This window comes from Pantoea sp. X-Soil-TKNS-1279 (assembly GCF_059730565.1).
On record NZ_AP035952.1, the window covers coordinates 114,877 to 172,165 of the forward strand.

Here is a 57,289-nt window from a genome sequence, read left to right on the forward strand (position 1 = left end):
TTAGGACAGCACGGAATGAGAGATCCGTTGGACATGATTAAAATCCCGATACTGCGGAACATGACAATCGTGTTATAATAAAGGCCATAAATTCACCCCTTATGCATAAAATTTGGCATCAGGAGCTTTATATATGTCCCTTAATCTCTACTCTGAAGCCCGATTGCTATCTGAATTAGGGCAGCGGTTGAAAGATCACCGCCTGCGCCGCAATCTGCTGCAAAAGGATCTGGCGGCGAAAGCCGGGATCTCGGTTTCCGCCCTGAAGAACCTCGAAAACGACGGTAAAGCCACGCTGGAAAATTTTATGAAAGTGGTGTTTGCCCTGCGACTGGAAAAAGAGCTGACCGGGCTGTTTACTCCACCGGCGCTGAGTATCGCGCAGGTTGAAGCCCTGAAGCAGCCTGGCCGACAACGTGCGACCCAACGTAAGGGGAAAGGCCAATGATCAAGAACTATCACCCCCTTCAGCGACTGGAAATTATCTACCAGGGCTGGGGTGAACACTTCCCACTGGGCATTCTGGCGGCAGGCAGGGATCGCGGCCAGTGGTTGTTTGAATACTCACCAGAGGGTATCGAACGCGGCCTTGAATTGTCACCGCTGCTGCATCCGCCGGTCAGCACCACTTATGCCGACTTTGAACGACATCAGGAGGGTATTCCCGGTTTTATTGCCGACTCATTACCCGATGGCTGGGGTCGGTTACTGATGGATCGTCTGTTACGGCGTAATGATATCGAACCAGCAGCCTTGTCGGTGTTGGATCGACTGGCAATGTTAGGTGATAACACGATGGGTGCCCTCACCTATCGACCGCTGCTCGATATGCCCGAGCAGGACAACCCGCATCAGCATATTGATGACCTGATCGTCCTGGCCGGGCAGATCCAGATTGAAGTCGCCGGCCAGGACTCAGAAGTACTGCCAGAGCTGGTGAGGCTGGGTGGTTCACCACACGGCGCGCGTCCCAAGGTACTGGTAGAGTTCGATGCCGCAACTGGCCGTATTGCCGCACAACCCTTTGCGGGTAGCCATCCCTGGCTGATAAAGTTCCCCGCGGCTCAGGAAGGGGTATGGGTGTGTGCGCTGGAGGAGGTGTATGCCCGGCTGGCACGGCAGGCTGGCATCAATTTTCCTGACAGCCACTGGTTTGATTTGGGTAAAGGTTTATCTGCTTTCGGGGTGAAACGTTTTGATCGCCAGGCAGGCATGCATGTGCCAGTGCTGAGTATGGCGGGAGCATTGCAGGCTGACTTCCGCCTCCCCTGTCTCGACTACAGCGATATCTTGCAGGCAACGGGAATGATCACCCGTTCAAGGGTGGAACGGGAAATCCAGGCGCGCCGGATGGTTTTCAATGTTCTGATGAACAACCAGGATGATCACGCTAAAAACTTCGCCTTTATCCTGAATCAGCAAGATGAGTGGCAGGTTTCCCCCGCCTACGATCTGACCTTACAAATGGGGCCAGGCGGCCAGCATCAGACGTCGGTGGCGGGTTATGGCCGCGATATCAGCCGCAAAGCCTTATTAAAAGCGGCGGCATCCGCAGATATTGCGGGCAAGACGCTGAATCGTATCATTGAAGAGGTGAGCGACGTGGCAGCGATGTTTGTGCAAACGGCGCAGGCGTTGGGCGATGCAATCCCGGCCAACGTGATTAAAGCCACTGCGGATAAAATCAACGCCAATATCAGCGCGCTGGATTAATAATGAACACTTCCCGACTTAGCATAAAAATAATAACGCACGTCGAGTGATTAACAGATCACCAGGCGAGTCGGGGTTATTTCACTCGAAATACATTCTGCCATCGAATAAGCCGCCCAGTTATTTTTTCCTGTCACAGAGGCAACATAATCTTCTGTGTTGAAATTAATAACAGATGTTTCGATGCCAAATGTGGAAAGATCATGCGTTAGTGATGAAAAAAGACTCTCCACTCCCTTACTGATAGCATAATTTACCGCCCTGTCTGTCGGCGATTTTTTATCATGGGCAGAGGATACCAGGATGAGCCTGCCCTCATTTTTATATCGGAAGTACGGAATAATTTCACGTATCAGTAAGATCGGATTGGTTAATCCGAAGCTGACGGAGGATATAATTTCATCAGCTGACATATCCTCCACCGATTTTGTTAATAAGGTGTTGTCGCACAATATCACTCCATCGACACTGGAAAAATCGTCAATAACAGACTGAAGATATGAGGCGATTCCCCGGCTATCGTTTCGAGCGATCTCCACCCCAACAAATTGGTTTGGGAACCGGGACGTCAGGTCGGCAACTTTAATATAATCTTCAACAATAGCAGAGACATAGCATCCATTCTGCAATAACTGCACAACAATTTCTTTACCCAGCCCGGACTCCGCGCCAGTAACGATCCATTTCATCTTTTTCATCTGTCACATTGCCATCATCACACCCGGCATTGGTGTGGACTTGTTAGACTAATAACACAACTGCGGGCGGTTTTAATTTACCAAACTGTGCTAAACCGTGATCGACTGCACATCAATAGAACTATTTTACCTAATTGTGCGGATTTTACTTACATAGATTTACTGAGCAGAAAATGAATGTTACATACCATCACTGCGGAAATAAGTTCCCGCATTACTAAATATTACAAGCAGTGGTTTTTTCGAGGAATAAAATGAGCAAGCACATTAAAAAGCTATCCTTAGTGGTGGCAGGCCTGATCATGGCCAACGCATCACATGCAGCGGAAGTTTATAACAAAGATGGTAACAAATTAGATATTAACGGCATGGTAGTGGGTGAAAATTATATCACCAACGATCAAAGCCAGAATGGTGACCAATCGTACATGCGTTTTGGTTTCCGTGGTGAAACGCAAATTACTGACCAGCTGACCGGTTACGGATTCTGGCAGGCGCAGTGGAATTTGAATCAGGCGGAAAACGAATCCGACTCGATGTATACCCGTAAAGGTTTCGCCGGTGTTAAATATGGCGACTACGGTTCGTTCGATTACGGTCGTAACTCTGGCGTGATGTACGATGCTCTGAGCTACACCGATATGCAGCCTGAGTTCGACGGCATGACCTATAACTCAGACACCTTCCTGTTCAACCGTGGCAATGGTATGGCGACCTATCGCAACACCAACTTCTTCGGTCTGGTGGATGGTCTGAAGTTCGCGCTGCAATATCAGGGCAAAAACGACGGCGGCGGCGAGCCGGGCGTGCGTGATGTGCTGCGTCAGAATGGTGACGGTTACGGCATGTCAGCATCTTATGACATTGGCGCAGGCTTCAGTCTGGCCGGTGCGTTCATGAGTGCCGACCGTACCAACGAGCAAAACAGCGTGACCAGCGGCATTATGGGCCACGGTACCCGCGCAGAAGCCTACACCACGGCGTTGAAATACGATGCGAACAACATCTACCTGGCCTTTATGTACACCAAAGCCTACAACGCCTCACGTTTCGGCTCCAGCTCAGGCGGTGCTTACGGTTATGCCAACCAGTCTGACCTGTTCGAAGCCTATGCGGGCTACACCTTCGACTTCGGTCTGGTGCCGTTTGTGGGATATAACCAGACCCGTGCCAAAGACCTTGGTGCTTCCGGCGATGGCAACACCTATGGCAGCCAGGATCTGGTTAAATTTATCGACATCGGTGCGACCTATAATTTCAACAAGAACATGAACGCTTATGTTGATTACAAGATCAACCTGATCGACAGCAGCGAGTTCACTGAATCCGCCGGGATCAGCACCGACGATGTTGTTGCCGTGGGCCTTGTCTATCAGTTCTGATGCTTTACTGATAATAAAATCCGGGAACATGGCGTTTCCGGATTTTTTTAAAACAAACCGCGCGATCAATCGCGCCGCTACATGGTATGAAATTCGTAGCGACGCGATTTATCGCGTTTATTATTTGTACAACTCTGCGGTCATATGAACGCGGTTATTGGTGTTGGCTTCAGTAATTTTGTACTGATCACCATGCTGTGCTGCCTGAGCAGCGATTTGCGCTTCAGCACCGTCCAGGGTATCGGCGGTGACAGAAACGCTCTGCGCGAAGCTGGCAAATGACATCATAGAAAAAGCGGCGACAGCGGCGATTGACATTGCTTTGATGGTTTTCATGGTCTTATTCCTTCATTTGTTTGTGTGGAAGGCAGTGTGCCTTCGATGGAGGTGATAATAACCATAGTTATCGTTTCAGTATTGATAATTAGTGCGGTTATCGTGATCATGCTAATTATCATGATGAACGCACATTAACGCGCCGCTGAGAGGTTCGGGCACCACTGCTACATCTACCTGGAACACACGCTTGAGGATCCCAGGCTGGAGTACCTGCGCCGGCGTTCCCTGGGTGACCAGCGCACCTTGTGCCAACAGCACCAACTGGTCGCAATAGCGGCTGGCCTGATTAAGGTCATGCAGCACCGTGACCACCGTTTTGCCCTGTGCCTTTAATTCTCCCATCAGTTTCATCAGTTCGATCTGATGATTGATATCCAGCCAGGTGGTTGGCTCATCCAGCAGCACAATTGGCGTATCCTGCGCTAACAACATCGCCAGGAACACCCGCTGGCGTTGCCCACCGGATAAATCGCTGACCCGCTGCGGCGCCAGATGATCCACCCCCATCCGCTCCATCGCGACCTGCACCTGCGCCTTATCCTGTGCCGATAACCGCCCCCATAACGGCAACCAGGGATGGCGACCATAAGCCACTAACTCGGCTACGCTAACCCCTTCTGGCGTCAGATGCTGTTGTGGCAGCAATGCCAGATACCGTGCCAGTTGCCGCGCGGAAAAGCGCGCCAGGGGTTGATCTCCAATCAACACCTGTCCCTGGCTGGGGACCAACAAACGCGCCAGCGATTTTAATAATGTCGACTTACCACAGCCATTCGGCCCCAGCAGCGCAGTGACTTGCCCGACGGCAAAGTTGACGCTGACATCCTGCAAAACGCGCTTGCCCGCGTAGCCCGCAGTCAGATTCTCAACCCTCAGTTGCATCTATCGTGTCCTGATTAACAGCCAGAAGAACCACGGAGCGCCGATTAATGCGGTGATCACACCGGCTGGCAGCTCCATCGGTGGCGACAGGGTGCGTGCCAGCACATCGGCCAGCAGCAACACCAGTGCGCCCAGTAACGCGGAAAACGGCAGCAGGCGGGCATGGCGTCCCCCTACCAGACGGCGCACCAGATGCGGCACCACCAGGCTGATAAAGCTGATCGGTCCACACACCGCGACTGCCAGCGCCGCCAGTGCGACGCCAACCAGCAACACGCCGCGTTGAAAAGGGTGTAACGACACGCCAAGGGTCGCCGCACGCTCATCCCCCAGCGCCAGCAGGTCGAGATCGCGGCAGAACGCCAGACTCATCAGCAGCAACACCGGCAACGGTAACGCCAGCAGCACCATCTGCCAGTCGCGCCCCCACAGGCTGCCGGTCAGCCACAGTAGCGCGGTGTTGACATCCTGTGGCCGTGATAACAACAGATAATCGGTGACGCTGGCAAAGCAGGCGGCAAGCGCCACCCCCACCACCGCCAGCCGCAGCGGCGAGGCAGTGCCGGTCAGCCAGTGCAGCATGACCAGCGCAGCGCAGCCACCGACAAACGCTATCAGCGGTAGCCACACCAGCGGTAAGGCGGGCAACAGCAGCAGCGCCAGTAAAGACGCGAGACTGGCGGCATGATTGACGCCAAGAATATCCGGTGAGGCCAGCGGATTACGGATGATGCCCTGGATCAGCACGCCGGAAACCGCCAGCGCCGCCCCCACCAGCAACGCCAGTACCACACGAGGCAGACGGTACTCCATCACCACGAAATGCGCCTCGCTGCTCACTTGCCAGGCGCTCCACAGCGTTGACCAGGCGAATGACTGCACGCCGAGCTTCAGGCTGACCACCGCACTGATCGTCAGCAACAGCAACAACAGCGGCAACAGATAGCGTGTCGACATCAGCGTTGCCTCCTTGCCAGCCAGACAAAACCGGGCGCACCGACCAGCGCCAGCACCACTCCGGCGGGGAGTTCACCAGGCCATGCCAGCCCGCGCGCCACGATATCTGCCGACAGCAGCAGCGTGGCCCCCAGCACCATTGCCATCGGTAGCATGACGCGCAGATCGTGCCCGATCCACGCGCGCGCCAGATGTGGCACCAGCAAGCCAATAAACCCCAGCGGTCCTGCCACGCTGACGCAAGCGCCGACCAACAGCAGCAGCGCGATACTCAACCCACCGCGTACCACGCCAATATTGACGCCGAGGCTGTGCGCCGCGCTGTCCCCCATAGCCAGCACGTTGAGCGCACGCGTCTGGGTCAATACCAGCGGGATAATCACCACCATCACCGGTAACAATTGCCACACCTCCTGCCAGCGCGCATGACCAATTCCCCCGGCTAACCAGGTCAGAATGCCCCAGGCATGATCTTCCGCCAGCAGCAACACAATGCGGGTCATTGCCATGCAGAAAGCGGATAACGCGATACCGGCGAGGATCAGCCGCTGACGTTCGCGTGTGCCTGCCGCCAGGGTGACGCACAGCCAGCTAAGTGCGCCGCCGCAGGCAGCAATCAACGCCAGTGGATAGCCCTCCAGCTTCACCGGTGCAAAGGCCGACACCAGCGCGATGGCTAACGCCGCGCCACTGTTGATCCCTAACACCGACGGCGAGGCCAGCGGATTATGGGTCAGCGCCTGCAACAATCCCCCCGCCAGTGCCAGCGCCGCACCCAACAGCACCGCCACCAGCGCACGCGGCAAGCGCAGATTGAACACCACCCCCTCACCGATGCTGCCAGACTGCCCCGGCCACAACGCATGCAGTGCCGACTGCGGTGCAATCGGCACGGACGAGAAGCTGGTCAGACTAAACCAGAAGGCGCAGAGCAGCAGCGCCAGGCTCAGGATCCAACGGGTCATGGCGCAAATAAGGTGACAGCGTCACGCGCAATTTTTTCCGCGGCGAACAAGCCACGCATCCGCGCCCAACTGTTGCTGTCGACGGCACGCACATGATGCTGCTGCGCCGCGCTCAACATCCCCCACAGCGGATCGGCTTCCCAGCGCTTCACAATACTTTCCTGGCGATAGTGCGCCACCAGCAGCCAGTCCGGGTTCTGGGCCAGCAGGTTTTCGAGACCAATCGGCGTCATCGCCGCGCCATTAATCGGATCCGGTACCGTCAGCCCCAGCTCAGCCAGCACCCCGCCGGTGTAGCTGTCGCGCGAATGCAGCGTGAACTGATTTTCCCGCGACGTGCCGAACAGCACCCGCGCCCCTTGTGGTAACAGTTTGGCTGCCTCAGCGATACGTTGCCGGTGCAATGCCAGGCGTTTTTCCATCTCGGCTTTTTTACCCACCACCTCGCCAATGATGGCGGCGGATTGCAAATTTTCTGCGTATGTTTCATTGCGCGACTGAAGCAACAACACCGGGGCGATACGCTGCAACGCGGTGTAAATTCCGCTGTGACGGCTGCTGTCGGCGATGATCAGATCCGGGTGCAGGCTGCTGATGGCCTCCAGGCTGGGCTGCCCGCGCAGCCCGACCGATCGCCAGGGCTGGAGGTGCTCACGCACCTCCGGCAGCAAACGTTGCGGATCGTTATCATCGGCAATCCCCACCGGACTGATATTCACCGCCGCCAACGCATCCGCAAACGACAGTTCCAGCACCACAATCCGTTGCGGTGTCTGGTTGAGGGTAAAGGTACCGTGCTGATCCTGCACCGTCACCGCGCTGGCCTGTCCCATCAACGCCAGCAGCAATAAAAGAACGCGCATGGAGACGTCTCCCGTCAGAATTTCAGTGAACCTTGCAGATAGAAGGTGCGAGGCTGACCGGCATAAATGCCTTTGTTGTTGTCGTCATAGGAACGGGTGAAATATGCCTGATCAAACAGGTTCTTCACCCCGACCGCGAGGTTAAGGTTGGCCAGGCTGGGACCGAAAGCATAATTGGCGCGCGCGCCCCACAACATAAAGCCAGGGATGCGGCCGGTGCTGCCATCGGCGCTTTCCTGCACGGTGTTGGCGTTATCGGCAAACTGGCTCGACTGGAATTCGCTGTTGAGGTTGAAGGTCCAGTTACCTGGTTGGTAATCCACGCCGAAAGTGCCTTTCTGACGCGGAGAGAACGGCACCTGATTGCCATAGGTGTCGCCTTTTTCGCGGATCTCGGCATTGACGTACGCGTAGCTGGCGTAAACCGACACGTCTTCCAGCGCGGGCGTCAATTCACCGAGGTTGTAACGTACCTGGCTTTCCAGACCGGTATGACGCGTCTTACCGCGCGCGGTAACGGTGTCGTTAGTCTGGTTGGAGTCATACTGGTTGTTGAAATTAATCAGGAACAGGCCAACTTCTGCCGTCAGCGCACCATCGTCATAACGGGTGCCCACTTCCCAGGTACGGGCTTTTTCCGGCTCGACGCTGCCACTTTCCACCGCTTTACCGATCTGGCTGTACTGAACGGTGCCGAAAGATCCTTCGGTGTTGGCATACAGGTTCCAGCTGTCGGTGAGGTGGTACAGCACGTTCAGCGCAGGCAGCGGTGCGTTGTAACTCACGTCCTGACGCGTACCTTTGATCGCGTTGCGCTGGAAGGATTCAATATGTTCAAAACGCATTCCCGGCGTGATGGTCCAGTTACCGACATCGATACGGTCATCCAGATACCAGGCATGAGCCTCGGTGCCGGAACGGGTATCACGATCGTAAGGACTGGCGGTGGACGGCAGCTCGCCGCTGGCGGTGGGCACGTAGTAACGCATCTCATGGCCAGATTCGCTGACATAACGGTAGCCCACACCCACTTCGTGCGCCGTCGGACCCAGGTTAAAGCTCTGGCTATAGCGTGGTTCGATGCCGCGCACCCAATACTCACGCGGTGACAACGTCACGCGAGTCCCTTGTTCCAGATAGCCGCTGCGCAGCGTATGGGTGTAGAAGCCGAGGATATTGAATTTATGCTGCGCATCGGGCTGGAACTGATAGCCGAGGCTGGCGAGCTGGCGACGGCCCCAGAAGCGATCGACCGGACGGGTGGATTGCCAGCGGTCGGCGTCGTAAGCGGCACGGCTCAGGCCGCCCGGCATATCTGCCTCACCGTCGTAATATTGCAGCAGGCTGGTGAAGGTGTGCACATCGTTAGGTTTGAACTGACTTTTCAGCATCACATCATCAATGCGGGTGGCGCTGTGTTCCCGCCAGTCGCTGCCGCGCGTCCCGGAGTAGAGAATCGCGCTACCAAACCCGTTATCGGCGGTGCCCCCGACCAGCAGGTTATGCGTCTCTTTCGGGTTGTTTTGTGACGAGGTCGGGCTAAGCTGCCCTTCCACACCGGCTTCGATACCAAAATCCGCCGGGATTGCCCGCGTCACAAAGTTGACCACGCCACCGACGCTCTGCGGTCCGTAACGCACCGCACCGCCGCCGCGCACCACATCCACTGCATCCATATTGCCGAGCGAAACCGGTGCCAGCGACAGTTGCGGCTGACCATAAGGCGCAAACGGCACCGGGATACCATCCATCAGCACCGTTGAACGACTGGCAAGACGCGGGTTCAGACCGCGAATACCGAAATTCAGCGCCAGGTCATGGCTGCCGGTGCCGTTGTTTTCCGGTGCATTGACACCGGGAATGCGGTTGAGCACCTCGCGCATGGTGGTGGCACCGTTTTTAGCGAACTCTGCGCGACGGATAACATCACGCGCGCCCGGATGTTCAAACACGTCGCTTTCGCGTGCTTCACCCAGCCAGTCACCCACCACCGTCAGGCTCTGTTCATGGGGACGTTGCTTTACCGTCCACAGGTTACCCCCCAACGGACTGGCTTCGAGCTGTGAATCGGCCAGCAGGGCCGCCAGGCCATCCTGCACCGAATAGTCGCCCTGCAAGCCCGCGCTGTGCTTGTCGCGTGTCAGGGTGGCATCCAGCGACAGCGTAATACCCGCCGCAGAGGCGAACTGGTTTAATGCGCTGTCCAACGGGCCGGCAGCAATGTTGTACGGATGGGTGGCCGGTGTGGCCGCCATCACCATTCCCGAGGTGAAAAGTAATGCAGGAAGCAGGTGCAAAGCAGGACGAGAAACAGTCATAACCTCTCCAAAATTTATGATTTTTTGTGGTCTTCAGAGATAAGTCGTATGACGCAGGCAAAAGGGACAATGACGGGACAAAAAAATTTATCGCCGCGTGACCCGCACCCAATAACGGGTGATGCGATGCAGGACAACAGGCAGGGTTTGCTCCAGCGCCAGTAACGCCTGGTCGCTGTTCAGCAACGGAAAAGTACCGGTGACGCGTAACTGCGCTGCATCCGCATCGCAACGCAGCATACCCTGACGGTAACGCGCCAGTTGGTCGATCACTTCCCCCAAAGGACGATCGCTCACGCTGAGCCAGCCGTTAATCCACGCCGGGGCACGTTCGACGTCGCGGGTCAGTGCACCGAAGCGATCGGCGGTGAAGTGCAGACTTTGCCCCTGCTGTACGGTGAGGGATTGTGTTGCATCATGGTTGAGGCGCACCGCCACCGCATGTTGTGAAACGCGCAGCAGCGTGCTGTCGGGCTGTTGCTGCACGCTGAAGGCCGTACCCAGCGCCGTCATCTGCCCCTGACGGGTATAGACCCGCAGCGGACGCTGTGCCGCATCCTTGCCCGTGGTGATGGCCAGGGTGCCCTCAATCAGATCGATCCGCCGTTCCTGGGCCGAAAAACTGACATTTACTGCTGAGGCGGTGTCGAGCGTCAGCAGGCTGCCATCGTCCAGCGGGTAGTGACGGATCTCACCCCGTGCGGTGCGATAATCCGCACGTAATCCGGTGGCATACTCGCTGCGCCACAACTGCCATCCGGCACCCACGCCGACCGCCAGCAGCAACCCCTTCAGCACATGACGCCGCGTTATCTGCGAATCACGCAGTGCTTTGCTGGCCACCTCGCCCGGCATGCCCTGCATTTGTTGACGCAGATTTTCCACCTGCTGCCACGCCCATTGGTTATCCTGATTCGCATCCACCCAGCGCTGCCATTTCAGTTCCTGCTGAGGACTGACGCGTTCACCGCTGAGCACGGCGTACCAGTGCGACGCGCTGCGTAGCGCCTCCCGTTGTGAGCTGGAGAGCGGAGCCGCCACGTCACAACCCCTGCTCGAGACGAAACAGCAGGCAATGCTCGGTGGCTTTCGCCATATATTTCTTTACCGAACTGACTGACACGGCAAGCTGCACGGCAATATCGGCATAGGTGAGGTTATCCAACTGGGACAGCAGAAATGCCTGACGCGCCTTATAACCCAGTCCATCCAGCATTCGATCCAGTAATTGCAGGGTTTCCAGCTGGCTTTGTTGTACTTCCGGTGAGGGGGCGACCGCTTCAGGGAGCTGGCTGAGTAATTCCAGATATGCGTTTTCCAGCGCGTTACGGCGGAAGCGATCCACCATCACACGTTTGGCGAGCGTACAAAGAAACGATTTGGCATCACGAATATCAGACAGATGATGCCCGGACATCACCCGTAGAAACGTATCCTGAGCGACATCATCCGCATCAAAAGCCGAACGCAACTTGCCCGTCAGCCAGTGCTTCAGCCAGCGGTGATTGGTGGCGTAGAACAGCGCGAGAGAAGGCGCAGCGGGCGATTCAGCAGCAGGCAACATGATGTCAAAGTATGTCAAAAGGTGAAAAGTGTAATGATACTAGCTGCGAATGGTTCTCATTACAACTATGGATGATTTTACCGGACAGCGAGGTAAGGTTGCCAGGCCTGGTAGCAGCGCGGTTTAAGCTGCGACAAAAGAGTGCGAGAAATCGCGCCGCTACGGCAATCTACGGGGTGCCCCAATAGACATGCGATCAATCAGCTCCGCACTAAACATGGGTAAGGGTTCCAGCATCTCGCCACGAATTTCCGCGATCAACCGGCGCGCGGCTTCGCGCCCCATTTCGTATACCGGCTGCGCCACCACGGTCAGTGGCGGGGAGATAATTTCGCTCCAGGGGAAGTTGTCATACATAACAAACGACAGGTGCTCCGGGATACGCAAGCCACGCCGTGTCAGCTCGCGCAGCAGTGACATCGCCACCACGCTATCGGAGGCGATCAGTGCGGTGGGTGGACGTGGGCGTTGCCACAGGCGCGCTACGATCTGCTGGATCTGTTCGTCACTCCCGGCATTCACCTGCACCATGCCGGGATCGAAGGGATGTCCGGCAGCCGCAAACGCGCGCATCATGCCATCAACGCGCTGTGCTACCGGGGTCAAACCAAAGTCGCTGAGTTGCTGAAAATCGTGCTCAAGCGTCATGCTGGTGACATACACCACCTCACGGTGTCCCGCCGCAATCAATTGGTGAGTAGCCTGTTGCGCAACGGCGGTAAAATCACAGCATATCGCCTCCACATCCATACCGATAACCGCGCGATCAAATAATTTGAGCGCCCGCCCTTCCGCCTGTACCTGCATCAGATGGCCGTTTTTCTCCCGTTCTGAGCAGCACGGTGTGACGATGATGCCATCTACCTGCTTTTCCAGCATCACCCGGACCGCATCCTGTTCCGCCTGCCATTTTTCATCGCTGTTACTTAACAACAACTGATAACCGGCCTGACGGGTCACATCCGCCATACCACGCAGCGCCACACCAAAGTGCGGGTTTTCAATATCCCCGACGATCACCCCGATAGTGTTGGAACGTCCGGTGTTCATGCTGCGCGCCAGCTCATTGGGGCGATAACCCAGGGCGGCAGCCGCATGGTTAACCCGAATCTGAACCTCTTCGCTCACCGCACCATAGCCCCCCAGCGCCCGTGCCGCCTGCGCTTTGGAAACGTTGGCCTCCCGCGCGACATCTGCCACGGTTGGCGCTTTAGAACGCACTTTTTGCTTGGTCATAATTAATTCGAATCACAGGTTGAGGTCAGGATCATTGACGCTGAAAAACGGGTGTGCTTAAACTCATTGTAACTCCTTGAGACCGGTCTCACAATCACTGCGTCTCGCGGAGTCACCTGCGTTGAGACCGGTCTCAAAAACATTACAGCTTACCGGCTCAACAGTCTCTGATGTTTAACCTGCAAAAACGGACGAGCTATGAAATCGCATAAATCCCTGCACGCGCTGTTCGGCGCGGCCATCGCCCTGTGTTCGCTTTCCTTTACCACCGTTGCTGTAAGTCAGGACAATCCTTACGGCCTGCTCTCTCCCGGCCATCTGCGCGTCGCCAGCGTTGGCGACTCCAAACCCTATACCTTCACCGACGCCAGCGGCCAGTTCACCGGCTTTGATGTGGAGTTTTTCAAAAATGTCGCCCACCGCATGGGTATCGATCAGGTGGATTTTGTCGGTCAGGATTTCTCCGCCATTCTGCCTGCGGTGGCGAATGGTCAGTTTGATGCTGGCGTCGCCGCCATCGGGATCACCCCGGCGCGCGAAAAAACCGTCGATTTCTCCACCGGCTATCTCGCCGGTTATTTGACGGTGCTGACGCGCAGTGACAGCGGCGTTAAGGATGTCGCCAGCCTGGCGAAACATCGCCTTGGCGTGATTCAGGGGACATTGCAGGAAAGCTATGCGGTGCAGCACTTCACCCAGACGGACATCGTCCGTTTCCCGGATAACAACACCGCCGTCTCCGCGCTAAATAACGGCACGCTGGATGCGGTGTTCCTTGATTATGAAGCGGCGAAAAGTTATGCCGAGCGCTTCAAACTGGTCTCCGCCGCCGATATCCCCTCGTTCAATGCGCCTGCGGGCGTCGCCATCGCCAAAGACAAACCGGCATTCAAAGCGGCGCTGGACAAAGCCATCAAAGCCGCCATGCAGGATGGCACCTGGAAACAGCTGTATCAGAAGTGGTTTCCCGGCTCGCCCATGCCAAAACAGTATCTGCCTGACGGCCAGTAGATCACACTTTCAACCGGTGATGGGCTTGCTCATCACCCGCCATGAAGGGAGACGCCGATGGACATCCTGACAATTCTTTCCCGTACCTTCTTTGATATTCCGTCGATGATGGAGGTGTTGCCGCAGTTGCTGGCGACCGGCCTGGTCAACACCCTGATTATCTCGCTGGCCGCCACCCTGCTCGGCACATTGCTGGGACTGCTGCTGGCGCTGCTGGGGATCTCCCCGTCACGCTGGGTGCGCCTGCCCGCACGGATGTATACCGACCTGTTTCGCGGCCTGCCGTCGATTCTCACTATTTTGCTGATCGGTCAGGGATTAGCGCGCTTCAGTTATCAACTGTTTGGCCCGTCGCCCTACCCGCTGGGCATTTTCGCCCTCAGCCTGATTGCCAGCGCCTATATGGGGGAGATCTTCCGGGCCGGGATTCAGAGCGTAGAACGCGGCCAGATGGAGGCCTGTCGTGCACTCGGTATGAGTTATAGCCGGGCGATGCGGCTGGTGGTGATCCCGCAGGGGATCCGCCGTGTGTTGCCCGCCATCGTTAACCAGTTTATCGCCATCATTAAAGATTCCTCGCTGGTGTATCTGCTCGGGTTGATGACCAACCAGCGCGAACTGTTTCGTGTCGGCCAGGACGCTGCGGTGCTGACCGGCAACCTGTCCCCGCTGATGCTGGCTGGGTTGTTCTATCTGATCATCACCGTACCGCTGACGCATATGGTGAACTACGTCGATGTGCGTTATCGCACCGGACGCCGCCGCCGCAGCGCGCCACAAAGCGGTCTGAAGGAAGTGGAGGAAGTGCAGAAACCCACGAATAACGCGCTGTTCAGCAGCCTGGGAGGTAATCATGACTGAGGCAAGCTGGAAAGGTGCCAGCCTGGAGTTGCGTAATTTGTCACTGGCTTATGGTCCGATTGAGGTGTTGCGTCGGGTATCCCTGACAGTGGCTCCCGGCACCACCACCTGCATCATCGGGCCGTCCGGTTCCGGTAAGTCCACCCTGCTGCGCGGCATCAACCGACTACACGAGCCACAATCCGGCGATGTGTTGCTGGCCGGACGCTCGGTGTTACGTGACAAACCCGATGCCCTGCGCCTGCGGATTGGCATGGTGTTTCAACATTTCAACCTGTTTCCCGATCATAGCGCGCTGGAAAACGTGGCGCTGGCCCCGTGGAAAGTGAAAGGTTTGCCAAAATCCCAGGCGATGGCTATCGCCCGCCAGCGCCTGGACGAAGTGGGACTGGGCCAGCGTGCCGATCATCATCCGCGCGATCTGTCTGGCGGTCAGCAACAGCGTGTGGCCATCGCCAGAGCGCTGGCGATGGACCCGGAAGTTATGCTGTTTGATGAAGCTACGTCGGCACTGGATCCCGAGCTGGTGAAAGGTGTGCTGACCCTGATGGCGGATTTGTGTCGGCGCGGCATGACGATGGTGGTGGTGACGCATGAGATGGGGTTTGCGCGCAAAGTCGCCGATCAGGTGGTGTTTATGGACGAAGGCGAGATTATCGAAGCGGGCAGCCCGGCAGCGCTGTTTGATAACCCGCAATCGCCGCGTCTGCAACGTTTTCTTTCTGAAGTGCTGTGAACAAGGAATCCGACATGGCGGTAAAAAAAGTAGTGGTAATGGGTGGCGGCGTGCTGGGCGTGTCCAGTGCGCTGCAACTGGCACAACGCGGCATCGCGGTGACGCTGGTGACAGAGGCTGCGTTATGTTCCGGCGCATCGGGGCGTTCGTTGTCGTGGCTCAACTCGGCAGGCGAACGATCAGCGGCCTATCATGCGCTGCGTATGGCGGGTATCGACCGCTACCGTACGCTGTTTGCCCAAGATCCGACGCGCGACTGGTTGCGCTTTGATGGCGCGGTGTTCTGGACCACGGGAGATGGCACGGCTCTCCGGGCGCGACATGCGTATGAAAAAGCGCACGGCTATGACTCACATTTTGTTAGCTGTGAAGATCTGCCACAAATCAAACCCGATGCATTTAGCGGAGAAGCGATTATTAATCCGGGCGAGGGTTGGGTCAGTTTACCCGACCTGATGACTTATCTGGCGGATAAGCTCCGGGGACAGGGTGGCGAGATTATCGAGGGAGCCGGACCGGCTCAGGTGGTTACCCGCGAAGGCCGTGCCTGCGGTGTGCGTTGGCAAGGGGGTGAGTTAGCGGCGGATGCGGTGCTGGTGGCCTGCGGTCCCGCCACGCCTGATGTGGTGGCCCCGCTGGGTGTACAGATCCCCAATGGTTCGCCACTCTCGATGTTGGTGATCACCCAACCTGCGGGGCAAAAATTAACCGCAGTGTTGAACACGCCGCGCGTGGCGGTACGTCCCGATCCCGGCAACCGGCTGGCACTGGATCATGACTGGTATGAACACGACATCCAGCCACTTGCCACCGGTGGATTTACTATCGATGAAAAGGTGGTGCAGCAACTGGTGGGTGAAGCGAAAAAACTCCTGCCAGACGGCGCGGATTTGCAGGCGCAAAGCTGGAAGATCGGTTACAAACCGATTCCCGGCGACGGTGAACCGGTGCTGGGCGAGTTGCAAAAGGTGCCGGGTTGTTTTGTCGCCTTTACCCATTCCGGGGCGACACTGGCGTTGATCGTCGGGGAGCTGCTGGCGGAAGAGATCGTGAGCGGCGAACAGCACCCGATGCTGGCGGAGTTCCGACCGGAACGTTTTGGCTGATTGATGGTGCCATGCGCCACTACCCGTTGGCAGCGCGGGGTGGCGCGTCATGTTATCCTTCCCGGTCAAGCAAGAATTGCCGGGCAAAATCTTTACTACGCTGCAAGGCATCAGCCACTGGGGTGTGGACCATCTCTCCCAGGACGCAATCAAAGGTGTCCATACAAGGTACGCTTTCCAGCATCAAGGGTTTCGATGGGGTTGTGGGATCAGCGAACCAGCAGAATTGCATCTTCATATCAGGGACTGATGTTTGAACAGACAATGAAAGGGATGTTTCAGGAAGTTGAACCAAAGAGGGATTTGGCTCGTATTCAGATTCAGGATCGGAATTAACCTTTGGCTCATCCTCTTTCAAAATGGCAGTGTGGCGATCATAAAGCGCCAATTTTATTCCTGATTGCGTAGCATGCAGAGCAATCAGGCTACATGTCAGCTCGTGACGAGCATCACGCAAAAGGAGTTTTTGTAACTGTTCAACGGTCATTTCTGACGGGGGACCACTATTTTTGAGGCGGAAATTGAAATCAACAGATTTCATGCTTTTATCGCTGAATAACGCCTTATTTTTCTCGTACCACTGTTGCGTATTTTTGGGGATAACTGTGTTGGCGATCATATGACTAAGCTCAATATCTGTCCACGTCATAGTTATTTTCAGCTGTCTAAATGCAAATCTTAATTTCTCTTTGGAAAGATGCAATGCCGTAAATTGTGGATTCAACTGTATCAACACCAGCTTAGTCAAATCACAATATATTAATTTATACGTTTTCAGGAGAGAACTTATGCCTGCAACTTGCTTGTCATTTGCAGGAGCCCACATTTCCATCTCTTGCCGAAGCCTTTGGGATAACGCACTGCGTACAGTCGAATTCGACACGCCATTTGTTACTGTTCTATTCAGAATTCCTGTCATTTGGCCTGTCATTAACACTTCTAATGCATTGAAACTGAAAGGGGATAGAAGTTCAATGACTATATTTTTCAGTTTCAGTCTCTCACCCAGGTGAATTCTCCTTTCAATATTTTTCCACTTCTCAGGAACAATTTCATTAATTTCCTTTAGCAGGCTATCAGTTATCATTTTATACTGATTCCTGTAGTTATCTGTTTTTATCCAATTGTCATTATTGTTTTTGGGTTTAATGTTGAATTTATTGTTGCTTTTAATAGTCTTATGAGTGTTTTTACTCCTCTTTATGCGCCTGGTGTCATTATGTTTAGTCTGAGCATTAAGATCATTGAGAAGATGAATACTGCCGCTTTCATGGTTAACTTCCATATCAATTTCCTTTCATTTCATGTCGGTACAATTCCTTCACGTTAATTTTAAGATGAAATTTTCACCTTTGGTAACTTTATTTCTTCCGTCGCAAATGCCACTCGGTCGGATAAAATTTGTATTAAGCTTAAAATGTGAACTGTCTCGCATTAAATGTCTGGAGGAAAGGATGGATGATTTATCTCGTCGTCACTTTATCGGGGCGTTGTCCGGCCTTGCATTGAGTGCGCCTGTGCTGTTCAACCGCTATGCCAGAGCTGCACCTGCAGCAGACAACGTCAAACTGCTGCGCTTAGAACGCAACAACTGGGTGCCAAATAACCCCCATCTGCCGGTTATTTTTTATCAAGGCGTGTTACCCCCTGCGCCTGCAATGACGGCCCCTACCGAAAGTTTGTTTGAGAACAACGACTGGCCGCCGCAGTGGGTCGCGTCCATTTTCAGCTTTCATCATTATCACAGCACCGCCCATGAAGTGCTGGGGTGCGTCAGCGGTCATGCGAAAGTGATGTTGGGAGGGCCAGGAGGTGAAGTTATCACGATGACGGCAGGTGATGTCGCCCTGCTCCCCGCCGGCACCGGACATTGTAATCAGGGCAGCAGCGAGGATTTCCAGGTAGTGGGTGCCTATCCGCCCCACCAACAATGGGATATCTGCCGCACGGCACCGACCTCAGAGATGTTGCAACGTATCAGCCGGTTACCGTTCCCGGAGAGCGATCCGGTTAGCGGACGTCATGGTCCCCTGACACAGAGTTGGCAACGGGGGTAATATCCATATCGTCACGGGTGTTGAAAAAAATCACCACAGGATTTTACAATCATTGTACGGGACTATCCCGTACATATTTTTCAATAACAGGTACATAATCATACTTGCTATCGATAAACGCCTGATTCTTTTCTACCCGGCAACAGCGTTACATTCGCTTATTGAACAGTACCCACCGCTTATAACTTAACCCCGCGATAAATCGCGTCGCTACGACAGATGTACCGATAACCGCTGCCGACGCAGCCAGATCAGTTTATATGATAAACAGCGACAACAGCGGCGCGGTGATCATGCCGCCGATCACAGGCGCAGCGATACGGCTCATCACCTCCGATCCCGCCCCACTCCCCCACAGAATCGGCAGCAGGCCCGCCCCCTGATACAACGCCTGATCCAGCCCTTGTTGCGTGAAGGTGGTCGGGTGAGCCAGCGCAGGGTCCGCTTCGATGCCGTGGCGCAGATACATCAACATTACCACGCCAAATTCCGCCGCCACCCCGGCCAGCGCAATAAACCAGGTGCCGGTCGCCACCGACAGATGGAATCCCTGCCACCAGAGAAACCAAATGCCGCCCACCAGTGCGAAAGGCAGGCTCATCAGGATCAGCAGAGCTTCATCAACGCGGCGAAATGCCCGATACAGCAGGATAAAGATAATCATCACCGTCATCGGCACCATCAGTTTCAGCTTCTTGTTGGCATGTTCCAGAAACTCAAACTGACCGGTTTGCCACGACTTTTTGACCGTTTCTACCGCGTTGATCCGTCACGCCAACGAAAAGGCGAAGGCAGCGGTATTGGTCTGACGATTGTAAAATCGATTGTCACCGCCCATCAGGGGGAAATCAGCGTGGTGTCCGATGCCGTTACCACCCGATTTACTTTGCTGCTGCCGGGAATTAACGTTAAAAATGCGCCGTCGCGGCTTTAATAATTCATCCCTGACAAATCACAAGTTCCTAATAAAGAAACACGATTCTTCTGGCAAAACAACCCATTCTGATCCGACCGCACATTTTGTATGTCTGTCACAAAAAATAAATAAATAATTCCCTTAATACCTGAGCAAATGTTGTCATTCTTATCAGGTTGGCTTTAGAATCGCTTCATCACTTGCCGTTCAATGCAAAGAAAAAGTTATAAGTACCGTGCAATCTGCTTTATTCTAAGCCAGAGTTGTGCTGTACTTCTCTGCACAGAAATGTAAGGGTAAGATGTTCTACCTATAATTGCGCAGTACAAAATCAAACAAAGCTTAATTTATTCGTTCAATGACACAGAATTTTTGGGAGAAGTCCATGAGTGATTCACTTAAGGCGTTTAATAATATTCGTACCCTGCGTGCTCAGGCGCGTGAAGTCCATCTGGCAGAACTGGAAGAGATGCTGGAGAAGTTCACTATGGTGGTTGCCGAGCGTCGTGAAGAGAACCACGCTGAAGAAACAGCGGTACGTGCGAAGGCAGAAAAGCTGGCTAAATACCGTGAATTGTTGCTGGGCGATGGCATCGATCCCACCGAATTATTAGGTGCATTGCAGGCCGCCGGTAAACAGCGTACCAAGCGCGCTCCGCGTCCGGCGAAGTATAAATATACCGATGAAGACGGGCAGGAAAAAAACTGGACCGGTCAGGGCCGCACACCTGCGGTGATTAAAGCGGCGATTGCCAGCGGTAAATCGCTTAATGATTTCTTAATCTAATCCAGCACTATTTGTAGCGGCGCGATTTATCGCGCAAGATGTTTGAGCAAAAATGCGCGCGATAAATCGCGCCGCTACGGAATGTGCCAAAAGCTATTCGGATTATTACCGGCTTTACTCGCGAGTATGCTCATTGTAATGTTTGGGTTAAAACATAATAATAGTCGGTGACTTTCTATGCATGCTTTGCTGACATCGCTAAGATTCCCCTCACCTTTTGACCAGGTTAAATCATTTAGCCCATTTCAGGCCGATATCATTAAAACCATTGCCCTGATGGCGATGCTGGCTGATCACATCAATACCATTTTATTAAATAGTCACAACACCTTTCTTACGGCTCTTGGTCATAGCGCTTTTCCTTTATTTACCCTTATCTGGGCCGCAAACCTGCCCGATGATGCTGCACGGCTGCGTCAGCGCGCCAAACGGCTCTGGATGTGGGCGATCGCCACCCAACCGCTGTTCTGGCTGGCTTTTATGATGAAAGGTCAGTCATGGCTGGCACTTAACATCCTGTTCGCCTATGCCGGTTGTACGCAATTGTTGAGCTGGTTTGCAAGATGGGGTGTCAATGGTGCGATGGCAGGGCTGGCGGTGCTTCTGCTGCTGGCATGGCCGTTGACACCTGCCAGCTATGGCATTCCCGGCATCGTATTTTGTTTGCTGTGTATGGCCGCCAGATGCATCAGTGCTGTCGCGGAAAGTCGCTTGTTTCTGCTGCTGGTGTGCGCGGCGTTGACATGGCTGAGTTTGCCCGGTCACGGCTTTCAAGACACCCTGGTTTACGATTTACTGCCAGGGCTGGTGCTACCACTGCTGATTATTGCCGCAGTCGCTGCGCTGCCGCATATCTCGGTGGCTCGCCTCTGGCCCCGGCGTTTTTTCTATCATGCCTATGCCGGACATCTCACCCTGCTTGGCGTGCTGGCGGTAATGCCGGTGCGGCTTTAGCGGCTGATTTCACCGCCATATCCGGTTACCTTCAGTACATCTCCGATCATTTCCACCACAGCAAATGGCGCGGCCTCTGCGCCATCCAACAGCCCTTGCAGGGTAAAAAATTCAGTATCGCCGATACGCGCATAGCCGCCGCGATGATCATGTCCCGCAAAACAGGCACGTACCCGGTAACGGCAAAATAGCGCCGCCAATTGGGGACCATTCCACAGGATATGCGTGGTATGCGGTGCCAGCGGGTAATGACCAAATACGATCACCCGCTCATCGCTCGCCTGCGCCTGCTGCAACTGCTGTTCTATCCATTGCCACTGCTGGCTGCCTACCGCGCCATTCCACGGTTGTGCCTGCGGCTGCTGGTTTTTCACCAGTTCTGCCAGCATTGTTTCAGCCTGCTGACGTTCGGCACCGCTGCAATACAGACTGATATCGTTACCGTCATACACCACAAAACGCCAGCCTGGCAGGCGGAAGCTGTAATAACTTTTTGGCAGCGGAACATCGGCCAGACGGTCAACCAGGCTCAGTGCATCATGGTTACCCATCACCACCGCATGCGGGTGTTGCAGGCGCTGATAAATCGGCAGCAGCGCGGCATAATCTTCCCAGTGACGATCAACCAGATCCCCAAGCGTTACGACAAAATCCAGTGGCTGCTGGTTCAGTTGCCCGATGATCGGCGGCAACTTGTGTAATGCATGGCGGTAGTAGCGGTTTTTCTCATGATCCGCCTCGATATCGGCGTACTGTGGGTCCGCCAGCAGGCCAAAGCGTAAAGCCGGATTGAGTAAACCAGGGCGTAAAGTCGGCAATTGATAAAACTGACTGACATCGCCCAATAAGCTGCGCTGCTGTGCGGTTAACGGCTGAACAAATGACATGAAGATTGCTCCTTAACGAATACCGGCACGCATAAATGACTGAATAAATTGACGCTGGAACAGGAAAAACAGCAGCAACAGCGGCAAGGTGGTCATCAGGGTGGCGGCACCAATTAATGCCCACTGCACCCCCTGCTCCGGGGCGGAAAACAGTTGCAGCCCTACCGTTAATGGTCGTACCTGCACAGAATCGGTAATCACCAGCGGCCAGAGAAAATCATTCCAGTGAAAACTGATCGACACCAGCGCAAAAGCCACGTAAATCGGTTTCGCCAGCGGTATATAGATCTTGCGCAGGATATAAAAACGGCTGGCCCCTTCAATAATTGCCGCCTCTTCCAGCACCAGCGGAATACTTTTGAACGCCTGACGCAGCAGGAATATCGCAAAGGCCGAAGCAAAATAGGGCAGCGCAATGCCGGTCAGGCTATCGCGTAATCCAAGCGCGCCAATCGTTTTGTAATTATTCAGGATCAGCACATCGGGGCTGATCATTAATTGCAGCAGGATCAGCGCAAACAATATGCCGGAATATTTCATGCGAAAGCGCACTAACGCGTAAGCCGCCATAGTCGCTAAAACCAACTGCACGACTACGATCATCACAACCAGCAAGCTGGTGTTAATAAAATAACGCCCGAATGGCGCGGCATGCCAGGCGTTGACGAAGTTTTGTAACGTCAGCGGCGCGAACAGCGAAAAACTGCCCTGCTCCGCGGCCGGATGGCTCGCCACCCACAATGCCACCAGAATGGGTAGAAACCACAGCAGCGCCGCCAGCCAAATCACCAGGTTGAGCAATCTCATTGATAATGCGCTCGCTTATCCAGCAGGTTAAATTTAATCAGGGCAATGCTGGCCAGGATAACCAGCAATACCACCGTCATCGCGGCAGCAGCGGGCATATCCCAGTAGCTGAATGCGGTGCGATAAATATAGAACAGCAACAGACTGCTGCTGTTATCCGGACCGCCATTGGTCATGGCAATCACCTGATCAACGATACGGAAGGCGTTCATCGACGCATTGATCAGCACAAAGAGCGTGGTGGGCATCAGTAGCGGCCACTGCACGCGCCGGAAGAAATAACTGCGCGATGCGCCTTCTATGGTGGCTGCTTCACTCAGGCGTGGATCGATTTGCTGCAACGCCGCGAGGTAGAAAATCATAAAAAAACCCGCCTCACGCCACACCGACACCGCCATCAGACAATACAGGGCACTCCCCGGCTCCCCCAGCCAGTTGACGGCGGGTAACGAGAACAGCGCCAACAGTTTGTTCAGCAAGCCGAGCTGCGGCGTGTAGAAAAACAGCCACAGATTGGCGATGGCGATCATCGGCAGCAGCGACGGAATAAAGAAGGCTGCACGCACCAGCGCGTTACCTCGCAGATGGCGGTTGACCGCCAGCGCCATCATCAATGACAGCGCTACCGCCAGCGGAATGGTGATCATCGCATACAGCAGGTTATTCCACAGCGAGCGGATAAATACATCGTCATCCAGCAACGCCAGATAGTTATCCAGCCCGACAAAGCGGGCCGGATGACCATTGCGTGCGGCACTGAACACGCTCTCCCACAGCGTCGCCAGCGCCGGATAATGGGTAAACAGCAGCAAAAAGCCCAGCGCCGGTAATATCAGCAAGTAGCCATACAGTTGGAGTGACCAGAACCGGGGGCGGCTGACCGCCACTGTTGGGAGGAGCGTGCTCATTATTGATACGCTTTTAACAGACGGTCGGCCTGTTTCTGCGCTGATTCCAGCGCCTCAGCCGGTGTTTTTGTCTGCGTCACCGCCGCCTCGATCGCGTGGTTCAGCGCTTCCTGGATCTGCACACTGTTATAGGTCGAGAGTTCCGGCTGCGCGTACTTAAGCTGTTCGCGAGCGACCAGCGCCTGCGGCACATCCTTAACATAATCTTTCATCACGCTGGTATCCCAGGCGGCGGGCGACGTGGCAACGTAGCCGGTGGCAATACTCCAGCGAGCCGCTTGTTCCGGTGCAGACACCCAGCGGATAAATTCCATCGCGGCTTTTTGTTGTTCCGGTGAGGCATTTTTAAACACGTAGAGGTTGCCGCCCCCTGTCGGACTGCCACGCTGGGTTTTCTCCGGCAACATTGCCACACCGAACGGAAACTTCGCGTTTTCACGCACCACAGTCAGATTGCCGGTGGTGGTGACCATCATCGCGGTTTTGCCGCTGATAAAATCCTGCGGCGTGGTGCCCCAGGCGATGGCGCCTTGCGGTGACACGTTTTCTTTCTGTCCGAGATCGGTCAACCATTGCAACGTGGCAATATTGCCGGGGGTATTGAAATGCACCGCCGTGCCCTTACCGTTATCCAGACGACCGCCGTTAGTGGCAGACAACCCCTGGAAGTTCCAGTAGCCGTTGGGCGTTGACGGGATCTCAATCCCCCACTGGCTGACGCCGTTGTTATCTTTGATCACCAGCTTCTTACCGAAATCGACTACCTGCTGCCAGGTGGCTGGCGGCGTATTGGCGTCCAGTCCGGCTTTTGCAAACGCTTGTTTGTTCCAGTACATCACCACCGTGGAGCGCTGGAACGGGATCCCCCAGACTTTACCGTCGATACGACGCAGAAAGGCTGGATAGAATCCGTCGATCCATTGCTTTCCTTCTGCATCATTCGCCAGATCGCTGGCGGCAACGATAGCGCCAGCATCAATCAACGAATACGCCTCAATATCGCCAATCACCGCCATCTGCGGCGCATTGCCGCCGCGGAATGCGGTGAGCGCTTTGGTGACGGTAGTGGCGTAATCTCCGGTATAAACCGGCTGAATGCTGACCTCAGGGTGCACTTTTTCAAAGTCAGCCACTAGGGCATCTACGGTGTGGCTTACCTTTCCCCCCACCGCAATCGGGTAGTACATCTGCAATGTAACCGGTTCGGCGGCCAGTGCTGCTGAGGATGCGCAAAGTAATAAAGCTGAAGCGAGGCGTATGTGACGAAGTGCAGACATGATTTTTCCCTGATCGAAAGATGAAGGTTAAACAGCGTATTTTTTTTCGCATGAAAAGAGCGTTTGCTCAGCCAGCCAACAGCGCTTTCCGCTGTGACTGGCAAACAAATATTGTTGCGAGGGAGACCATTGCAGCCCGACCAGACTGCCTTCCTCCAAGCGTTGCATGCCAGGCACCTTGACGGTGAGCGCGTCAGTGACGTTCGCCAGTGCACACACCAGCAGGGTGTCGGCACCCATATATTCGTAGCTGATGACGTGGGCGGTCAGTTGTGCGTTATTCGGCTCGACCAGGGTGATATCTTCCGCTCGTAATCCCAGACTCAACGCGGATTCATCAGGATCGATCACGATCGGTGCCACCATGCGGCTGAGATAGTGCGCACTGCCCCGACAATGCAGCGGCAGAATATTCATCGGCGGGGCACCAATAAATTGTGCAGCGAAAATGCTGGCAGGATTGTTGTAGAGGTCGTCTGGCGTGGCGTGCTGCTCAATGCGGCCGTCATTCAGCAAAATAATGCTGTCGGCCATGCTCATGGCTTCGGTCTGGTCGTGAGTAACGTATAACATGGTCAGACCGAGTTTCTTCTGCAAGGCACGGATCTCACGCCGCATACTCTGGCGTAGTTTCGCGTCCAGATTCGACAGCGGTTCGTCCATCAGACACAGACGGTGTCTGGCGATCACCGCTCTGCCGAGAGCCACACGCTGCTGCTGACCTCCAGAGAGTTGAGAGGGTTGGCGATCCAACAGTTTCTCCAACTCCATCAGCTTGCTGACTTCAGCCAGACGCGCGGCAAACGTCTGTTTATCCTCGCCACGCGCTTTCAGACCGAACAACAGGTTTTCGCGCACGCTGAGGTGGGGAAACAGGGCATAAGACTGGAACACCATCGAGAGTTGGCGCTGTGACGGCGGCAGATGACTCATCGCATTGTCGCGACAGTAAATTTCACCCTGGTCGGCGTTTTCCAGCCCGGCAATGGTGCGCAGTAAGGTTGATTTACCGCAGCCGGACGGTCCCAGCAGTGCGACAAAAGTCCCTTCTTCCGCGGCAAAACTGATGTCATTCAGGGCAACTTTATCGCCCCAGGCTTTGGTGATGTGTTGAAGAGAAAGGTAGCTCATGCGCCCTCTGGCCCGGAATCAGAATGGCGGTAACTTAGCTGGGGAGAGTGAAGGAATTATTTAAGTTGAGTGACGTTTAGATGATGGCAGGGTGATCCGGGTGCCGCATTAACACAAATTTATTGTCCGAACGATAACTCGTACTGTCATAAAATTTGACCCATATAAATTTCGTATAACATTATTCTGAAAATGTTGTTTCAGCTGATTATTCCATATCATAACTTTCAATGGGTTGTATCATCTTGTAACGAAACGTAATAAGCACTCTTCCGAAAAAAATACAAAATAATTACACTTTTTCGGACCGGTAAGAGATGCTGCCTTCCCGATCACACAGAGATAATAACAATGAAAAACACCTACTACATCAGCATCTCCAAAACCAATGATAATCATATCCTGCATAACGCTACCTGCCGAATTTATGCGGAAAATAAAGAGGATATGATTCTGATTGGTCGTTACGAGCAACTTGTGATTGCACTGGGCGTTTCTCGCAATAACTTCAGAAAAGTTACACCCTGCCCGCAATGCGTCCTGAAACGTCGGTTGTATAACTTTTCACGACCACGGCAGGAACCTGTCCCGGTGCGCCATTTCCCGGATTAATTACCGGGCATGGCTGACAATCGTAGCGGTGCGATTTATCGCGTGATGATGCTAAAACGCGCGATAAATCGCGCCGCTACATGCCAGAGTTTTCCTCAATTGCCCCGCGTTTCCCGCCGCCAGGCATAGCTACAGGCGATAATCGCCAGCACTAATGTCGACGCTTTGACCAGCCATTCGGCGGTTATCACGCGCCTGAGCATACTGAAATAACCTTCTGCATAAAGCGGCACATTGGCGGTTTTCAATGCAAAAATATACAGGACACCCAGGACGACAAGCTTACCGATAAACCAGCCAACCGCCGGGACAAGCAGCCAGAATTTGCGCTTGGCAATACGATTCCTCAGGCAAACGAAGCACAGCAGCGGTATCATTGCCGGGATTATCTGGATGCTGTTCACTGCAATCAGTTGCACCCACGGCACGCCGAATTGTTGACGCATCTGCCACGACATGGCGATATCAACAGGTAACGCGCAATACAGCAGCAAAAAACAGACAACGCCCCATACCAGGGCAGCCCTTAACGCATTATTCATCCTGGTTCCCCTCACGAGATATGTTGCGTTTATCGAACAATGCATAACAGTAAAGTTATTTACCGCCATGAAATCTGATATTTTTCTGAGAGTTACCAGGAATTTTCTTTGAGCAATTAGGTTTTTGCTACGCGGTGATCAGCCTGATTATTACAACACCCGTGACATCCCCCACATTCTGCGGCCATGTTCTGTGGTGCGAGCGTAAAATGATGCGACGTCATGCGTCTACCCAGACGACGCATCACCATCAGGATGACACCATTCAGTGCGATCACGCTGACCACGCAAAGCGAACTGAAGCCTGGATGTGCAGCAAAACTCACGCTTTGATAAAACAGGGTAGCCAGCGACCAGGCAATGTTTAATCCCCAGAAGAAGGAGAACAGCATCCAGTTGCGCCCTGCTTCACGGGCAATCGCCCCCATCACTGAGACGCAAGGCACGTAAAGCAGCACAAAGATCAGATAGCTGTAGGCGGCGAATCCATTACCAAACTTCGCACTCATCGCGCCCATCTGCCCGGCATCCATCACACCATCGCCTTTACTGGCCTCGATGGGGTTTGACAAGGCGCTTAAACTGAACGCCGCCGTCAGGCCATCGCGGGTTTGTGTCAGTGCGTCTTTGATTTCACTTAGCAGATTAAATTCGCGCGGGTCGAATTTCCCACTCTGAATATCTTCCCCGGTATAGAGGCTGTTCAGCGTCCCTACCACCACTTCTTTTGCCATGATGCCAGTGACCAGCCCAACCGTGGCCTGCCAGTTATCTTGCGTGACACCAATGGGTAGTAAGACTGGGGTAATCACTTTGCTGGCAGCAGCCAACGCGGAGTCATTGATGTTATCGACCGTTCGGCCAGTTAATGAAAAACTACTCAACACGCCAATCAACATGCTGACCAGGATAATGACCCTGCCCGCCCGTACGATAAACATTTTCAGCCGTTGCCAGGTTTGCAAGAGCAGGCTTTTAAGATGGGGTCGGTGGTAAACCGGCAGTTCCATAATAAACGGCGAAGCCTCACCCCGTAGCAACGTGTGCTTTAACACCAGGCCAGTGCCAATCGCTACCACCATACCCAGTACATACAACGAGAAGACCAGGCTGGCACTGTGCGTAGCAAAAAAGGCAGCAGCAAATACGGCAAAAATTGCCAGACGCGCGCCACAAGACATAAAGGGGGCAATCAAGACCGTAATCAAACGTTCACGCGCGGTATCCAGGGTACGAGCGCCCATGACGGCGGGCACATTACAGCCAAAACCGACAATCAACGGCACAAAGGATTTGCCGGGTAGCCCCAGCGATTGCATCAGACGGTCCATCACAAAGGCGGCGCGCGCCATATAGCCGGAATCCTCCAGGAACGACAGGAAAAGATACATCAGACCAATTTGTGGGATGATCGGCAGCACCGTGTTGATCCCGGCTCCAATGCCCTGAGCCAGAAAGGTTGTCAACCAGTCCGGGAAATGCCAGCTGTAACCCAGCCATTGTGCACCATGAATAAACAACGCCACCGAACCGGCATCAAAGATAGGTTGTAGCGCAGCGCCAATATTGATCGACAACACAAACATCAAATACATCACGGCGAGAAACACCGGAATGCCCACCCAGCGGTGAAGAAGGATATTGTCGAGTCGCTCGGTAAAACGACTCGGGGTACTGTGCTGAATATTGCTGACGGCGGCGCATAGTCCGTTTATGGCACGGTAGCGTGCATCGGCGATTGACATTGCGGGATCATCGCCGGCCTGTCGGGTGAGGTCAGCGAGGTGTGGCACCACCGCCGGACAGAGCGACTGGCTATTGATATCGCCTTCCAGCAACTGCAATGCCAGCCAGAATTGTTTTTCTGCTGGAATATCAGACGGCATCCTGGCACATAAGCGCGGGATAACCGCATCGATCGCCGCCGGATAAATGACCTGCCTGACTGGCTGATGCGCAGGTTCGCTGTCAATCACCGCCTTCAGTTGGGCTATGCCTGCACCACGCGTCGAGGTGAGCGAAACCACCGGACAACCCAGTCGTTGTGATAGTGCGGCAATATCGATATCAATATGCTGGCTGGCGGCAATATCCTGCATATTCAGTGCAATAATGCAGGGCACACCCAGTTCCAGCAGTTGGAAAGTGAGAAACAGATTGCTTTCGAGGTTGGATGCATCAACGACGTTAATCACCAGGTCAGCATCATTATTAAACAGATACCGACAGGCGATGCTTTCATCAATCGAGCTGTCGGCAGAGAGGGTGGTCAGCGAACGCGTTCCCGGCAGGTCAATCAGACGGACATCCGCCTGCGCGGTGAAAAACTGCCCCTCTTTGCGTTCCACCGTGACACCCGCCCAGTTTCCCACACGTTGGCGTGCGCCGGTCAGCTGGTTAAATAAAGTTGTTTTGCCGGTGTTGGGATTGCCGATCAGTCCGATGGTGAGTTGTTTCATGACACCACTTCCTCAAGCAACAGCGAGGCCAGGTCACTCTGTCGTACCGCCAGGCTAACGCGACGGGTGCGAATTTGCACCGGATCCCCCAGCGGAGCAACACGGATAACCTCAATCAGCGATCCAGGTAACATCCCCATAGTTAACAACTTCTGCCGCCAGTGCGGGTTTATCGCGGGTTGGTAACCCGCAATGCGCCAGGTGGTTTGCGTTTTTATCTGCATATCATCAGCCAGTCCGGTAATCAGGAACGGCGATTATATAAATGATAAGCATTCCACTTTTTTGATCTGAGACGTGATCAGAGTGGGGAGCAGGGTTTTAATTTCAATAAAAGGTTAACGGCGAGCGTATTTGTGGGGATTTTCAGGTTTTCATCAGTCTATTGCCAGACCGACGAGCACACCAGCCATCTGGTGGGATCTGCTATAGAGGTAATAGGATGTTGTAATTATTATCAGAAACAGCCTCACCAACGCTTTGGTAAAACTAAGAATGGTTCACGCAGCAGCGCCTTAAATAACGCTGCTGCGGAAATAATGCCGCTAATGTTTTCTGCTATGTGCCCCCAAACCGGAATAACTGACAAACGACCTGCCGCAGTCTTTGCAAATTACATCCACTTTTTTGTGTGTTTTTTTGTGCATGGGGAGTTCGGTTTCAGAATAAAAAACGCAGGACACCCCTCAATATCGCAACGATAGATTGGTGCCAGATTATGAGATTGCAGATGCTGATGCGAGATGTCGGTGCGGATCTCCAGCCCCGCCAGGTAACGCACCTGCTGCTGGTGCGTGCCGGTTCGCTGGTGTTTCATACTGCGTGTGCCCGGCATAGCGTAGCGATAGCATTCAAGATTTATTGTCATACATGACTCCTGGGTTAAAAGGAGCCAACTTAAGTCATCACACTTCTATAAAAACGCTCCGCCAGCGTCGCTACGGAACCTTTCGCCACCAACAACGTATTATTTTCGCCACGGGTGCGCATACTGACATAAAATTGTGTGAAATCCGGATTAAAAAAAACGACTTTAAGGTATATCCGTCGCCATCTCCGTCAGATGGAAAATTAAATACTTCTTCAGGTATCTGATCGGGCGTGGGAGTTAATTTATAAATTGATGAGATAAGCTGTTTATCATCTACCGTCGCCAATACCGGCAGATAAAGTTCGCCTTGTGATCCCGTTGGTAAATGATTGTGGTAGTAAAACCTTTTAGCTCTCGCCGCCGAACCCTTTATCCATTCATTACTGAGGGTTAAGTTACCGCAACTACAACCCCGGACAGCTACCCTGCTGATAGCTAAACCCGGAATATTTATTGTAATTAAGTCCCTGGTGGTCATCGTTCAGGTTTTTCAACCACAATCGGTTGCGAAATTTGCTAAACAGCGGTACCAGTTCATTATTGATAAATGCACCTGCGCCAATGTAATTTCGCACCGGGCTGCGATTAATGGCTCGAGCAAGATCGTAAGACCAGCGAGAATGATTATGGGTATGTAATGCAGTCAGTGGAAAATATTCATTACCACCCAGACGCTTCTCCAGTTTCAGGCAGACGCGATCGCTCAGCGCCTCGCCTTCTGCCAGCGTGATCGCGGTGAAGTCTGCAACCGGATTGCTGAACCATGCCAGTGTCTGTATCGGGGCGCTGCGATCCGCAAGTGGGGCAGAGAGCGACGCTGTCCAGCCACGCGCCTGCAACTCCGTCGGCAGCCACAGATGGTTACGATAACTGCTGGCCAACGGCAGAATATGACGATTCTTCTCCCTTTCTCCTGCCTGGAGAAAAGCCTGCTGCGCATTAATTTTTTCCGCGACCCGCAACGGCCAGAATCCGGGATAACCGGCGGATTTATCAGCACTGTCCAACAGGATGTCACCTTGCTGGCGGATGCGGTGCAATTGGTCGCGCACTTCCCAGCGCACCTGATAGAGATCGGCGCTGGCGGCAAGCGGCTCGCCTTCGATGATCTCCTCCAACTGCGTCCAGCGCTTATCCAGTGCCATATCCGCTTCAGCCAAATGAAACAGGTTCAACTCGCCACTGACCAGCGCATATAGCCGTCGTTGATGCATAACCAAAGATTGCAGTTTGCCAACACCGGCTTTGCGAAAAATAATGTCGCGTTTTTGTGTCTGCGGATCAAAACGCCAGATGCCCCACTCTCGCCCGCTATCTGCGGCATTAATCGCCGCGGTGCTACGGTAATAACTATACCCCTCACCCGTGACAGGATCGTAAACCGGTGGGGAAACCACGACATTGACACTGTTATGGGTCAACCGGGTCAACGGGAATTCCGCAACCGCCTCACTATCACGGCTTTCCGGGCTACCGATATTGCCGTGTTGGGCAACGGTTAGGGTCTGCTTTTGCCGGGTGGCGATGTCGATCGCCTCAAGCGTGCCGTGGTGTTCGCTCTCCATGCTGCGTGCAGTGACGATGGACAGCGTCGTACCATCGTCATCCAGCCAACTGCTGAGCGGGATGCGCCCGGTCGCGCTTTGATAAATTAAGCTGGCGGTAACCGGTTGTTCTGCCGTTTTAAGTTCATAAATCAGGCTGTGATTCTGACTGCTGAGTGGCAACCAGAGAAGCCCGTTCGCGCCAAAAATAACCGCCTGTGGACAATCCAGCAGCGTATCGACGGCGAAAATTTCGCCGCGTATCTCGCGGGTCAAATCCGCACTGAGGATGCGATACCCCAGCGCGCCATTAATCAGCGGTGAGAAGGTATAAATATCGCCTTGTGGCGCAACCGCCATACGACATATATCATCCCCGAGTAGCGATCGGGGACGGGAGAACTCGACGGCAAAGGCCGCTTCAGATAAGGTTAACCAACTGAAAATAAATAATAAAAAGGCTACCAGACGACGGGTCATATTCATTGCGGTTTTCAATCCATGTTGAAGGTCCAACCTGGTGAAAAAAGGAGAAGGCGAGGATTTATCGTTGTTATTTTACTGCCGCTGAATCAGGGCGTTTGTTTTTGCATCCGCGCCTGGGTCAACCACTCTTCCGAAAGTCCGGTCATTTTCATCACCGTGGTTTTGTCCATGCCGTTCTGCAACATGGTGGTGGCGATACACAATGCAGCGTCCAGTCGTCCCTGCTCGACACCTTTCGCGATACCCAGCCGAATGCCGCGTTCTTCGCCCAGTTTCAGGCCTTCAAGATGCCCTTTATGTTCAAATTGCTGCGCAATGTTCAAAAAAACCTCCTTATGTTGGGGTAGATGGCTGGCCAGCGCCAGCAGGAACGCTTCCGGTTCCCCGGCATCGCCGGTTTGTAGCATCCAACGGATCAGGACATGCAACTGATCGCGCGTCATATAGTTGATGGTCAACAGCGTTATCAACTGTGGCATCAACGCGGTGAGTTCCCGGGTATAGATATGTTTAAGTAGCAGCTCCAGTGTCGCCATACGGCGATGGTTCATAATCACGTTGTCCGGCAAGGACAGCACATCGGCCAACGGGAAATCATGGGTGTAAAACTGCTGCGCCAGCGCGGGATTGGGGAAAAGGTCGATCCAGTTGAGTGGTGACGACTGTGCTTTGTCCTGACAAAACAGCAGCGGCATCACCAACGGTAACTGGCCGGCCCCTGAATGCAGATGTTTTTGCATCACGGTAATTGCGGCCTGCATCAGCCAGAAGGCGACATGTTGATTGGGCGTCCTGCGCGGGTGCTGTAACAGGCAATAAATGTAGGCATCGCCACTCCATGTTTTTACGGAATACAACACTTCGCTGTAATCACTCAGCAGCGTCGCCTCGATATAGCGCCCCGGCACAACCCGCAGGGAACTGAGGTCACATTTTTCTAACAGGGACACAGGCAGGTGAAATTGCAGAAAATCCCGTGCGGTACCAGGATGAGTGAAAAAGGTTTTAAACAGTACATCATAGGAAACAGGGGTACTTTTTTTCATCAAAACGGAACTCTATAAGAAAAAAATCAAGGGCCGTTCAGACCTGATACCATTCAGTAAAGGCACATTGCGTTGTGCAGATTTGCGATCTCCCATTAACGCTTAACTGACAAAAACCAGGCCGTTCAGCCCCATAATGTTTATTACCAGGAAGGAGGATAGGAGAGACAAATCGGCACTGGCGAGGTGGTGTGTTCACCACCATATTCCGCAACAAAATAATCTACCAGTGGCTTTTCGTTAGCAGAATAAATAAAGAAGCACATCACCACATTATCATCGACAATATCATAAGGCTTCAGATGAGAATGGTCGCCGTAATGATGGGCAAAACCCACTTTATCTCCTTTTTCATCAGTATAACAGGGACGGCGTTTGGCCATTTCACGGTTGCCTTTCCAGATCAAGCGAGTGCCAGAGCGGGTACTAAAACGAATACTGTCTTTCAACTGAGAATGATGTGGGAATACCACCTCCCCCCGTTTGTTTTCAAATTTCATTTTCACCACTACCGGACCATGATGTACCCCATCAGGGATAATAAATTTTACGGCGGTGTCCCTCTCATCTGCCAATTCCATAGAAAATTCGGTCAGATGATATTTATCATCAGTCATATCCCCTCCACATTTTTTAGGGTCGATAACAGAAAGATTGCGCCACCAGTGATGGCGCAAAGATAGATATTTAATATAAAACCCGAAGGAAAACTTACAAATGGCTGTGCAAACTTCCGCGCATCTTCTTCTGGCTTTGCTCAATATTTTTGCCCAAACTGTCCAACTCCTCCTGAAGTTTGCGTGCTTGTTCCGCTCTCGCTTCATCGCTGCGCAAGGAGCTGGCCTGTGTCTCTTTAGCCGTGTCACTCCTAATCACGCTAATTTTGGCTTTTTCAACTGCACTTATCATTGCCAGCGCGGTGCTCACCTGGGAAAGATGACCGAACGCATTCGCTACTGTCTGGAATAACACCATCGAGACAGTATCCAGATACTTCGCCCTGGAGTCAGCCTTGGCTTTAAGGTCCTGCTCTACGGCGATATTCTCCTTAATGGTGGTTCGGGCCTGTTGTAGATTCCTGACCGTTTTACTCACTGCACCCATAAAGGGACCTTTCAGCGCATTGAATCTATTCAAAATACCGATAAGATGAGGTTTATACATACTCACATCATTACTATCCATTGCAAGTCTGAGTTGTTTCGCAAACTCATTTTTAAGCAGCTCCGCTTCGTTTCTGAATACTCTGACATCGTGTAAATTATCTTTTATCTCCTGTGCATTCCTTTCTGGTAAGTCCTTTAATCGTTTATTTTTTGTCAACTCAAACAACGCGTCTTCAGCAACAAGGAAAGAGTCAGTTTTTCGCTCCATTTGTTTGGCGATATCTTCCAACCGACAAATCGATGTGGAGAGGTTAGCTTTCTCATCGTTATTAATGGTCGCCGTTTCGGGTGCGGCAAAATGCAAAGGGTGCAGTTCTCCTGTCCTTAGAAAATGTTGGCTGGTCTGTGCTTTACTCTTTAAGAACGTTCCCCAGTTCTGCTTCAGATGCCCCTCACTATTAAAAATAGTTTTGGCGAAATCTTTAAATTCCGCATTAAGACCGCCCTGAAGACCGCGAACATTTTGCAGCATGTCAAAGGTTGCTTTGGTACTGGCACCAAAAAGTTCGAAGCCGTCAACTTTTTCTCGCTTCGCAGGTGGGCATGGCGGTTCTGGGGGTGGCAGTGGAACGTTTTTCAAGTCTATGTGGTTCTGCGCTTCGGTTTCAGTTGTCACGGCAACAGAGGGGGTTGCGGAAGTGGCTACAGCCTCCGTTTCCTTAGGGGTCACCGCGTAACCATCATCTGACGACGAATACAATCTTTTCACTTCTGTTTGAACTTGCTGCTGTCCCGGCAGGGGTAAAGTGCTTGCAACCAATTCTTCCGATACCGCGATCGGGGTTTGGTTTTTCCTGTTCTGAACCGGAGTCGGCTGGGGAGTCTTAATTTCATTAACAGCGGCCGTTGCGGTTTCTGATGTGGCAGATTTTGTGCTTTTATTTACGCCAACTGCTGGGGCGCTTAAGGGGACCAATAGCAAATCGTTATACTCGACCTTGGTTTCTGTTGCCGGTTTTTGTTCCAGATTATTTTTTTGGATCTTAGCCACAGCAGAAGGCGCGATGGTTTGTTCATGTTCAACTTTGGTGTTATCAACCTGGTTATGCGAATTATTCACTGCCTTAACAAATTTTGTACTGCCTTTCATTTCCTGAACAAGGTCAAAATGTTGTTTTGTTTGTGCTCTACTTGAACCCATCAACGTAAATCGATCATTAAAGGGCATACTTTCTATTTTCATATCGACCGATGCCGACGTACTTTTGCTGGTGCCACTGATAAACAGCGCTCGGGGGCGAACAGCACGCCCCCCTTCAGGTAACGGCTGAGCTATTTGCGGTGTGACTTTGGGGAGATCTTCATATTGAGGCATCTCAGTTTTGGTTTTTTTATAGACCAAAGCATGATGGTATTTTTGTTGCTCCATCTCAGTACTCGCAACATCAGGTTTCAATGTCGCTGGCTCCGGTGTTTCTTTCACTTTAGTGCTATCGAATTTAATCCTTTTATTCTTCCAGAGACGCTCATTATTAATATTTAATTTATTTTCTATATGCCCATAGGCATCAATATTTTTCTGATGTTGATGGGCTTTCAAATGGAATTTGCTGGCACGAATGCTACTTACTGCGCCAGTGGACGTTGCCACCGAGGAGACCACCGCATTAGAAATCCCGGCTCCCAGGTCCTTACCTGCTTCTTTATATAGTTGCTGACTGGTGAAATGCTGCTGATTAAGTGAGGTCTGGGCCAGCAGTTCGATACCTGCTTTTTTTAACTGCTCGTCAAGAATTTGTGTTTTAGCTCGTTCGGTCTGTACATCCATCAGGTTAATCGTAAGCTGGTCTGTGGTGGTATGCAGCGTTGCCGCCGGTGCACCGTCTTTTCCCTCTTTTGCTGCTGAGCGACGCTTGCTATCAACCGCTGACTGCGCCAGGTTCTCCAGCGGATTCGCCTTCAGGAAAGCCTTGACGACGGCCAGTTGTTCTTGCGACGGCTCAACAGACTGAGGTGTCGCCAGGGTTGGAGTTCGCAGATCATGAATATCAACTAATATCATTTGTTCCAGTTCGCTCACCTCTAGCGACTTGAGGTTGAGTGATGTGGACAGTTTTCTGCTATTCTCCGTGGCTGATTCGATATTTGTTATTAATGGTAAAGCACGATGGGGTGATTGAATGAGTAAACTCATATATTGATATCCTTTAATGACGTGCAGCAATGTTCATTGTCAGCTTAATATTGCGCTGATTGATGTCGTGAACCAGTTCACTGATAAGTTCAACAAATTCTTTTGCTGTTTTGGTGGATTGTTCTATTCCCTTTGGCATATTTTTCATCATCTGGTAGAGCAGATCCTGCCAGAATTCAACCTGCTTGATTTCCGCCTGGCTATCACCCAGTGCCCGCTTGGTTTTAACCTGTTGGAACAGATAACCAAACTGCACCAGTTGCAGGCTTTGCGTTACCACACCGGCCCCTCCCTGGACTAATGAACTGCGTTTCTGTACCCATTGCAGGGGTTTCGCGAGTTTGGAGGCGTCAGGCACGCCGGGCAATTTCTTCAGGCAAGGCATTGTCTCGGTGAAAAAGCCCGCCAGGCGTTGGCCAAACTTGCTGGTTGAGAATTTTGAAATCCCTTTTGAGACGAGAATACTGGCAACCAGGACAATAATTTGTGCCAGCGCATTGGCGACATGCTCCACCCAGTCCCCGGATGCCCCCATCAGTTTCATCAGCTCAGCCAGCCCCTTCCCGATACCTTCCGCGATTTTTCCGGTCAGGCTGAAACCGGCGACCTCTTCCAGTACCACCTCCACAAGGGTAAACAGCAACGAAAACAAGATTGCGCCCGCCCCCGCAGTTAAGGCGCTTACCAACAATCCAACTAACGTCATGACAATGCGTGTCAACCACTTAAAGATGGTGCCTCTGCGTTCGGCGGATTGTTGTTGTTGTCGCGCCTTATCCTGCAATTCAGCATTATCTTTGAGTCGTTTTCTCGCCGTCTCAAGCATCACTGCCTGCATGGCATCGCTACCATGTTTTTCGATTTCGATTTTGAGTGTGCTCACAGAGATTTTGAGTCCACGCAAATTCAGCAACATACGCTCAAGATCATAAGTGGTGCCTCCTGCCGGGAACGCGAGTTCTGGCTGCTCTGCACTTTGCGGCGTGGCGGTCGGTTCAATGCTGTTTCGTTTTATGGCTGTCGGGTTTTGCAACAACACGCTAATCACCGCATCGAGGGCTTCATCCTGTACTGATTGCCATAACTCTCCCATCTCGTCTGCCAGCAACACCACATCGTTTGCCAGTTGTTGCAGCGTCGCCACATCAGGTCTTTCATCCACAAGCGAGGAGTCCGACGGCTGTAGTGACATGCTCGGTAACGAGGTCGCTGCCTGTCGTGTTGCGTGCAAGGGTTGTGGCGTCTCATTACACATCGGCGCAGCGGAGGTCATGAGCGTCGTTGGCAGCTTGACTTTATTTGCCAGCAGAGCGGCGTCTGCACGGGTAACGGGTGACTGATTTAACCCGGCTTTTTTCATTGCTGCCGTCAGCGACAGCCTGCTGCCAGTGCCGCGTTCTTGTTGGTTGATGATATCGTGCTGTGTCTGTGCCAGCAGTTGCGCTCGTTGTTGCTCCAGCTTTTGCACCATCTCACGATTCGCCGGCGACACCATTACATCAGAGGACTTTAGCGCAAACCATTTGACGTTCAGCAGTAACGCTTTTTTGTGATATTCATCGCCAAGCTGCTCGTTGCGCGCAGATTTTTGCTGCTGCGCTTTTCTCATGGCAATCAGTTCGTTCAACAGCACTTCAATTTCGTCAAGGAGTATATTTTTATTGCTGTGAAGCGTGAGTCGCTGCCGCTGCTCTCGTTCAGCCCGCTGTTCATCACGCGCTTTATTATTTTGTTGGGAATTAAAATGATACTGATAAATGTTGCGATAACTTGCTATGGATGCCGTCATGGCGTTTTCCTTTAATGTTAAACGTCCGGGGAACTATCCAGGGTGCTGAGATATCCCTGTGCTGTGAGTTTTAATTGTGCATCGTTGGTAGAGGCATAAACTTCTTCAAAGCACTCACGCGCCTGCACGTTTTTCTTAATCATTAAATGGCAGTACCCTAATTGCAATAAAGGCCGATAGTCATTATCCGCCAGCGCTGCTGCTGTCATATAGACCTCAATAGCACGGTGATACTGTTTTTTTAGTTGATACGTTGCAGCCAGGCCCATCTGATAATCTTTGTTTAAAGGGCGTAGTAAACACAGATATTGAAATAGTACATTCGCTTCTTCCAATTTATAACGTTGATAGAGATTCCAGGCACAACTGTAAAGATTATCCAGCGTTTCCTGATCACAGGCTTGTTCAGTTCTTTCGTTCAATATTTCTGTTTCTTCCATTGGAATTCTCCATTTTACAAATTTTTTCGTCGCATAACAGGCCAGTATTCAGGCAACGATACTATTAATGGATTTTTGCAGACGGGATTTACAGGAAATCTCAGGATTTGCCATTTTCCCAATAAGTGAAACCAGTTTATTCTGAAGTTTATTTGAGAAATCACCGAAATTATCAACCTGGTGTTTCATTCCGGTCAATACACCCAGCAGTTGATCATGAATGTCCGCAAACGGATTGATGATAACTTCATGTTTATCTTTTAGCGTGAAAGACATACCAGAACGATTAAGAATAGCGCTAACTTGTTCCATGCTCATATTAGCTGGAATTTTCACTGTGTGTTGCTGTGCTTCCACCATACGCATGACTTCGGCATAGACACCATGCCAGTCTGACCGAAAGGAAACAAAACCAGAAAGATAATGAAGTTTGCTAATCAAATCGGCATTCTCTCTATGCGCAAGCAAAAATTCTGTTTGATAGCCCGATAGCCATAATTCAAAAGAAAGATCATGCATAAATTGTTCTTCGGGTGTTCTTACTGCCTGTTTTTCATATTCGCTAAGGCGAACGCGAAAAGCCGCGTGAAATGTCGTCACAATGGAATTCCTTATGAAGTAAGATTCATGCAATACCCACCAATGAGGATAGATTGGGTTATCGAATCATTTTTGCCAGATCAGCTAACAAAGTTTCCGCAGTTTTCAGTAAGTTACTCAATGCTTCTTTAGTGTCATTAAACAATGACTTAGCAGATTCAGCTTTGGTATTCACTTTCTTAATGATGATATCGAACTGCGTTTGCGCCTGGGATAAAGTGCTATTAAACTGTGTAACTTGTTCAGGCGTAACCAGATAATTGTCTGACGAGACATTGCTCTGGAGTCCTTTCACCGCTTCTTTCATCATATTTGTGATGTCCATACCCAAATCTACCATTGCCACGGTACCGATGACTTCCGTCACGTTAATTCCTGTTCCTTCCAGGAGATTTTGTAAATCAGTGGAGTTAACATTACCGAGAACTAACGCCATCTGTTGTTCTAATGCGGAAATATCATCCAGCATTGTCAACAATCTATCAGTGTCCGCAATGTCAAAACGATGCTTGCCATCACCCGGATTCACGCCGCCGGATTTTCTTAAGATCTCCGAGTAGAGCTTATTGAAATCATTTATTTTTGATTGCCAGGAGGTAATAAGAGAGACGAGAGATTTGTAGAAGTTGAGATTGCTTTTATCAATGGAATCGAAAGCTGGAAGCATTCCATCTAACCAGCCGCTTAACGTACTGTCATCCGACTCAGGTACAGCAGCTTCAGGGTAGTAACTGTTGATTGCAGCAATTTGTTGCCTGAGGTTAGTTGTATATAAATATTCAGTTCCATACTGGCTGCTTAACTTAAGACACGAAATGGCGCGAGAAATCTCTCCTGACTCTACAGACTGCACTGCGTCTTTCAACCATATCAATATCGAGGTAAGTGTGTAAACTTGCAATCCACTAAGATACATCCGACCCGAAATTTCACTCACTCTAAACTCAATACCTGCCTTAGTCAGCAAATTATTCATCTCTTCAGATGTCATTCCTTCCGGCACATCGAGGTAAATACTACTGCCGTAGACATCAAATTTGCCTTTAATATATTCCATGCAGCTTGTCAATCGCTTATAAATGAAATCTAATTTCTTTTGCTCCTCTGAATTCAACTTACCACTTGAAGAAACACCCTTATACAGCGCATTGATATCATCCATAATATTTTTTATCGACGACAGGGTTACCAGTAAAAGCGACAAATCATGCCAGAGTTGCTCTTCTGGCGTCATCTTATCCTGGCCGATAGTAGTGATATCGTCTGCATAGGTAGTAGCCCCGGTACTTTTCGCTTGCGTAGTTGACTCTGAAGTTTCCGTCGGGGCCGAACGCAGCAGCGGGTTAGTTTCACTCTCTGTCGCATCCTGCTCAACAACCTCAGCAGCCAATGGCGCACTACGTGTATGCGGTACAGTTTCCTGCGCCAATGTTGTGATAAATGGCGAAAGCATCGTCTGTTGCTTATGCATCACTTTCTTCACCGCCGCCGAAACAGATTTTGATTGGCCGACATCGACCGCCTTTGTTTCTGCCTCGTCCAACTCGGCTTGCGCTGCCAGCAATTTTGCCAGTTGCTGCACCAGACCTTTAATTTCCTGTTGCACCTGCTGGTTGGTTGCCTCATAAGATGCCAACTTACTCAGTTGTATTGCATTACTTAACGCAAGTTTTCGTTTGGCGAATTCGTCCTGCATCTGCTGGCGCTGGTCAGCATTCTGCAACAGGGTTTTGCGGTTTTTCTGCCATTTTTCCAGAAAAGAATCGATATCTTCGGCCATCTCTTCAGAGGAAACGCGCGAGGGTTTATTGTCGCGCACTTCCCGCTCGTTTACCTTCTCCTCGCGCTCTTTATTATCCTGCGGAATGTTAAAATGTGGCTGGTAAACATTACGATATCCTGTGTAGAGTGAAGTCATGTATAATTTCCTGTTGTTTTCGTTAGCGTGATTTTCTTTACCTGAACATTTTCGCCAGCAATGACAATAAACTTTCCGCTGTTTTAATCAGTTGGCCTAAGACATTCTTGGTGCTGCTTAAGGACGCGATTTTTTTAATGACACGCCCGAAATGCGCCATCATATTATTGAGATTCGAGAGCTGTTCGGGCGTCATCATACCCTGTCGCTCTTGCGCGGTTTGTAGAGTAATAAAACATCCCAGCATGGCATCTTTCAGCATATTGGCGACATCGCTACCAATATTAATTAATGCTATTGAACCCACCAGCTCACCTGAGTTAATCCCGATATCTTCGAGTAGATGCGTCAGATCGGTTTCCGTCACGCCTCCAAGCATCGCTGCCATATTATCTTTAATGGCGGCGATATCTTGCAGTACAGTGAGCATGGCACCGATACTGCTGATATCAAATCGCTGCGTATCGTTCTGCGGCGTCAGACTACTGAGCGCAATTAACAACCCAACATATTGCGTATTAAAATATGTGACCTTATTTTCCCAACGTTGAATTAATTCCATCAATGACTTATAAAAGCTCATTTTGCTGTTTTCAGCTGCCTCACAACTCTGGCGTCGTTCGGACTTATCTGACATGTCATCATGCTCGCGTCGGACTTCCGCTCCAGGATGGAGCATCTTAATAAATGCATCCATTCTTCTTTGAATACTTACAAGTTTTTTTAATGTGATAGAAAATAACTGTTGATATTCACGTTGTAAGCTAGCTTCAATTAGTTGCATCACCTCAACCAATTCTGTCCGAGCTTCAAACAACTTTTCCACCCCACCGCTGATGGCTTCATGGGTGGGGGTGCTATTAATGACGTCACTAACGCTGTAATACGTCTCGCCAAATTTTACGATGGGTGAAGTTTTAGCTAGTTGGCGCATCAACGCTTTTTGTTCTGCTGGAGTCAGGATCAGCGCACCACTCTCTCTGGCTTTGCTTTCTATCTGATCCAGTTCAGTCTCCAAATCCAGTAACTGAACAATCCGTTGCGTGATGCCATGATTCTCTTTACGTACTAACTCACCTGATGAATCAAAAAATGCCAGCTGATCTTCCAGCATTTTTTTATTCAACTCAGATCGATGCGTATAAATTAACTCCAGAAAAAACTCGCACAGCGCAGGTTGCTCGCACAGTTTCCTTCGGTTTTGCTGCATCTGAAGAATTAAGTCATCAATGTCGTCTAAAACCGCCAGAAGACTTTCATCAGTGGATTTATCGACCTCGGTAATTTCCTGTTCGGTCGTTTTCTCTGGTTGATTATGGCTGTCGATTAGGGACTTGTACTGCGGCTGAAAGGGATAAGATCTTGAGATATTGCTCATGCCAATTCCTTTTCCACCCCCCGATATTACGTTTTCGGCAGGTTATCCGTTTCACTCTCTGCCCCATTCAGAACGATGTACTGCTTTTCCACTTCTTCCAGCCAACGCAGTGCCGTCAGCAGTGCGTCAAACCAGCGCCAGTGCAAAAACGTATACGGTTTCACCGTTTTGAACATCTCTCTGACCAGCTTTTTATCGCGATAAATGGGTTTGCCGATTTCGCTGGCGTAGTGCAGCACGGCTTGCGCCGCAGCACCACTTTGCACCAGCGAAACAAAAGGATAAGGTGATAACGTCAGGTTGAAATAGATACCTATGGCAATATGGGTGGGGTTGGCCAGTAATACTTGTGAATCACGGACATTCTTTTTGATGTCCTCATTTAATATCTCCTGATGCAGCTCACGCCGTTTATTTTTAATTTCCGGCTTTCCATTCTGCTCGCTGTTCTCCTTTTTTACCTCCTGGCGAGTCATCATTAATTCTTTAATGTAGTGAAAATATTCCAGCAAAAAATCAAGAATTGCAATTAACCCGCAAGTCAATAACACCGCCAGCAATGTGGTCAGAAACGCCGTTTCACATAAGGCGATGATGGTCCTTAATGTCGTGGCATTTACCCCTGACAGCAGCGAACGCAGCACCGCATAATATCCCAGCCAACTCACCACAGCGATAGCGGCAACATATAACAGTGATTTCAGCGTATTAAAGAACGTGCGCAGGGAAAAAATACGTTTGAATCCCGCTATCGGGTCCATACGTTTGAAATCAATTTTCAGCGACTGGGTCGCGATAGCAAAACGACTTTGCAGCAGCGAGGGAACAATCGACGATACCAGCGTGACGACCAGTAGCACCAACGTTGGCTCCACCAACACCATCATCAGAGCACGGAACCAGTCATGGGGATTAATATGATTGACCGTGGGCAACGTATTCAGCAGAAAATGCAGCGTCTCGTCCAGGCCGTTAAAAAAATAAAACAGATAAGTCATCACCACCACCAGATTGATGGTGGTGGTGACATCACGGCTTTTCAGTACCTGCCCACGTTTCGCGGCATCACGCTTTTTTTTCAGCGTCGGCAGTTCGGTTTTACTCTGATTCATCGTAGGTAAAAATAATGCCGCAACGGCATAAATTCATCAATCAACTGCTGAAAAGTGGTATGAAACACCGGATTATAAAATAGCAGCAGCACAGCAAAGGCGATCAGGCTTTTCAGTGATAATGACAACATAAAAGGGTTAAGTTGCGGAGTGTAGCGATACAGCACCGCCAGTATCATGTCAGTCAGAAACAGGGTAATCAGCACCGGCGATACCAATATGATGCCTTTAAGAATTGACAGGTCCAGTAACGTAATAAAGCTGGCGATCTTCATTAATGAGAAATCTACTGGCTGGCCGGGAGGAAACAATGCATAACTTTCCAGTAGCAGATTGCACAGATGAATAAACCCATTACCCGCCACAAAAACCACGCAACAGTAGAAATTGAACCAACTGGCCAGCGTAGATGAATCCACACCGCTATTGGGATCAAAGGTGCTACTGATGGTTGCCCCACGCTGGTTATCAATAAATTGCCCGGCCACATTGGCAACCCAGAACGGTAAGCCGATCGGAAATGCGATCAGTAAACCGAGGGTCACTTCTGTTAATGCCGTGCGCACCAGATGATTTTCAATGCCAGGCAAGGCCGGTTGAATATGTGGGATAAACGCCAAACCCAGCATCACGATCAAACAGCTTTTAATCATGCTATGCGTGAGCCAGTTACCCTGAAACAGCGGGATCACCAGGAACATCGGCAATACCCGAATATAAAACACCGCCAGCGCATAGAGTCCTTCCAGCATTTTATTACCTGTTAACTACGGCTGATCATGGTGAATAACTCGTTGGCATAATTCATTATTACCTGTGCCATCCAACCTGACAGTTGAAACAAGCATATCGATACGGCAATCAGCTTGATGCCAAAAGATAAGGTCTGTTCCTGAATTTGCGTTACGGTCTGAATCACCGCAACCAGTAACCCCACCAGCGTGGCAACAATCACCGGCCACGCGGAGAGTACAAGGATCAACCAGATGGCTTTATTACTGACATAACCGATTTCACCCATCACAACTCCAGATATTTGGTCAGCGTGCCCTGCACCACTTTCGCCCAGCCGTCAACGGCAACGAATAACACCAATTTAATCGGTAACGATATGGTGACCGGACTCATCATCATCATGCCGAGCGCCAGCAGAATGTTGGAGACCAAAATATCGATAACGATAAAGGGCAGATAGATATAGAAACCAATTTCAAACGCATCTTTAATTTCGGTTAACGCATAAGCAGGCAACAGCGCGAACACCGATGGCTCAGGCGGGTCCTGATAACCTTCTGCCACCTGGGGTGCGCCTTTATCTCGTTTCTGCCAGATGGTTGTGAAATAGCTGGTCAGCGCCGGGTCAGCAAATTTGGTCAGATAAGCGCGATAACTTTGCGTGCCCTCATTCATCAACCCCTGCATCGAGGCGGGATCGCTGTAACTGACGGGATGTTCATCGAGCCAGGCGATAATCGGCTTCACAACCGGCACCATAACAAACAACGTGAGAATCAATGCCAGGCCGTTGAGTGTCAGGTTGCTGGGTATCTGCTGAATGCCTAATGCATTGCGTACCAACGCAAAAACAATGCTGAATTTGATAAAACAGGTACCACCGGCGATCAGAAATGGTAGCGTAGCCGCCAGTGACAAGGTTAATATCAGTGCCGCTTCATTCATGATTCAGGGCTGTCCTGCGGCACGAAAATAGATATGGTTAAGAATCAGGCCTAGTCGCCCGTCAACTTCAACCAGTTCACCTTTTGCCAGCGTCTGGTTGCCGAGACGCAGACGGCTCGCTTTCAAACCGCCGCTGGTCAGCGGGACAAAGTCCCCGGCCTGTAATGCCATGGCCTGCGACAGCGGTAACCCGGCTTTTCCGAGTGTCATCTCCAGCGTCACTTCAACATCACTTAACGCCAGTTCAACAGCATCGACTTTCTCCGCCGCTAAACCAAATTCGTCGTCATCCTCGTCATATTCATCTTCGTCCTCATCATCGACCATATCCTCATCGTCATCTTCGAACATCCAGTTTTCATCAGGGTCCATTCGTTCCATAACGATTCCTTTTTCATCAAATTTCCATTGGCCAAAAAAACGTCCGGTTAGTGTCAGATATTGCTGGCGATGGGTGAGCAGCACTACATCGCCGGTTTTCAGTTCACGTAACTGGCTGAGCGGCATCACGCTCCATCCCACCCGACATTGCAATGGCAGATGCCACGCCGGATAGTTATCTCTTTGGCGTCGTGGCGGGATCGCCGGAACCTTGATACTGGGATGGTTATCCAGACAGAGCGCCAATGGCCCAAAGCTGGAGGAGACGCCATAACACCAGTCGGTCAGGTCCGCCGCCGAGGCTTCAGCTTGCGTCAACAGACGAATTTGTGATGCGTGCCAGACATTACCCGACAGTTCTAATCCATGCATTTCGAGGTATTGCGCCAGCAATGCTTGACGCAACTCTTTTTTCATCAATACAGAATCGGGTGGCGCGTTGGGTGCAAACACCCGTTCTGCCATACCTCGTACCGGTACAAACAGATATAAAGGGGCATCCCGGTCCTTGCCTTGTAGTTGCAGGATATCTCCCTCACCTTGTGGCATGTCGCCGCGCGAACATCGCTGACGATACAGCAAGTGATGAGCCGTTTTGGTCATTGCCGGAATGACAGGTGACTTCGGCATTTTATTGGTCACGTTCATCCCATGTACCATCAGTTTGGTTCACACGCTCCTGGCCGCTGGCACTGCCAAGATAAAAGGGTTTGGCCTGTCTGATGCCATGTAATGTCCAACTGGGGTCATAGGTCGTCAGCGATTGTTGACCAACCAACATAGTATTGAGTCGAACATCGCTGCTGGACGGCATAATCGCCTGCTCCGCCACCTGAAGTCTGGCTGATGTCTGATCATTTACGGCGTAACGCAGCACTACCTGCTCGGCCTGTAAATCAAGCTCGATGGTTTTTCCGACCACACTGGTGAGAACATCGTCTGTTGCCGCCACGGGTGACACATCAGAACGCTGCGCGCCCGGCAACGCGGCATCCGCTGGCTTTAACTGTTCAGCGTGGGTTGGCGGCGAGTTTGGTTGCATACCGATAACACGCAGCACCCCAAGGTCAGCATCGGCTATCTTCTCTGCGGCTTCATCAACCCCCCTGCGCAAGGTGACGATGCCCGCTGAGTTTTCCGTTACCGCTGCCACAGGAGAATGGACCGAGTTGGCAGGTGACACTGTCGACGGCTCATAGGGGCCACGGGGTTGGTTTACCCTCTGCACCGCAGACTTAATATCTGGCGGCATGTCGGTGGTTTTAACTACCCGTGCCGGTAAGGGAGTCAGCGTTGGTTTGTCACTGGCAGTATGTGGTGAGGAATCGGCTTCAGGTCGCGTGGCTGAGCCATTTAAGACCGTTAACTGCATCATCACCCTGGATAATGCCGGTTGTAACGGTTGTGACGATATCGACTGCTGGGGTTGATATTGCATAAAATCAATCCCTTCGTCCTGGGTTTTATAGCGTTTCTTGCTGCGATCGACAGCCTCTTGCTTACTCTGCACCAGGCGATCGGCCAGACATTGGGCAAGGTCACCTGTGTCTTCCGCGCAGGCTACCGCACCCGCGTTATTAATCATCGGGTTTGCGACGTTCGGGTTTGTCACTTTTTTCTCCTTTTCACCCTGCGTAATCCGGACTGCCATCGACAGCAATGGCGTAACGCTTTAGATGGTTACATCGCGTGATAAATCGCACCGCTACAGGACATGCCGTTTTTCATTTAAGAGAGATCTGACCGAAACAGGTCGCACTTTCCTTAGAGCAACCACAAATATCGGCAGAGCGAAAACCCGCACTTATTTTGCAGCGGCGCGATGTATCGCGCGACCTTATTAACCGGATGACAACCTATACCGTGGCAACAATTTGCAGTTGACTGTGATCTGAAATTTCTTGCCATGACAGCACATCAAGATCGGTGAATTTATTTTCCAACAGTTTCTTCACAAAACGGCGAATATCCATGCTACACATAATGACCAGCTCATCTGCGGCAAAGGCTGTTTCGGCAATAGCATTGGAAAACAGCGAAAAAATCTCATCCATTTGCCCAGGCTCCATATTGATCGAACTGCCGGAGCCGCTGGTCTTGATATTGCTGCGAATTTCCTCTTCTACGCCCTGGGTCATCATCACACAGCGAATAAAGCCACGACTCTGATATTTGTTTGAGATATAACGTGCCAGACGCCCCCGAACTAATTCGGTCAACGCCAAATTGTCTTTCTCTTTGCCCGCATGTTGAGCGATCGTCTCAAGAATTATCTTATTATTCCTGAGGGAGATTCCTTCACTGATTAAACGTTGAAAAATTTCTGAAACTCTCTGAACAGTGGAGTTGCGATACACTTCTTTCATTAGCTCAGGTGATTTACTGTCAATTTTATCCAGCATTTCTTTGGTATCCTGAATACCAAAATATTCATTAACCAGACGGCTCAGCGCGCGGGACATCAGGCGGTATATTTCCTCACGAGCACTGCGACTTTGAATATTGAGGGGGGCTAACTGGCTGGCATAGTTTTCGTCGCACCAATATTGTGGCGGCGTGCGTTCCAGACGCCTCAGGGGGATATGCAATGATTCCAGCATGGCTAATTGATCAACCGCCATGATGCGACGCTGACCTGGCAATACCTCAATCTGGTCAACATCAATTTCATGAATCAGTAATTTCACAACTCCCTCAGGAATTCCCTCTTTCGCCAGAAGCTCAGTTCGTGGTAAGGGAATGCCAAACTCCAGAAAAAACGATTGTTGAAACCACGTCATATCATCAGGTTGATTGAGCCACTGGTGGGTTTGTGGCGCCATCACCAACATCACCGGAATGGTTTCAGGAAACAGTTGCCCATCGGCTTGTTCCTCGCCTTTCGCCGCGGCTTCCTCAGCCGCCAGGATCTCCTCAGCAGTACGCATCAGACCGACCCGCTGGAGCGAAGTCACTAATTGCGCCTTGAATTTACCATCCCGTTTTATCACTACCACTATCCCCAGCATCGCAGCCAGTGAGCCGAAGACCATCAGTGGAAAACCTGGTAGCAATCCAACAATCAGTACCATCACCGCAGCGCCACCCAATACAAAAGGGTTGCTGAAAAGTTGTAGAACAATGCTGGCACCGAGGTTCTTGTTATCATCATTGACGCGCGTGACCACAAATCCAGCGCCAATCGAGATCAGCAGTGCCGGTATCTGCGCCACCAGTCCGTCACCAATAGTCAGCATGGTATAGATGTCCAGCGCTTCGGAGAAACTCATGCCGTAGGAGTGCTGCGCAATTAAAATGCCGCCAATAAAGTTGACCAGGATGATGAGCAGACCGGCAATAGCATCGCCTTTTACAAAGCGCATCGCGCCATCCATCGAACCGAATAACTGACTCTCCTGCTCGAGGCGTTTTCTTTTAACCGTAGCCTGTTCAGCCGTCAGGCTGTTGGCCTTCAGATCACCATCGATACTCATCTGTTTACCGGGCATGCCGTCCAACGAGAAACGCGCACAGACTTCCGCCACACGCTCCGAACCTTTAGTAATCACGATGAATTGCACGATGGTGACAATGAAGAAAATCACCACCCCCACCGCGAGGCTGCCGCCAATCACGAACTGACCAAAGGTGGACACCACCTCACCGGCATATCCGTCTAATAAAATGAGTCGACTGGTGCTGATAGAGAGCGCAAGCCGGAATAACGTGCTGATCAGCAATACCGCCGGAAAGGTGGAGAACTGGATCAGATCATTGACATAGAGTGAGCTGAGGAAAATCAACAGCGCCAGGGCGATATTCAGACCAATCAGAAAATCAATCAGCCGGGGTGGCAACGGGATGATCAACATGGCAATCACCGTGCCAATCAGAATGACGATGGCCAGTTCCGGTTTAATCAACGCAGACAGACCCAGTTTACTCAGCATGCAGCCACTCCTTTAGCTGTGCGGTAACCGCGTGGAGGTCGCGCAAAATCTGGTTGGTCAGTTCCTCATAAGCGCGATGTAGATAACATTTCTCGCGAAGCAGTAGCAGCAGATAACCAGGATACTCACGCTCAACCAGGCTAATCAGCGCCGCTGAAAACGGCACCTCAGCTAACAGCAGCAATATCTCACAACCATGTTGCCGACGATGGAGATAGACGGTGATGCCCCCTATATCAAGCTCGATGCCCGCGCCAGGCTCCAATTCATGCCACGATCCTAACAATCCGTTCTCTTCAACATCCCACATCATGTTGCCCTGTCCCTTGTCCCTGCCAACGCTCGCTAAGTTCCTGAACGATTTTTGCATCCAGCCGTGCCCGATCACTCTGCTCTTTAAAGAACAAGTCGGGCAATTCCACCAACGCGGCACGCAACTCACGTAAAAAGCGCGTTTGGCGGGAATGATCATTTAACAGTTCGTGACACTGTAACGTTCGCCATTGCGGTAAAAATGTCACAGGCTGTGCAAGGATAGTGCGGAGAAAATGGACTACCGGGTCAGCCAGAGTGGATGCTGCCTGTTCTGAAGCCGACTGTCCGGCCGGGGATAACTCACAGACACGTTGCAGCAGGGTAGAAAAACGTGACATGGCGAAGATTTTGTTCTGTAGTGTACTCAGGTGTGCGGGTTGCGTGCTCGGTCGCAAGGCATTCATATCGTGACGTAAAGCCCGCGATATATAGTGAAACAGGGAGCCAAGACTGTCGAGCTCGGCCTCATCCGTCATGGCCCAAAAGAAACCATCTTCGTCATCTTCTGACCAACTCAGCCATACCCGATACCAGCGCCGCAGTTGTTGCGGGGTAAAACGCGTCATTCTGGCGTACTGCTGTGTGAGGGCATGGGTATTCGCCCCGGCCCACATCGCCTGGCGCTCCTCTTCGCTGGCCTCAGCCTCCAGCAGATCCAAGGTTTCCTGCAATAACAGCCGATCCAACAACCAGTTGCTGGCGTTAGCCAGTAAGGCTTTTAGAATCAGCAAAATATCAGTGGCATCGCTATAACGCTGGCGCAACATCAGCAGCAGCTCGCTGGCACGGGTGACCGGCTGAATGTCAGGCACCAGCGAAGAGGCGTTACCCTCAACATCCAGTTCCACTTTGCTGTTAATATTCTCAGCGCTGACGGCTTTCGCCATGCCTGGCAGACCGAACATCGGCCGCATCAGGCCTAAATCATCAGAAATGCCAATCTGTTCCATCAAATTTGGAAACGCTGATATCTCAGTGATTTTGTCAGGCACATCCTTCCGGCTTCCCGCACGATCGCTACTGACTTCGACAAAGCCATATTGGCTGCTAATCGGGCTACTCATGGCAGGCTCCGATCAGTTTCCTGACGAGTGCGCTGTAGCCACTCTTCCAGACGGGTAACCGAGCTGTCCGGTTCGCTCAGGACGCGCGGTTCAATCAGAAACAATCGCACCACATTGGTGCTGCGCGGCTCCTGATAGCGGAACAAGGCGCCCACCAACGGGATACGACTCAGTAACGGAATGCTGTTACGGTCATCAACCCGCTCGCTGCGGGTATAACCGCCAATCAATAGACTGTCGCCGGAGGGGACGCGTGCCACAGTTTCGATACGTGTCTGACTGACTTGCTGATTATTCACATCAGCGGCGGCATCACTGCTGCCGTCCTCCACCGTCAGTTGCATTTCCACCTTCGGCAGTTGCCCAATCGCGGTGATAATGCGCGGAGTGACAGATATCAGCGTGCCATAGGTGATGGTTTTCAGATCGACAAAACGCTCGGCTTCCAGCTTGATGTAAAAGGAGTGGCTGTTGTCAAAATAGGCGGTGACATTATCCTGAGTCAGCACCATCGGACGCGAGATAATCCGTGCCTGTGACTTCTCGGTCAGCGCGTGGATGCGCGCCAAAATCGCGCTGGTTGGTACCAGGGTTTTCGCTGCACCAATTGGGTTGATTTCGCCTGTCAGGCTGCCATCGGTGAAGCTGCCCGACCACTTAATTCCCAGCCGCTCGACCTCGCTTTCTTTGACATCGATGATTTGCAGGCCAAGCTGCACCTGCTGGCGGGGATTATCCAGTTGCCGTATCAGGTAACGCGCATCGCGGATTTGGGTAGGATCACCACGCAGAATGACGCTGTTGCTATCGTTGTCGCCAAGGATCCATAACTGCTGACCAGATGACTGCGGGGCAGTTAACGCGACCGTTTCTCCTTCAACCGCCGGCGTCGCCTCTTCCAGGACCGGTGGTAGCAGAGAAGGCGGTTGCCCGGCCTCACGGCTGGCAGTAAGCGTCAAACGATCTGCCCCTGTCCATAACGCCCGTAGCGTATCAATTAAACCGGGTTCCGTGACTTTTTCACCGCGCAGCGTCAGGGTACGGGCAAAGATAGGACGATAACGTACCCGCACCACGGCAACCGTCGCGGTGACACCGCCCCGATCTTCTTGCGCCAATTGCTGTTGTTTATCCAGCAGTGCTGCGGTTTGCGTCACCAACTGGACATATTTGGGTGGCCCGGCAAGGTAAAATGAATGGGCGTCGGGACGCGCTTTTAATGGATAGGTTTCATCATATAACCCGGCATCGCGCAGCGAGCGCACCAACCCCTCGACACTCATATGCTCCAGGCGCACCAGCGCACTGGTCAGTTCATCCTGGCGATAAACGTAAATCGCCAGACCATCGAAATACCAAATCAACCCCATATCATGGCAGAAGACTTTTAACGCAAGCATCGAATCAGTCAGGTCAAACTGACCCGACACCTCCATTTTTTTGCTGGCGGTACTGAGGATGACGGGTCTTTCCAGTAGTGCTGACAGCGCCTGAAAGTAGACCGTCACCGGTTGTTTCTGCAACGTCAGCAACGCCGGTTCCTTTGCCGGTGCAGAAAAAGTCATAAATAACAGCATCAGGCTGACCGGCAGGAGGTAAAATTCCGCCCATGCCCGGTTGAGTGCCGTATTCCATTGGTGTCGTCCTGTGTTACTCACCCGGCCCCCTCTTCCATGATCAAGTTTCCTGACATTTGTTGTGCCAGCCAGCGCAATAACGCCTGACATTTGGCACCCTTTTGTTCTGGTTCGATGACGTCTAACACTATGCGGCAACTGCTTTCGTCCGGGAGCATATTAATGCTAATAGTTACGTGTTCACGTAATATCAATATGGCCACCGATAACAAGCTATAGTGATATGAAAATAATTCATCCACAGCCAATCTGGCATATAAGATCATCCAATCCTTCCCAGCCAATTAATTTATTTTCGACACAAGAATATAGCTTAATATTACCGATAAGCGTCCAATAAAACCATGCAGGCAGATTTGATAATCTTCTGAAAAGGATGATTTAAATCTGATAAATACTTCACCTTACATATGAAAAATAGAAATTAAGCACTTACATAACAACAAGTAAGCACCAAAAGCCGCTAAAAAATGCATTCTATTTACCTTTTATTGGCTTTCATAATTGGCATATATCCATAAAATACCAGAAATCAATTTCATTCTTCCACGGCGTGGAACCGTATTGTTAACCTTGGGTTTATCATGTTTTCACTAAAAATTCTAAATGGTCCACTGAGTGGTTTTGATATGATGTTGAACAGTGGATTGTGGCACCTTTATCTATACAACCAAAATAATGAGCCCGAACAAATCCGGGTAGCCAATAATGTGAAAGTCGCCGGTGACAATGTTATTTTCATTCCGGTGTATGGCGACGAAAATGCACGACACATGCAACTGGAACTCGGAGAAAGCGTACAGGACTGCCGCTATGGCTGGCAGGACGAGCCAACGTCTTTTCAACTACTCACACCTCAACAAAAAACAGACTTCGGTGGCCTCAGTTTTGCGCTGAAGCCACAACAGGAGAACTGGTCACTTAACCGTGACTCGGGCACTGAGACACCAGTCGATGTGGATGACAAACCGGTAAAACACACCACCCGCACTGGGACTGTCTCTCCATTGAAGCTTGTTATGCTGGTTTGCATGCTGATGATCTGCGTGTTATCCGCTGTTTTTTATTATGTTGTGCCTTCAACCTCGCAGGAGAAGTCGCCTCAGGCCAGCAGCAGTTTTCAGCTCACGCCCAAGGTGCGCAAGGTAATCCAGCGACGGCTTTCAGAGGCCGGTATTCTGTGGCTCACCCTCAGCCAAAACGAGCAAAACAAAGTGGTGTTGCGCTTGCTGACCGATGGGCAAAAGGATGCGGTACAACGCGCAACACAAGTACTCCAGCAATCCTGGCCCCAGATGGGTACGGTAATTATCCATCCGCATTCAGTGCAGGAGATGCAGCGCGAATTGCAGCTGCTCTTTGCCCAAACCGGCATTCAGTATTATCAGGAAACCACCGCCGAAGGGATTTATGTTGCTGTACGCCAGGCGCTGGCCCCGGAGGCGCTCGATTTTCTGAACAAACGCCTGAGCGCGTTCTACCTGCGCTGGGGAAAGCAGCGCGTGCATGTCTCTATTCAGTTACCTGACACCAGCGATACGCCACGCGCGGTGCTTCAGCGTGGTCAGGATGACCTTATCTGGGACCGGAAAAATCACATCTTCCGTCCTGTTTTAAAGCAACCACTATAAGGAAAGTGAAATGAGCTCAATCTTCACTGATACACCGACAGAGACAAAACCGCTCAGCGGTAGCTTTTTACACCTATATGGTGTATTCGAAGAAAAACTTAAGGCAGCCCATGAAGCGCTGGGTACAGCAACTGCGGACTGGGAAGAAACCCCTACCGATCCAAAACTTACGCTCAAAATGCAGGCTGCCCAGGGTGACCTCGGCAACCTTACCCGCGGGGTGGGTAGCCTGATCAGTGCGCTGGTCGCCCTGCAAAGCGAAGCGACTCAGAAGATTAAATAACATGGCGCAAATTCATCTTTTCGCCCTGCCGGACATGGCTGGCGCACTCAACCATGATGTCGAAGTCTCACTGGACCAACGGATGATTGCCGCCATGAGTCAGATGATTACGGAGAATCAACAATTGCGTACAGCAGGCACTACAGCGATGGATAACGCGGTGACCAACAATTCGCCTGGCGAGATGCTGAAATCTCTGGCCCTGCTGGGCGATCATAAAATTCACACCGAGACGCTACTGGCCTTCGCGCGTGAAGTGAACCGAGGGATTGAAACGCTGGTTAAAGCCTGATGAAACTGTTTGCTACGGGTAAAGTCTGCCTTTTGGCCTTGCTGATGTTACTGCTCACCGCTTGTCGCGATGAGGTGTTGAGTGGATTAAGCGAGCGCCAGGCGAATGAGGTCATTGCATTACTGGATCGTAACCAGATCCCGGCGACCAAAGTGCACGGTGAGAAAAAAATGTTTAATGTACTGGTCGATCAACAGCACATGAAGCAGGCGATTGCCGTCATTGCCGACTATCGCCTCCCTTCACACGATGACGTTGAGATCGACCGTTTTTTCCCCACCGATGCCTTAGTCGCTTCGCCACGGGCTGAGAAGGCGCGCCTGATCTCCGCGATTGAGCAAAAGTTGCAGCAATCGCTACTCAGGTTGGATGAAGCGGTGGAGGTACGGGTGCATATCACTTATCCGCTGGAGGATGAGACGCGCCTGGCCCATCCATCAGATAAACGTATTTCGGTACTGATGCTCCATCGACCTCTGGATGACGCCACCATCTTCGCCAATAAGATCCGTTTATTTATTTTGAACAGCTTTCCTGACGTCAAGCTGGAAGACATTACCGTGGTGCTGTTCGCTAAACAGGAGCCGCCACATCCCTCCTCGCATCCGGCGGAACCCTCTGGCACCAGTGCCATCATCATGATTGGCGTGGGGATGCTACTCATGACGGGCTTGCTAATTATCGCGGGGATTTGGCTACACAGACGGAGGGCATCCCGTGCAAACCAGATTGCATAAGCAACTATGTCAGCTGGGAGATATCAGCAACTGGTTGCACCCGCTGCGTCGACCTCAGGAGTACGCCGGACTGAACCGGCTACAGCAAAATCGGCTGCTGAGTTTACATCATCAGTTCAGGCTACCTCACCCTGATGCGCTCACCAGCGCCCCCGGCAGCGATCTCATCGCCTGCTGGGGGCAACTCCCCCGACTGAGCCTGCTGGCGGGCAGCCTGGGCCTGATCGGTGCAGTACATAGGCAACGTTTGCAGTCGTTGTATCAGGTCAGTGACCTCAGCTATATCACCGCCTTGTCCCTACAATGCTTCCCCATCCTGGCCACGGATGTCGGAACGTCGTTAAACGAAGCGCTATTGTGTGAACGTGGCTGGCTGGCGCTCTGCCAGGCGTTTAACGCATCTACTGAAATGACACAGGCTGGCAGGCTGGCGTTGCCACCCCTTTCCTGCGACACGCGAGTACCGCTGACGGTATCGCTGCGTGTCTGCCTGACACTTAACAAACTTTTGCATTACGTTCAGGAAATAAGGCTATGAGCAGCATTGAACTGTTTTCGGCTTATGCCCTGCGCTCATCATCTGCGGTGACCTCGTCATCACTGGATGCGATGATGATACAGCGTCTGTCATCCCAACCGAGCGGTCAGGTTTTTCAGGAAAACGAAGAGACGCCAGCCCCCACCGTGAATGCCAAAGAAAAATTTTTGCAACGTTATGCGCAGGCTATCGCCGCCGGGGACTTTATCCTCGCCTACGACAAAGACCCGCAGAAGATGTGTAAGCAATTCGCCGCAGATCTCGCCCTGCTCTACCAATTGATGTTACCGGCCGAGGAGGATAAAGAAATTTTGCAACCTCCGTCGATATCAGAAATGGAAGACTGGTTG

Annotated in this window: 57 protein-coding genes and 2 pseudogenes (1 of these 59 cut by a window edge); 18 read left to right on the plus strand and 41 right to left on the minus strand. The window is 51.8% G+C overall.

Translation table 11 applies throughout. The features are described from left to right. Positions 1-133 precede the first annotated feature (133 nt). Both AC6I8N_RS26335 and AC6I8N_RS26340 read left to right on the plus strand, forming a co-directional pair. Complete coding sequence (locus AC6I8N_RS26335; protein ID WP_208726844.1) at positions 134-448, plus strand: helix-turn-helix domain-containing protein; 315 nt, start codon at positions 134-136, stop codon at positions 446-448. Beyond that, complete coding sequence (locus AC6I8N_RS26340; RefSeq protein WP_497831554.1) at positions 445-1,713, plus strand: type II toxin-antitoxin system HipA family toxin; 1,269 nt, start codon at positions 445-447, stop codon at positions 1,711-1,713. The genes AC6I8N_RS26335 and AC6I8N_RS26340 overlap by 4 nt, the downstream gene beginning before the upstream one ends. 50 nt (positions 1,714-1,763) lie before the next feature. Here AC6I8N_RS26340 and AC6I8N_RS26345 read toward each other — a convergent pair whose 3' ends face one another. Then, positions 1,764-2,411 (minus strand): SDR family NAD(P)-dependent oxidoreductase, encoded by a 648-nt coding sequence (locus AC6I8N_RS26345; RefSeq protein ID WP_497831555.1) that lies wholly within the window; start codon positions 2,409-2,411, stop codon positions 1,764-1,766. 254 nt (positions 2,412-2,665) lie between these two features. Between AC6I8N_RS26345 and ompC the strand changes: the two genes are divergently transcribed. Further along, a complete protein-coding gene (gene ompC / locus AC6I8N_RS26350; protein WP_021185429.1) occupies positions 2,666-3,793 on the plus strand; it encodes a porin OmpC in 1,128 nt (375 codons plus the stop codon). 120 nt (positions 3,794-3,913) lie between these two features. Here ompC and AC6I8N_RS26355 read toward each other — a convergent pair whose 3' ends face one another. The 9 genes from AC6I8N_RS26355 to AC6I8N_RS26395 all read right to left on the minus strand — a co-directional run bounded on the left by AC6I8N_RS26355 (position 3,914) and on the right by AC6I8N_RS26395 (position 12,917). Beyond that, a complete protein-coding gene (locus AC6I8N_RS26355; protein WP_208726847.1) occupies positions 3,914-4,129 on the minus strand; it encodes a YdgH/BhsA/McbA-like domain containing protein in 216 nt (71 codons plus the stop codon). A gap of 111 nt (positions 4,130-4,240) precedes the next feature. Next, positions 4,241-5,014 carry a Fe(3+) dicitrate ABC transporter ATP-binding protein FecE gene (gene fecE / locus AC6I8N_RS26360; protein ID WP_497831556.1) on the minus strand — a complete coding sequence of 258 codons (774 nt, stop codon included), beginning with the start codon at positions 5,012-5,014 and terminating at the stop codon, positions 4,241-4,243. Then, positions 5,015-5,971 carry a Fe(3+) dicitrate ABC transporter permease subunit FecD gene (gene fecD, locus AC6I8N_RS26365; RefSeq protein ID WP_497831557.1) on the minus strand — a complete coding sequence of 319 codons (957 nt, stop codon included), beginning with the start codon at positions 5,969-5,971 and terminating at the stop codon, positions 5,015-5,017. Then, positions 5,971-6,936, minus strand: a complete 966-nt coding sequence (fecC, locus tag AC6I8N_RS26370; protein ID WP_497831558.1) for an iron-dicitrate ABC transporter permease FecC — start codon at positions 6,934-6,936, stop codon at positions 5,971-5,973. The genes fecD and fecC overlap by 1 nt, the downstream gene beginning before the upstream one ends. Then, positions 6,933-7,799: a Fe(3+) dicitrate ABC transporter substrate-binding protein gene (locus AC6I8N_RS26375; RefSeq protein ID WP_497831559.1), complete on the minus strand. Its 867-nt coding sequence runs from the start codon at positions 7,797-7,799 to the stop codon at positions 6,933-6,935. The genes fecC and AC6I8N_RS26375 overlap by 4 nt, the downstream gene beginning before the upstream one ends. Before the next feature lie 14 nt (positions 7,800-7,813). Continuing rightward, on the minus strand, positions 7,814-10,117 hold the full coding sequence (fecA, locus tag AC6I8N_RS26380; protein WP_497831560.1) for a TonB-dependent Fe(3+) dicitrate receptor FecA: 2,304 nt from the start codon (positions 10,115-10,117) through the stop codon (positions 7,814-7,816). Positions 10,118-10,204: 87 nt separating this feature from the next. Continuing rightward, a complete protein-coding gene (gene fecR / locus AC6I8N_RS26385) occupies positions 10,205-11,158 on the minus strand; it encodes a ferric citrate uptake sigma factor regulator FecR (protein WP_497831561.1) in 954 nt (317 codons plus the stop codon). A gap of 1 nt (position 11,159) precedes the next feature. Then, positions 11,160-11,681: a ferric citrate uptake sigma factor FecI gene (fecI, locus tag AC6I8N_RS26390; RefSeq protein ID WP_497831562.1), complete on the minus strand. Its 522-nt coding sequence runs from the start codon at positions 11,679-11,681 to the stop codon at positions 11,160-11,162. Positions 11,682-11,840: 159 nt separating this feature from the next. After that, on the minus strand, positions 11,841-12,917 hold the full coding sequence (locus AC6I8N_RS26395) for a LacI family DNA-binding transcriptional regulator (RefSeq protein ID WP_497831563.1): 1,077 nt from the start codon (positions 12,915-12,917) through the stop codon (positions 11,841-11,843). A 198-nt stretch (positions 12,918-13,115) separates the two neighbouring features. Here AC6I8N_RS26395 and AC6I8N_RS26400 point away from each other — a divergent pair, with 198 nt between their 5' ends. The 4 genes from AC6I8N_RS26400 to AC6I8N_RS26415 are packed head-to-tail and all read left to right on the plus strand — an operon-like array spanning position 13,116 to position 16,631. Beyond that, positions 13,116-13,928: an ABC transporter substrate-binding protein gene (locus AC6I8N_RS26400; RefSeq protein ID WP_021185442.1), complete on the plus strand. Its 813-nt coding sequence runs from the start codon at positions 13,116-13,118 to the stop codon at positions 13,926-13,928. Positions 13,929-13,985: 57 nt separating this feature from the next. Beyond that, on the plus strand, positions 13,986-14,789 hold the full coding sequence (locus AC6I8N_RS26405) for an amino acid ABC transporter permease (protein ID WP_497831564.1): 804 nt from the start codon (positions 13,986-13,988) through the stop codon (positions 14,787-14,789). Continuing rightward, a complete protein-coding gene (locus AC6I8N_RS26410; RefSeq protein ID WP_021185444.1) occupies positions 14,782-15,525 on the plus strand; it encodes an amino acid ABC transporter ATP-binding protein in 744 nt (247 codons plus the stop codon). Before AC6I8N_RS26405 ends, AC6I8N_RS26410 begins: the two co-directional genes overlap by 8 nt. Before the next feature lie 14 nt (positions 15,526-15,539). Next, a complete protein-coding gene (locus tag AC6I8N_RS26415) occupies positions 15,540-16,631 on the plus strand; it encodes an NAD(P)/FAD-dependent oxidoreductase (protein ID WP_497831565.1) in 1,092 nt (363 codons plus the stop codon). Between the two features lie 52 nt (positions 16,632-16,683). On the opposite strand, the gene AC6I8N_RS26420 is transcribed toward AC6I8N_RS26415, so the two are convergent. Continuing rightward, positions 16,684-17,916: a hypothetical protein gene (locus AC6I8N_RS26420; RefSeq protein ID WP_497831566.1), complete on the minus strand. Its 1,233-nt coding sequence runs from the start codon at positions 17,914-17,916 to the stop codon at positions 16,684-16,686. A 169-nt stretch (positions 17,917-18,085) separates the two neighbouring features. Here AC6I8N_RS26420 and AC6I8N_RS26425 point away from each other — a divergent pair, with 169 nt between their 5' ends. After that, entirely contained in the window at positions 18,086-18,688 is a 603-nt protein-coding gene (locus tag AC6I8N_RS26425; RefSeq protein WP_497831567.1) for a cupin domain-containing protein, read from the plus strand. 210 nt (positions 18,689-18,898) lie between these two features. Here AC6I8N_RS26425 and AC6I8N_RS26430 read toward each other — a convergent pair. After that, positions 18,899-19,418 (minus strand): annotated as a pseudogene (locus AC6I8N_RS26430) (efflux RND transporter permease subunit); the annotation flags it as partial. On the opposite strand from AC6I8N_RS26430, the pseudogene AC6I8N_RS26435 reads away from it, so the two are divergent. From AC6I8N_RS26435 to AC6I8N_RS26445, 3 genes and pseudogenes are all read left to right on the plus strand, one after another. Further along, a pseudogene (locus AC6I8N_RS26435) lies at positions 19,419-19,622 on the plus strand (ATP-binding protein); the annotation flags it as partial. It abuts the pseudogene before it with no gap. Positions 19,623-19,989: 367 nt separating this feature from the next. After that, the gene (locus tag AC6I8N_RS26440; protein ID WP_497831568.1) at positions 19,990-20,391 is read left to right on the plus strand and encodes an H-NS family histone-like protein; all 402 of its coding nucleotides are present in this window, start codon (positions 19,990-19,992) and stop codon (positions 20,389-20,391) included. A gap of 177 nt (positions 20,392-20,568) precedes the next feature. After that, on the plus strand, positions 20,569-21,345 hold the full coding sequence (locus AC6I8N_RS26445; RefSeq protein WP_497831569.1) for a TraX family protein: 777 nt from the start codon (positions 20,569-20,571) through the stop codon (positions 21,343-21,345). Here AC6I8N_RS26445 and AC6I8N_RS26450 read toward each other — a convergent pair. Genes AC6I8N_RS26450 through AC6I8N_RS26470 form a run of 5 tightly spaced genes read right to left on the minus strand, consistent with a single transcriptional unit; the run spans position 21,342 to position 26,355 of the window. Next, positions 21,342-22,232, minus strand: coding sequence for a metallophosphoesterase (locus AC6I8N_RS26450; protein ID WP_497831570.1), 891 nt, complete (start codon positions 22,230-22,232; stop codon positions 21,342-21,344). The two genes, AC6I8N_RS26445 and AC6I8N_RS26450, sit on opposite strands and share 4 nt — an antisense overlap. 12 nt (positions 22,233-22,244) lie before the next feature. Continuing rightward, positions 22,245-23,039 (minus strand): carbohydrate ABC transporter permease, encoded by a 795-nt coding sequence (locus AC6I8N_RS26455; RefSeq protein WP_497831571.1) that lies wholly within the window; start codon positions 23,037-23,039, stop codon positions 22,245-22,247. Next, the gene (locus tag AC6I8N_RS26460; RefSeq protein WP_497831572.1) at positions 23,036-23,947 is read right to left on the minus strand and encodes a carbohydrate ABC transporter permease; all 912 of its coding nucleotides are present in this window, start codon (positions 23,945-23,947) and stop codon (positions 23,036-23,038) included. The genes AC6I8N_RS26455 and AC6I8N_RS26460 overlap by 4 nt, the downstream gene beginning before the upstream one ends. Then, a complete protein-coding gene (locus AC6I8N_RS26465; RefSeq protein ID WP_208726649.1) occupies positions 23,947-25,224 on the minus strand; it encodes an ABC transporter substrate-binding protein in 1,278 nt (425 codons plus the stop codon). The genes AC6I8N_RS26460 and AC6I8N_RS26465 overlap by 1 nt, the downstream gene beginning before the upstream one ends. Positions 25,225-25,251: 27 nt before the next feature. Then, positions 25,252-26,355 carry an ABC transporter ATP-binding protein gene (locus AC6I8N_RS26470; protein WP_497831573.1) on the minus strand — a complete coding sequence of 368 codons (1,104 nt, stop codon included), beginning with the start codon at positions 26,353-26,355 and terminating at the stop codon, positions 25,252-25,254. A gap of 351 nt (positions 26,356-26,706) precedes the next feature. Between AC6I8N_RS26470 and AC6I8N_RS26475 the strand changes: the two genes are divergently transcribed. Beyond that, positions 26,707-26,967 carry a hypothetical protein gene (locus AC6I8N_RS26475; protein ID WP_021185320.1) on the plus strand — a complete coding sequence of 87 codons (261 nt, stop codon included), beginning with the start codon at positions 26,707-26,709 and terminating at the stop codon, positions 26,965-26,967. 95 nt (positions 26,968-27,062) lie between these two features. On the opposite strand, the gene AC6I8N_RS26480 is transcribed toward AC6I8N_RS26475, so the two are convergent. The 24 genes from AC6I8N_RS26480 to sctC form a co-directional block, all read right to left on the minus strand. Then, the gene (locus AC6I8N_RS26480) at positions 27,063-27,509 is read right to left on the minus strand and encodes a hypothetical protein (protein WP_497831574.1); all 447 of its coding nucleotides are present in this window, start codon (positions 27,507-27,509) and stop codon (positions 27,063-27,065) included. A gap of 116 nt (positions 27,510-27,625) precedes the next feature. Then, complete coding sequence (gene feoB / locus AC6I8N_RS26485; RefSeq protein ID WP_497831575.1) at positions 27,626-29,968, minus strand: Fe(2+) transporter permease subunit FeoB; 2,343 nt, start codon at positions 29,966-29,968, stop codon at positions 27,626-27,628. Next, positions 29,965-30,192: a ferrous iron transporter A gene (gene feoA, locus AC6I8N_RS26490; protein ID WP_021185324.1), complete on the minus strand. Its 228-nt coding sequence runs from the start codon at positions 30,190-30,192 to the stop codon at positions 29,965-29,967. Before feoA ends, feoB begins: the two co-directional genes overlap by 4 nt. A 321-nt stretch (positions 30,193-30,513) precedes the next feature. Further along, positions 30,514-30,615 (minus strand): C2H2-type zinc finger protein, encoded by a 102-nt coding sequence (locus AC6I8N_RS26495; RefSeq protein ID WP_497831576.1) that lies wholly within the window; start codon positions 30,613-30,615, stop codon positions 30,514-30,516. After that, complete coding sequence (locus tag AC6I8N_RS26500) at positions 30,582-30,836, minus strand: hypothetical protein (protein WP_497831759.1); 255 nt, start codon at positions 30,834-30,836, stop codon at positions 30,582-30,584. Before AC6I8N_RS26500 ends, AC6I8N_RS26495 begins: the two co-directional genes overlap by 34 nt. Positions 30,837-31,243: 407 nt before the next feature. Further along, positions 31,244-32,869: a hypothetical protein gene (locus AC6I8N_RS26505; protein WP_497831577.1), complete on the minus strand. Its 1,626-nt coding sequence runs from the start codon at positions 32,867-32,869 to the stop codon at positions 31,244-31,246. Between the two features lie 86 nt (positions 32,870-32,955). Further along, positions 32,956-33,915 carry an Rpn family recombination-promoting nuclease/putative transposase gene (locus AC6I8N_RS26510; protein WP_497831578.1) on the minus strand — a complete coding sequence of 320 codons (960 nt, stop codon included), beginning with the start codon at positions 33,913-33,915 and terminating at the stop codon, positions 32,956-32,958. 143 nt (positions 33,916-34,058) lie between these two features. Then, on the minus strand, positions 34,059-34,532 hold the full coding sequence (locus AC6I8N_RS26515; protein ID WP_497831579.1) for a hypothetical protein: 474 nt from the start codon (positions 34,530-34,532) through the stop codon (positions 34,059-34,061). A gap of 94 nt (positions 34,533-34,626) precedes the next feature. Continuing rightward, a complete protein-coding gene (locus AC6I8N_RS26520) occupies positions 34,627-37,215 on the minus strand; it encodes a hypothetical protein (protein WP_497831580.1) in 2,589 nt (862 codons plus the stop codon). A gap of 13 nt (positions 37,216-37,228) precedes the next feature. Next, on the minus strand, positions 37,229-39,004 hold the full coding sequence (locus tag AC6I8N_RS26525; protein ID WP_497831581.1) for a hypothetical protein: 1,776 nt from the start codon (positions 39,002-39,004) through the stop codon (positions 37,229-37,231). Between the two features lie 17 nt (positions 39,005-39,021). Beyond that, entirely contained in the window at positions 39,022-39,444 is a 423-nt protein-coding gene (locus AC6I8N_RS26530; RefSeq protein WP_497831582.1) for a tetratricopeptide repeat protein, read from the minus strand. A gap of 48 nt (positions 39,445-39,492) precedes the next feature. Continuing rightward, positions 39,493-40,044: a hypothetical protein gene (locus AC6I8N_RS26535; protein WP_497831583.1), complete on the minus strand. Its 552-nt coding sequence runs from the start codon at positions 40,042-40,044 to the stop codon at positions 39,493-39,495. Positions 40,045-40,102: 58 nt separating this feature from the next. Further along, positions 40,103-41,962 (minus strand): hypothetical protein, encoded by a 1,860-nt coding sequence (locus tag AC6I8N_RS26540; protein ID WP_497831584.1) that lies wholly within the window; start codon positions 41,960-41,962, stop codon positions 40,103-40,105. Between the two features lie 37 nt (positions 41,963-41,999). Next, a complete protein-coding gene (locus tag AC6I8N_RS26545; RefSeq protein WP_497831585.1) occupies positions 42,000-43,340 on the minus strand; it encodes a hypothetical protein in 1,341 nt (446 codons plus the stop codon). 26 nt (positions 43,341-43,366) lie between these two features. Beyond that, positions 43,367-44,452, minus strand: a complete 1,086-nt coding sequence (locus AC6I8N_RS26550; protein ID WP_497831586.1) for an EscU/YscU/HrcU family type III secretion system export apparatus switch protein — start codon at positions 44,450-44,452, stop codon at positions 43,367-43,369. Next, positions 44,449-45,204, minus strand: a complete 756-nt coding sequence (gene sctT, locus AC6I8N_RS26555; protein WP_497831587.1) for a type III secretion system export apparatus subunit SctT — start codon at positions 45,202-45,204, stop codon at positions 44,449-44,451. The genes AC6I8N_RS26550 and sctT overlap by 4 nt, the downstream gene beginning before the upstream one ends. A gap of 11 nt (positions 45,205-45,215) precedes the next feature. Next, entirely contained in the window at positions 45,216-45,473 is a 258-nt protein-coding gene (sctS, locus tag AC6I8N_RS26560; protein WP_497831588.1) for a type III secretion system export apparatus subunit SctS, read from the minus strand. Further along, positions 45,473-46,132: an EscR/YscR/HrcR family type III secretion system export apparatus protein gene (locus AC6I8N_RS26565; protein WP_497831589.1), complete on the minus strand. Its 660-nt coding sequence runs from the start codon at positions 46,130-46,132 to the stop codon at positions 45,473-45,475. Before AC6I8N_RS26565 ends, sctS begins: the two co-directional genes overlap by 1 nt. A 3-nt stretch (positions 46,133-46,135) precedes the next feature. Then, positions 46,136-47,161 carry a FliM/FliN family flagellar motor switch protein gene (locus AC6I8N_RS26570; RefSeq protein ID WP_497831590.1) on the minus strand — a complete coding sequence of 342 codons (1,026 nt, stop codon included), beginning with the start codon at positions 47,159-47,161 and terminating at the stop codon, positions 46,136-46,138. Beyond that, the gene (locus AC6I8N_RS26575) at positions 47,145-48,125 is read right to left on the minus strand and encodes a hypothetical protein (protein ID WP_497831591.1); all 981 of its coding nucleotides are present in this window, start codon (positions 48,123-48,125) and stop codon (positions 47,145-47,147) included. The genes AC6I8N_RS26570 and AC6I8N_RS26575 overlap by 17 nt, the downstream gene beginning before the upstream one ends. A gap of 244 nt (positions 48,126-48,369) precedes the next feature. Continuing rightward, positions 48,370-50,442 carry an EscV/YscV/HrcV family type III secretion system export apparatus protein gene (locus AC6I8N_RS26580; RefSeq protein WP_497831592.1) on the minus strand — a complete coding sequence of 691 codons (2,073 nt, stop codon included), beginning with the start codon at positions 50,440-50,442 and terminating at the stop codon, positions 48,370-48,372. Further along, the gene (locus tag AC6I8N_RS26585) at positions 50,432-50,755 is read right to left on the minus strand and encodes a hypothetical protein (protein WP_497831593.1); all 324 of its coding nucleotides are present in this window, start codon (positions 50,753-50,755) and stop codon (positions 50,432-50,434) included. Before AC6I8N_RS26585 ends, AC6I8N_RS26580 begins: the two co-directional genes overlap by 11 nt. Continuing rightward, the gene (locus AC6I8N_RS26590; protein WP_497831594.1) at positions 50,739-51,821 is read right to left on the minus strand and encodes an HrpJ domain-containing protein; all 1,083 of its coding nucleotides are present in this window, start codon (positions 51,819-51,821) and stop codon (positions 50,739-50,741) included. The genes AC6I8N_RS26585 and AC6I8N_RS26590 overlap by 17 nt, the downstream gene beginning before the upstream one ends. Further along, positions 51,818-53,479, minus strand: coding sequence for a type III secretion system outer membrane ring subunit SctC (sctC, locus tag AC6I8N_RS26595; RefSeq protein ID WP_497831595.1), 1,662 nt, complete (start codon positions 53,477-53,479; stop codon positions 51,818-51,820). The genes AC6I8N_RS26590 and sctC overlap by 4 nt, the downstream gene beginning before the upstream one ends. A 563-nt stretch (positions 53,480-54,042) precedes the next feature. Here sctC and AC6I8N_RS26600 point away from each other — a divergent pair. The 6 genes in view from AC6I8N_RS26600 to AC6I8N_RS26625 are tightly spaced (at most 10 nt apart) and all read left to right on the plus strand, a layout consistent with a single transcriptional unit that may run on beyond the window. Further along, positions 54,043-55,089, plus strand: a complete 1,047-nt coding sequence (locus tag AC6I8N_RS26600; protein ID WP_497831596.1) for a PrgH/EprH family type III secretion apparatus protein — start codon at positions 54,043-54,045, stop codon at positions 55,087-55,089. A 10-nt stretch (positions 55,090-55,099) separates the two neighbouring features. Next, positions 55,100-55,372, plus strand: coding sequence for a hypothetical protein (locus tag AC6I8N_RS26605; RefSeq protein ID WP_497831597.1), 273 nt, complete (start codon positions 55,100-55,102; stop codon positions 55,370-55,372). A gap of 1 nt (position 55,373) precedes the next feature. Further along, positions 55,374-55,664, plus strand: coding sequence for a hypothetical protein (locus AC6I8N_RS26610; RefSeq protein WP_497831598.1), 291 nt, complete (start codon positions 55,374-55,376; stop codon positions 55,662-55,664). Beyond that, positions 55,664-56,401: a type III secretion system inner membrane ring lipoprotein SctJ gene (sctJ, locus tag AC6I8N_RS26615; protein WP_497831599.1), complete on the plus strand. Its 738-nt coding sequence runs from the start codon at positions 55,664-55,666 to the stop codon at positions 56,399-56,401. The genes AC6I8N_RS26610 and sctJ overlap by 1 nt, the downstream gene beginning before the upstream one ends. Further along, positions 56,382-56,939, plus strand: coding sequence for a hypothetical protein (locus AC6I8N_RS26620; protein ID WP_497831600.1), 558 nt, complete (start codon positions 56,382-56,384; stop codon positions 56,937-56,939). Before sctJ ends, AC6I8N_RS26620 begins: the two co-directional genes overlap by 20 nt. Beyond that, positions 56,936-57,289 carry the 5' portion of a hypothetical protein gene (locus tag AC6I8N_RS26625; protein ID WP_497831601.1) on the plus strand. Its footprint extends 261 nt past the window's final position, so 354 of the gene's 615 nt are visible here — the first part of the coding sequence; its start codon is at positions 56,936-56,938; its stop codon lies beyond the right edge, outside the window. Before AC6I8N_RS26620 ends, AC6I8N_RS26625 begins: the two co-directional genes overlap by 4 nt.

Coding starts and splice junctions, on each gene's coding strand:
- AC6I8N_RS26335 (WP_208726844.1), top strand. CDS start 134: ATGTCCCTTAATCTCTACTCTGAAGCCCGATTGCTATCTGAATTAGGG.
- AC6I8N_RS26340 (WP_497831554.1), top strand. CDS start 445: ATGATCAAGAACTATCACCCCCTTCAGCGACTGGAAATTATCTACCAG.
- AC6I8N_RS26345 (WP_497831555.1), bottom strand. CDS start 2,411: ATGAAAAAGATGAAATGGATCGTTACTGGCGCGGAGTCCGGGCTGGGT.
- ompC (WP_021185429.1), top strand. CDS start 2,666: ATGAGCAAGCACATTAAAAAGCTATCCTTAGTGGTGGCAGGCCTGATC.
- AC6I8N_RS26355 (WP_208726847.1), bottom strand. CDS start 4,129: ATGAAAACCATCAAAGCAATGTCAATCGCCGCTGTCGCCGCTTTTTCT.
- fecE (WP_497831556.1), bottom strand. CDS start 5,014: ATGCAACTGAGGGTTGAGAATCTGACTGCGGGCTACGCGGGCAAGCGC.
- fecD (WP_497831557.1), bottom strand. CDS start 5,971: ATGTCGACACGCTATCTGTTGCCGCTGTTGTTGCTGTTGCTGACGATC.
- fecC (WP_497831558.1), bottom strand. CDS start 6,936: ATGACCCGTTGGATCCTGAGCCTGGCGCTGCTGCTCTGCGCCTTCTGG.
- AC6I8N_RS26375 (WP_497831559.1), bottom strand. CDS start 7,799: ATGCGCGTTCTTTTATTGCTGCTGGCGTTGATGGGACAGGCCAGCGCG.
- fecA (WP_497831560.1), bottom strand. CDS start 10,117: ATGACTGTTTCTCGTCCTGCTTTGCACCTGCTTCCTGCATTACTTTTC.
- fecI (WP_497831562.1), bottom strand. CDS start 11,681: ATGTTGCCTGCTGCTGAATCGCCCGCTGCGCCTTCTCTCGCGCTGTTC.
- AC6I8N_RS26395 (WP_497831563.1), bottom strand. CDS start 12,917: ATGACCAAGCAAAAAGTGCGTTCTAAAGCGCCAACCGTGGCAGATGTC.
- AC6I8N_RS26400 (WP_021185442.1), top strand. CDS start 13,116: ATGAAATCGCATAAATCCCTGCACGCGCTGTTCGGCGCGGCCATCGCC.
- AC6I8N_RS26405 (WP_497831564.1), top strand. CDS start 13,986: ATGGACATCCTGACAATTCTTTCCCGTACCTTCTTTGATATTCCGTCG.
- AC6I8N_RS26410 (WP_021185444.1), top strand. CDS start 14,782: ATGACTGAGGCAAGCTGGAAAGGTGCCAGCCTGGAGTTGCGTAATTTG.
- AC6I8N_RS26415 (WP_497831565.1), top strand. CDS start 15,540: ATGGCGGTAAAAAAAGTAGTGGTAATGGGTGGCGGCGTGCTGGGCGTG.
- AC6I8N_RS26420 (WP_497831566.1), bottom strand. CDS start 17,916: ATGGAAGTTAACCATGAAAGCGGCAGTATTCATCTTCTCAATGATCTT.
- AC6I8N_RS26425 (WP_497831567.1), top strand. CDS start 18,086: ATGGATGATTTATCTCGTCGTCACTTTATCGGGGCGTTGTCCGGCCTT.
- AC6I8N_RS26440 (WP_497831568.1), top strand. CDS start 19,990: ATGAGTGATTCACTTAAGGCGTTTAATAATATTCGTACCCTGCGTGCT.
- AC6I8N_RS26445 (WP_497831569.1), top strand. CDS start 20,569: ATGCATGCTTTGCTGACATCGCTAAGATTCCCCTCACCTTTTGACCAG.
- AC6I8N_RS26450 (WP_497831570.1), bottom strand. CDS start 22,232: ATGTCATTTGTTCAGCCGTTAACCGCACAGCAGCGCAGCTTATTGGGC.
- AC6I8N_RS26455 (WP_497831571.1), bottom strand. CDS start 23,039: ATGAGATTGCTCAACCTGGTGATTTGGCTGGCGGCGCTGCTGTGGTTT.
- AC6I8N_RS26460 (WP_497831572.1), bottom strand. CDS start 23,947: ATGAGCACGCTCCTCCCAACAGTGGCGGTCAGCCGCCCCCGGTTCTGG.
- AC6I8N_RS26465 (WP_208726649.1), bottom strand. CDS start 25,224: ATGTCTGCACTTCGTCACATACGCCTCGCTTCAGCTTTATTACTTTGC.
- AC6I8N_RS26470 (WP_497831573.1), bottom strand. CDS start 26,355: ATGAGCTACCTTTCTCTTCAACACATCACCAAAGCCTGGGGCGATAAA.
- AC6I8N_RS26475 (WP_021185320.1), top strand. CDS start 26,707: ATGAAAAACACCTACTACATCAGCATCTCCAAAACCAATGATAATCAT.
- AC6I8N_RS26480 (WP_497831574.1), bottom strand. CDS start 27,509: ATGAATAATGCGTTAAGGGCTGCCCTGGTATGGGGCGTTGTCTGTTTT.
- feoB (WP_497831575.1), bottom strand. CDS start 29,968: ATGAAACAACTCACCATCGGACTGATCGGCAATCCCAACACCGGCAAA.
- feoA (WP_021185324.1), bottom strand. CDS start 30,192: ATGCAGATAAAAACGCAAACCACCTGGCGCATTGCGGGTTACCAACCC.
- AC6I8N_RS26495 (WP_497831576.1), bottom strand. CDS start 30,615: ATGCACAAAAAAACACACAAAAAAGTGGATGTAATTTGCAAAGACTGC.
- AC6I8N_RS26500 (WP_497831759.1), bottom strand. CDS start 30,836: ATGACAATAAATCTTGAATGCTATCGCTACGCTATGCCGGGCACACGC.
- AC6I8N_RS26505 (WP_497831577.1), bottom strand. CDS start 32,869: ATGAATATGACCCGTCGTCTGGTAGCCTTTTTATTATTTATTTTCAGT.
- AC6I8N_RS26510 (WP_497831578.1), bottom strand. CDS start 33,915: ATGAAAAAAAGTACCCCTGTTTCCTATGATGTACTGTTTAAAACCTTT.
- AC6I8N_RS26515 (WP_497831579.1), bottom strand. CDS start 34,532: ATGACTGATGATAAATATCATCTGACCGAATTTTCTATGGAATTGGCA.
- AC6I8N_RS26520 (WP_497831580.1), bottom strand. CDS start 37,215: ATGAGTTTACTCATTCAATCACCCCATCGTGCTTTACCATTAATAACA.
- AC6I8N_RS26525 (WP_497831581.1), bottom strand. CDS start 39,004: ATGACGGCATCCATAGCAAGTTATCGCAACATTTATCAGTATCATTTT.
- AC6I8N_RS26530 (WP_497831582.1), bottom strand. CDS start 39,444: ATGGAAGAAACAGAAATATTGAACGAAAGAACTGAACAAGCCTGTGAT.
- AC6I8N_RS26540 (WP_497831584.1), bottom strand. CDS start 41,962: ATGACTTCACTCTACACAGGATATCGTAATGTTTACCAGCCACATTTT.
- AC6I8N_RS26545 (WP_497831585.1), bottom strand. CDS start 43,340: ATGAGCAATATCTCAAGATCTTATCCCTTTCAGCCGCAGTACAAGTCC.
- AC6I8N_RS26550 (WP_497831586.1), bottom strand. CDS start 44,452: ATGAATCAGAGTAAAACCGAACTGCCGACGCTGAAAAAAAAGCGTGAT.
- sctT (WP_497831587.1), bottom strand. CDS start 45,204: ATGCTGGAAGGACTCTATGCGCTGGCGGTGTTTTATATTCGGGTATTG.
- sctS (WP_497831588.1), bottom strand. CDS start 45,473: ATGGGTGAAATCGGTTATGTCAGTAATAAAGCCATCTGGTTGATCCTT.
- AC6I8N_RS26565 (WP_497831589.1), bottom strand. CDS start 46,132: ATGAATGAAGCGGCACTGATATTAACCTTGTCACTGGCGGCTACGCTA.
- AC6I8N_RS26570 (WP_497831590.1), bottom strand. CDS start 47,161: ATGAACGTGACCAATAAAATGCCGAAGTCACCTGTCATTCCGGCAATG.
- AC6I8N_RS26580 (WP_497831592.1), bottom strand. CDS start 50,442: ATGCTGAGTAAACTGGGTCTGTCTGCGTTGATTAAACCGGAACTGGCC.
- AC6I8N_RS26585 (WP_497831593.1), bottom strand. CDS start 50,755: ATGATGTGGGATGTTGAAGAGAACGGATTGTTAGGATCGTGGCATGAA.
- AC6I8N_RS26590 (WP_497831594.1), bottom strand. CDS start 51,821: ATGAGTAGCCCGATTAGCAGCCAATATGGCTTTGTCGAAGTCAGTAGC.
- AC6I8N_RS26600 (WP_497831596.1), top strand. CDS start 54,043: ATGTTTTCACTAAAAATTCTAAATGGTCCACTGAGTGGTTTTGATATG.
- AC6I8N_RS26605 (WP_497831597.1), top strand. CDS start 55,100: ATGAGCTCAATCTTCACTGATACACCGACAGAGACAAAACCGCTCAGC.
- AC6I8N_RS26610 (WP_497831598.1), top strand. CDS start 55,374: ATGGCGCAAATTCATCTTTTCGCCCTGCCGGACATGGCTGGCGCACTC.
- sctJ (WP_497831599.1), top strand. CDS start 55,664: ATGAAACTGTTTGCTACGGGTAAAGTCTGCCTTTTGGCCTTGCTGATG.